This is a genomic window from Paenibacillus sp. NPDC093718 (genome assembly GCF_050279985.1).
In the GTDB taxonomy this organism is placed as follows: Bacteria; Bacillota; Bacilli; order Paenibacillales; family Paenibacillaceae; genus Paenibacillus_AQ.
On sequence record NZ_JBNNUS010000009.1, the window covers coordinates 57,672 to 115,342 of the forward strand.

Sequence of the window (57,671 nt, forward strand, 5' to 3'; positions counted from 1 at the left end):
GCAGTTCGATGGTTTTGTGGTCTTTTGATTCTTTATAAAGCACGATCGTCTTGCCGATAACCTGTACCAGCTCGGCCCCGGCACCTTCAGCAAGCTCCTTGGCGATTTCGCGGGGATCTTCGAGACAGTTGTTGAGCACGGATACTTTCATGAGCTCCCGCTTCTCAATGGCCTCGGAAATATGCCGGATCAGATGCTCATTGCTTCCTCCCTTGCCTACCTGGAACAGCGGATCCAGATGATGCGCAAGCGAACGTAAATGTCGTTTTTGCTTTCCTGTTAACATGCTTGGTCATTACTCCTTAAATATTCAATTATTAAAGCTTTGCTGCTTGTCGAAAGCTTTATTGTAGCTTTTGCATAAGCATTAATCAATAAACACGAGATTAAACCTCGGAGCGGAAGCTGGTCAGAACCGCTTCTTTCATCGCCCGTACGGGCGCCTTCAAACCTGTCCAATACTCAAATGCATACGCCCCCTGGTTGATGAACATCCCGAGACCGCCATGCACCGTGCATTGCCGAAGCTCGCTTTGCCGCAACAGCTCGGTCTTCAACGGATTATAGATCAGATCGCTGACAACGATCCCTTCCGGTATATACTCCGCTGGAACGGGAAGCTCGGAAACCCGGGGAAACATACCCACCGAGGTAGTGTTGATCAAGACATCGGCATCCGACAATGCTTCTCTGGCATGATCCTCTCCGTATCCCCTCAAGTCGGCAAGCGAGCTCAACTCCTCGGCCAATGCCAGCGCTTTGTCGGATGTCCGATTCACAATGGAAATCTTCTCAGGCTCTTCCCCGGTAAGGGCGTAGATAATTCCCCTGGCCGCTCCGCCGGCGCCGAAAACAACGATGCGTTTCCCCTTAAGATTGGGACAGGCTTCATCCTTTAATGAGCGAACATATCCGATGCCGTCCGTATTATAACCCGTCAATTTGCCATTGTCGTTGACGATGGTATTTACGGCACCGATGCGCCGCGCCCCTTCATCGACGACATCCAGATACTCCATTACCTCCACCTTGTGCGGGATCGTTACATTCACTCCGCGGAATCCCAGGGCTTTGACAGCCTGGATAGCGTCACGAAGCCCCTCCGGACGTATATGAAGGGGCACATAGGCCCCTGACAATCCCAGGGCGGTAATCGCCGCATGATGCATAGCCGGTGATTTGGAGTGACCGATAGGGTCCCCCATTACGCCAAGGAGCAAATAATCACGCTCGATCATTGGATTCACTTTCATTTCTCCCCTATCTCTCCATGATAAACCGGGCTGTACCAAAACGATTGTATCTCTTATATCAAGGATGAGCGCGACAGAACTTTGATTCCTTTAGGTACATGAACGGCCACAAGCACACCTTGTTCACCATTGATCTTGATCCAGCCGAGCCCCGAGATAAAGACATCTTGGCGGGTTCCCTTAGGAATACGGATTTCATGCCTTGTCCATTCCGGCAGTTCTTCAAGCCGTTCCTTGGTCGGCGGTGAAAGCAGCTCTCCGGCATGTTCGGCAAATAACGAATCCGCCCGCTCCAGCTTGGTCCGATGAATCCCTAATCTGCCGCTGATAAAGCAAGTAAAGGATTGGTGCTCGCCTTGCAGAAAATCAAAACGGCCAAAACCTCCGAAGAACAGAGTCTGCCCTTCGTTCAACTGATATACCATCGGCTTCAGCGGATTCTCCGGCATGACCGTCCCCAGATCCTCACGGCTCACAAGCTCGCTGTAGCGCCATGGGTATACGATGCCCGGCGTATCTATAATATAACGGCCGTCATCCAGCGGAATATTGACCATATCCAGCGTCGTTCCCGGATAACGGGAAACGGTCAGCTCCTGATCCAGATCGCTGTAGTCGCGGATCAGACGATTGATCAAGCTGGATTTACCCACATTCGTGGCGCCAACCACGTAGACGTCCCGGTCTCCTCGATAATGCGCAACCGTCTCCAGCAGCCGCTCAAAGCCTTGATTCTTCTTCGCGCTGCAAAGCACGATGTCTTCCGTTCTCAGGCCATGCTCCTTGCACTGCTTCTGTACCCAATTGAGTACCTTGTTCCAATTGGTGACCTTCGGCAGAAGATCGGTCTTGTTAACGGCCAGAATAACCGGATTGTTGCCAACAAACCGCTGCAGCCCCGAAATAAGGCTCCCTTCAAAATCGAAGAGGTCCACGATATGAATAACAAGCGCATTCTTGCCGCCGATCTGTCCCAGCAGCCGTAAAAACTCATCCTGGTCTACGGCAACCGAGGAGGCTTCATTATAATTCTTAATCCGGAAACAGCGCTGGCAAATAACCGGGTCGCGGTTCCAGGCCTTCTCGGGCAAATAGCCCGGCTTGTCCTGTGCTGTACTCTGAAGCGGTATGCCGCAGCCGCTGCACTTCTTGATGTCTTCTCCGCCAGTAGGCAACGTCATGATTTCGGTTCCTCCTCCATCCATAATCCTTTCTTGCGCAAACGGGTCAATGCGATCCGCTCCACCCGGCGATTGACCAGGCGCGTAAACCATCCCTCATCGTTGATGGCGATGGGCATAACCAGCACCGTATACAGACCCAGCCGATTCCCCCCATAAACATCGGTCAGCATCTGGTCGCCGACCACAACCGTTTTCTCCGGCGTGAGGTCCATCATCTTCATCGCTTTGCGGAACGGGGTATTACTTGGTTTACGGGCTTCATGCACATACTGGATATCCAGCGGCGTCGCAAATTTAGACACGCGTTCGAGCTGGTTATTCGAGACAATGATGAGCTGAAAACCGATCTCCTTCACCCTTTTGAACCAAACGACCAGTTCCGGTGTCGCAAGCGGTGCCTTGGCCCCTACAAGGGTATTGTCCAAATCCGTAATGATTCCGCGATACCCCTGCTCATATAATTCCTCAAGGTTAATATCAAAAACCGTATTGACACGGAGCTTTGGGATTAACATTTCAAACAAGTTCGTCACCTCAATTTCATACGAAAAACTATACCATATTCCGGTTCCTTAGTAAAAATAATCACGAGCCTTTTTCTTCCCATATACCGCGTTGCTGCCTTTACCGGCAAAAGACCACCCGGCGGCTGTTTGGAAGCGGACCGGGCGGTCTTGAAATCATCGATATCAGAACGTTTCATACCGAGTTATCCTGATACACGCAAGAACAACCACCATCACGCGGTCTGTCTTCTTGGATTAGGTAGATAAACGTTTCTCGGATACAATGCGAACCTTCTTAATGGACTTCTTCAGCTTTTGGGCATCCTGTTGGACGGAGCGCCATTGCTCTTCCTTCACTTCAGCCGGGCTGTACCGGGCGGCTTCAAATTGCTGCAGCAGCGGTCTCAGCTCCGCTCCCAGCTCAGGATGTGCACTTACCCAGCGGCCTACCGATTCACGGAGGGTTTCATGCTCCTGCCTTACCAAGCCTCTGCGCTGTACGGAACGAATCCATCGTTCGGTTTCGGCAATGACTTTATCCGCGGCTGTCAGCGGCTTGCCTGCCCGAATACGCGCTCCGGCAAAACGCAGGCTGATGCGCATTCGCCATACGATGTACAGAATCCATAATACGATAACAACCACTGCGGCCGTTACAACAACTTTAACCCAGCCGGGCTGCTGATGATCCGAGGTCGCGGCTGGCGCAGCCTTGTCCTCTGCCTCTTCTTCTTCTTCAACTTCTTCCTCAATGACAGGCTCAGCGTCTGTGTCAGCCGTCAGAATCGGCATGCTAAAGCCCGGTGTCGCTTCAATCGGAACCCAGCCGTACTCGCCGAAGTACACTTCAACCCAGGAATGAGCGTCGGCATTCGTAACGGTATAGTTTCCGGGCTCAATTGAGGTTTGACCCTCGGCCGGAGCGTACTCCGAAGCCGCCATTCTTCCCGGCGCGTAGCCTTTGACCCAGCGTGCAGGAATATCCAGCGACCGTGTCATCATCACCAGGGAGGTCGAGAAATAATCGCAATACCCTTCCTGGATTTCAAACAGAAACGCATCCACAAAATCATCGCTCTTCTTGCGCGTAAGATCCGGCGTGTTGGTATAGGTGAAATTGCTCGTTAAATATTGTTGCAGGAGCATGACCTTCTCATACGGCGTATCTCCGCCCGCGGTAATTTCTTCGGCCAGATCGGACACGCGGTCAGGGAAGTTTCTCGGCATCTGGATATACGCATCGTCAATCGAGCCGGAATACAGTTCATCATAAGTTCTGGTGCTCAGCTCATCGATTGGAATCACCGGCACTTCAGACGTTAAGGTATAACTCTTAGGGTAGTCCGCATTACGAGCGTCGTCCAGATGCATCTCCGCGCCTTCGGTCACCCAGCTAAGCCGATCCGAATCGATATCCTCATCCAGGCTCTCCAGCTGACGAACGGAGTAGGCGCCGAACAATACCGGATACACCGTATCACTCAGCATCGTTACTGATTGCTCCAATGTTTTGGTAGGTACGGATCCGCTGGCTTCCCCCGGCAATTCCTCCCCGATGTCCACGCCCGTGCCGGAACGCCGGCTGCTGGCTCCGTCCGCCCAACCCGTTCCCGAGTATACGGCTCTGGTTTCCCCTCGCCAATAGCTGCGTTCATCCGAGGTAATCGACATCACCGGTGAATAGTCAAAGTTAAAACCGCCGCCAAGGTCGTTGTCCTCCCGTCCATATCCGGACATGCTTTCAGACGGTGACTCGATAAGGGTTCCGGTACCGGTTGTGCTGCCGCCGGATAACGGCACCCCGTTCCACTCCCGCCACGCCGTGTAAGGATCGGTTAACGTGGGCTTCACGTGCGGCATATTCACACCGGCTACAATGATCAAAGAGAAGATGACCAGGATGTTGGCAACAATCTTGAACGGGTACTTCGATAGATTGACCCATCCCTGCGGAAAGCGTCTGCGGAACCGGTTAAAATGGCTGGATACGAGCCAGCCCATACCCGCTCCGACAACCCAAGCGATTTCATCCCACAGCACGATTTTCGTAAAGGAATCCAGCACGGCAAAACCGATGACGTTGATCCCGACTACAAAAAGCACGCGCCCCTTGGTTTTGGCCCACCGCGCAAGGAACAGAAAAGCTGCCCAAGCGGCGATAGCAAACCACAAATATGGAAAAAGATACATGAGTTCCTCGGTCAGATCGCCTTCAGCGCCAAGGACAGGAACCGGATTACCGTGAGTTTTCAGCAAACTGTATACACAATACAAGATCAAAATAAACTGGATAAGCACCCGGTAACCTTGCTTGATCGGAAGCAGCGCTTCGGTAACCGCCGTAATGGTTAATGCTGCAATAACGATGGCAGTTGTTTCCGAGAGCCATATCGTCTCCGTAAAGGATACCCACTGCATCCCGATGATCCAGATCCATAGCATCGTTAAAGTACTGAAGAAGGTAGTAGATAGTTTGTCCAGCCACAACTTCATCATGCACCACCTCCCAGCGCAGCCGGAAGCTCGTCAAGGGAAGAAACCGAATAGCTGGAAATCCCCCGGGATTGCAGAAGCGAAATGGAATCATCGCGTTTTTTCGTTTCATTGGAATTGGTTATTTGCAAGAAGCATGGGTTCATTCCCCGGGTTTCAACCCAGCGCATGATCTCTGAAGCGTCCTTGCCGGTCATCGGGCTGATGAGCAGGAACAGGGCCCCTTTTGGAAAATGGCGATAGGATTTCTCCAGGGAAGCAATCAATTTGGTGTTACGGTCATAATCCACGTCAACCAAATGCTGAATCATGCGCATCCGCTCTCCAGCGTGATCGGCGGGAGCGAACATCTGAGCTTCTCGGGTAGCCGTAAACAAGCCTGTACCCGCATGCTCCTTGGCACCATATTCGATCAGCGACGCAGCTGCCGATACGGCCAGCTCGAACTGCTGGGCATGATCATATCCGTCCGCGGTACAGTCCAGCACGATCATCGTTCTGGGAAAGGATTCATGCTCAAATTCCTTCGACTTCCACGAGCCGGTCTTCGCCGTTGCATTCCAGTGTATCCGGGAGATCCGATCGCCGTACACATAATCGCGGACTCCGTTGATCTGCGTAGTTTCCCGTCTTGAAGCCGAAACTGTGGTATGTGTACCGCCCAATCTCGAATTCCGTATGTTTCGCTGCCATTTGGGAATATATATGGTTCTCGGCAGAACGCGGAAATCGGTTTGAACCTCAATGCGTCCCTTGTGCTCCATTAATCCGAAAATATCCTCGCTAATGCATTCTGTCTTTGAAAAAGCGTACCGCCCTCGTTCAAGCGGAGGGGTCTGAAATACAAGCTTGCCCGCACCGCGAAGGTTCGGAATGACGCTATCTTCAAAAGACCAGGAGTCGCCGTTATGCCTTTGCAATACTTCACGCACGATCATATAGGGCATCGGCAGCAATCCAGGAACATGGACCTCCAGCTTCACGCGGACCTGTTCACCGGCATGAAGATGCTCACCTCCATGCTCAGATCCTCCCAGCACCCTTCGCTGGGCTTTCACCCGATTGACTCCCCCAAAGCCAGCACCGATCAAATAGATCGTCAGAAGGCTGACCATGGAGAATAGCATGAGCGAGGTTTTGCCCCCCTGAAATAATACATACAAAAGACATAGGCACCATACCGCCAATACCGCTGCGAGTCTAGACGGCTGCATGCCATTCAAAAATAACGAAACCGCGCGGCGCATGCCTATCTCCCCATCTGAACAGGCACTTTGACCTGACGCAGTATAAACTCGAGCACCGATTCGGGACTCGCATTGTCGAGCCTGGCTTCCGGACGCAGCATGATCCGGTGCGAAAGCACGTATGGTGCCAACGTCTTCACATCATCTGGCAGAACGTAATCCCTCTCTTGCAAGAAGGCATAGGCTTTAACGGCATTCATGAATGACAGCGTCGCACGGGGACTTGCGCCCAGCATAACGGAAGGGTGCTCGCGCGTCGACCGGGTGATATTCAGCAAGTAATCGGCGACCGGGTCACCGATGAATACCTCGCGAATCTCGCGTTGAATAGCCGAAATGGTATCCATATGTGTCACCGGCTGAAGCTTATCCGCCAGTTGGCCGTCGCGTGAACGGTACATCAGCTGCTTCTCCGTGGCAGCATCAGGGTAACCCAGACTCAGCTTCAGCATAAACCGGTCCAGCTGCGCTTCAGGGAGCATGTAGGTGCCTTCAAAATCGATCGGGTTCTGGGTCGCGCACAGCATGAAGGGATGCGGAAGTTCGTGGGTAGCCCCATCGACCGTTACGCTGCGCTCCTCCATTACCTCAAGCAGGGCCGATTGCGTCTTGGTTGTCGCCCGGTTGATTTCATCCGCCAGCAAAATGTTGGTCATGACCGGACCAGGTCGGAAGTAAAACATTTCATCTCGAGGATGGAACACGGACACGCCCGTTATATCGCTGGGGAGAATATCGGGGTTACACTGAATGCGGCGATAGTCTCCCTGCATGGATTTCGCTAATGCTTTGATCAGTTGGGTCTTTCCTGTGCCGGGCACATCCTCGATCAGTACATGTCCGCCAGCGAGCAGCGCCGTAAGGAGCAATTGGATCTCAAATTCTTTGCCTAACAGGCACGACTCCAGATTGGTTCGCACCGAGGTAATGATTTTCATGGATTCTTGGCTTACGGGCATGTATGACTAACCTCCTGTAAGGGAATAAATACTTATTTTAGTACTATTGTACATGATCGAGGTCTCGGAGTACATTCGATGAGATATTTTGGGTATTCACCTTTTTATCGCCGCTATAACAGAAAAAGACCCGGCATCATGCCAGGGTCTTTTTCTTCTTTGATGATTATGGTTTTATCCCTTCGGACGAACAAACAGAGCCGCCAGGAAAGAGAAAATGATCGCCGAGGATATCCCTGCACTGGTGACTTCGAATATCCCCGTTACGACCCCGATCCAGCCGTCCCTCCCCAGCTCCGTCAAGGCGCCATGCACAAGCGAATTACCAAAGCTGGTGATCGGAACAGAGGCTCCCGCTCCCGCGAATTTGACAAGCGGCTCATACAATCCGAACCCGTCGGCGATGGCTCCGGCGACTACTAACGTACTCATCGTATGTGCCGGTGTCAGTTTAATAACGTCCATCATAATTTGCCCAATGACGCAAATCAGACCGCCAATAATAAACGCCCATAGAAACTGCATTGTGTTATCCTCCCATCTCTAAGGCTACAGCGTGAGCGATGCACGGTATGCTCTCACCCTGCTGGTAAGAAAGAGGCGACAGCAAAGCCCCGGTAGCAACGACCAGCACCTTTTTCAATTCGCCTTTACGCATCCGTTTTAAAATATGGCCATAAGTGACAACAGCCGAGCAGCCGCAGCCGCTGCCCCCTGCATTGACGTATTTTTGTGTTTCCAAGTCGTAGATCATTAACCCGCAGTCTGCAAACACCGTACCGTCCATGATGACATCATTTTGTTGCAAAAGATCCTTCGCGATCGGAAGCCCAACGGAGGCCAGGTCACCGGTCACGATCAGATCATAATCCTTCGCTTGCCGGCCTGTGTCTTTAAAGTGCTTTGTTATCGTATCGGCTGCCGCCGGAGCCATTGCCGCCCCCATATTGAACGGATCCTTGATGCCCAGATCCACAACCTTGCCAATGGTGGCATACGTGACAGCAGGACCGTCTCCCTTGTCCGAAATGACGGAGCAGCCTGCTCCCGTTATTGTATATTGCGCATACGGCGGCTTCTGCGATCCGTACTCGGTCGGATAACGAAACTGTTTCTCAACCGTACAGTTGTGGCTTGCCGTACCGGCCATGACATACTTGGCCCCTCCTGAATCCACGAGCATGGAGGCCACCGCGAGGCTCTCCATTGATGTAGAGCAAGCACCGAATACACCGATGTAAGGCACACCCAACTGTCTTGCAGCAAACGAACTGCTGATGATCTGGTTCATCAAGTCCCCGCCCACAAAAAACTGCAGCTCGTCTTCCTTGATGCCCGCCTTCTCGACCGCTTTTCTTGAAGCATCCTCCAGCAGTTTCCGTTCCGCCTTTTCCCATGTTTTTTCGTTGATCTCAATATTGTCGTAGATATAGTCGAAATCATCGGCGAGTGGCCCTTCGCCTTCCTCGGGTCCCACAATCGTCCCCGTGCCGATAATGACGGGTTTGTTCTCGAACTGCCAGGTTTGGCCGATCACCTTCATCTTCGTTACCTCCCCTCAATGCCAAAAATAGCGTAAATGATACCGATAATAAACGCAGCCACGGTACCAAATACAATGACAGATCCCGCCAGCTTAAACATACTGGCCCCGACCCCAAGAACCAAACCCTCCGCACGGTGCTCGAGTGCAGCGGAGCACATGGAATTCGCAAACCCCGTGACCGGCACGGCGCTGCCTGCTCCCGCCCATTGCGCGATTTTGTCATACACGCCGAAGGATGTCAGAATGACGGAGAGAATAATCAGCACGGCGACCGTCGGATTGCTCGCTTCGGTGGTGCTCATGTCGAATACGGACATAAAAAACTGCTGAATGCATTGGCCGATCAAACAGATAAGACCTCCCACCAAAAAAGCGCGCAGACAATTTTTAAGTACGGCTCGGGGAGGTTCATGCTTTTTGGCAATCGCCTGATATTCCGCCGAGCTCATTGTGGTGATATCAGACTTAGGCTTTTGGTTAGAGCCTGACATTTCAATACACCTCCGCTTTTATTTAAGTATGGAATCCTTTAAAAACGCTAAAGAGCCATTATGGATATCACTCGATATCATTATGCTTTGAATGAACTCCCTTTATGTTTGGAAAATCATCCTTCTCACTTGGCAACCATGGCCTGTCCTAATATAAAAGTCGCCACGCACGAAAATCAGCCTTCAGGAATCCCTGAAAGCTGAAGTAAGACTCGCCCGCCATCGTTGCTGGAGCCGGTCATTATATAAGAATGTATTTCAGCAAAATGACGAGGAGAATGAACAGGACCATAATGAGCAGAAGTTCTCTGACTTCAGCATGATAGACGTTTAGCTCAATCCCATGGTGCTTCATACTCTGCCCCTTCCCTCGAACGACAAAAATTCCACTTCGTTTCTATATCGTATTCCTATCCTAAATGCAGGGTGCTTGTTTCATTTATTTTAAAATGACGTGCTCCTTAGCGGCACGGGTTTTGTAGACTTTTCAGATATATAGGGGCATACTAGAAAAGAAAAAACTCTTACATACCTTTTCTAAAGGAGCGATTTCGTAATGAATGAATCAACACTGGAATTATTTCGTACTTTGACGGAATTCCCGGCTGCACCGGGCTTTGAGAGGGAGCTTCGTTCCTGGTTGAAAAATGCCCTTTCGCCATATACAGATGAGTTCGTGCAGGATCGGCTGGGCAGTCTGTTCGCCGTTCTTCGCGGTAACGATGAAGGACCAAAAGTCATGGTGGCCGGTCATATGGATGAAGTCGGGTTCATGGTAACCGGCATAACCGAAGCGGGGATGGTCCGTTTCCAGCCGCTCGGCGGTTGGTGGAGCCAGGCCGTGCTTGCTCAGCGCCTGCAAATCATCACGGACAACGGCCCTGTCGTTGGAGTTGTAGGTTCCATCCCGACGCACCTGCTGGATGAAGCGCAGCGCAGCAAGCCCGTCGACATCAAGACCATGTATATCGATATCGGCGCCGATAACAAGGCAGAAGCGGAGTCGTTCGGCATTCGTCCCGGACTGCAAGTGGTTCCGATCTGTGAATTTACGCCGCTCGCTAACCCGAAAAAAATCATGGCTAAAGCGTGGGATAACCGTTATGGCGTTGGCCTCGCGATCGAGCTTGTCCAGGCGCTCCATGGCGAGACGCTGCCTAACACCGTTTACGCCGGCGCAACCGTTCAAGAAGAGCTCGGACTGCGCGGAGCACGTACTTCAGCCAATCTGATTCAGCCGGATATTTTCTTCGGACTGGATGCCAGCGCGGCGAACGACATGATGGGTGACAAGAGCCAGTTCGGCCAATTGGGTCAAGGCGCACTGCTTCGCATCTTCGATCCGACGATGCTGACTCACCGCGGAATGGTGGAGTACGTTCAAGATACGGCGGAGACCAACAAAATCAAATACCAATACTTCGTCTCGCCGGGCGGCACGGACGCAGGCCAAGTGCATCTTAGCGGCATCGGCGTTCCGTCCACCATCATCGGCATTTGCTCCCGCTATATTCACACATCTTCGTCCATCATCCACACGGACGACTACGAAGCTGCTAAAGAACTTCTGATCAAGCTCGTGAAAGGTTTGGACCGCACGACACTTCAGACGATTCTGGACCGCGCGTAAGCTTAATGAAAAAGGGTATCCTTACAGGTCTTGAATAGACCGCGAGGATACCCTTTTTCTCTTTTCCCTTCCGCTAAGAAGATAACGTCTCCTTATGCCTGGCAAAGCGAAACGATATGAGCATCGTTACATAAACGATGACAACCAGCGCCGTATTCAGTACAAATATCATCCGAAATCCGGTAAGCCCCCCTGCCCCTTGAGCTGGAAGCGCCAGCATAGCACCTCCCGCTGCCGTGCCAAACATCATCCCCAGATTTCGCGACAGCGCCAAAATGCTGCTGATCAGGCCGAGGTCCGTTTGGGATGTCCTGCCCATCACCAGGGAATTGTTCGGCGGCGTAATGATGCCCATGGAACCGCCGAGCAGGACGATAAGCACAATAAGAAAGAAAATCGGATATGCCGGCGATACAAAACCGAGCACGGTTAACGCTGCTGTCATGAGCAGCAGCCCGGCTGACAATAACGGGAATGTCCCCAGCTTGTCCGAAAGGCTCCCGCTCAGTGGCGAGAATATGATCAGTGACAGCGGATATCCCATCATGATCAGCCCTGCCGTGGCAGGTTCAACGAACAGCTCGCTCAGCAAAAACACGGGCAGCACAAGCTGAGCCGAGAAAGCCGCCATGTAGGTAATGATGGTGATGATGATTCCTACGCTAACGCCTGCATCCCGAAACAGGTCCAGCTTCATAAACGGGAGCTTCCCTTCCCCTGCTCGTTTCCACCGCGACGAAAGACACCACCCGATGAATGCAGCAGCTCCCGCACCGAACACGATGAACAGCACCGTAACCTGCCATGAACCCCAGCCCCACTGAGCCCCCAAATTCACGGCCGTAACCAGTCCGGTTAGAGATATCGCAAAAAAGGCAGCTCCCGGCACATCCAATCGGCTTACGACTTTTTCCGGTTCGTCCTTCGGAATGAAGCGCTGGGCGAACAGCCATGCAATCAAGGATATGGCCGTCAGCAGCCAGAAATTGCTCCGCCACGAAAACCACTGAATCAATATTCCGCCAAGGCTCGGGCCGACCATCGAGCCTGCGGCAACAAACGTGCTGATGAGCCCAAGCGCTTTACCCCGCTGCTCCTTCGGAAATACGGAGACGATCAGCGCCATATTGGTGGCCTGATACATGGCCGCCCCTACGCCTTGCAGTATTCGCGAAGATATCAATCCGTTTAACGAAGGAGACAAGGCGCAGCAGAACGCCCCAGCCATAAAGATAAAATAGCCGATATTGTGAATTTTTCGCCTGCCCAGCATGTCTCCTAGCTTTCCCATCACCGGAAGCAAAATGGAGATGACGAGCAAATAAGCGGTGACGATCCACTGGGCCGTAGGGATCGTGGAATCGAACGTTCTTGCAATATCGACAAGCGCAATGTTGAACATGCCTGCCGATAGATTGGATAGAAATGCCCCTAAGCAAATGGTATATTGGACGATCATCCTTGATCTGTTATTCATGCGGGACTCACCAGCTTTATTCGATAATTTCTGTACCGCCCATAGAAAAAGCTCTCGCTTGCGGAGAGCTTCATTCTGCTTGACCCGTTATTTTGACAAGCTAGCCGATGGCCGGTTGAGCGGCCGACATCGGTCGCAGCGGTTCCTCAGGCGTTTTATCCATCCAAATGTCGAGAAGCTGTGCTACATCAGTAACTTTCCCGAAATAGCCTTCAATATTCTCCAGCGTCATTTCATGGGCCGTTTGGGAGTACGATGCGCAAGCATCCGCTGCAAGCACGATATGATAATCCAGCATAAAACCGTCTCGGGCCGTCGATTCCACGCACACATTAGTGCTGACTCCCGTCATGATCAGGGTCTCGATCTTCAGCGTCTTCAATACCGAATCCAGCCTAGTATTTACAAATGCACTGTACCGGTGTTTATTGACAATGATATCATCCTCCTGCGGGGATAGCTCGTAAAACTCCGCTCCCCAGCTCCCCCTCCGGCATACGTTCGCCGATCGTCCCGAGGACCTGGTGGTCCAAGCGTCGGAATCCGTCGCTTTCTCATGAAGCGTCTGAATGAAAATGATGGGCACATTCAGCTCCCTGGCCGTATGAAGCAGCTTATACAGCTTCGGCATCATCGCGACCACACCGCTTACATTGCAGCCCGCTTGAGGCAACGCCCCCTCGGGATGGCAATAATCGTTTTGCACATCGACCACAATAACCGCCGCTTTGCTGCCAAGCATCAGCTGATTTAAAGATTTCATCGTGACTCTCTCCCTTTCAGGTCATGTATTTGGACATCATGCACCGTGCCGATCACTTCTTGGAATTGTTCACAAACTGCATATCCACCAGTTGATCGTAAGAATAGTCCCCTTTAAAAATCCCCGTCTCGATCATGACATCCATATCGTGCTTCAACGCCTCTTCCGAAATCATCCCGTCCAAGCTCCAAAGATTGTCGGCATAGGCCCTGTCCAGCGCAGCTTGGATCGCATCATCGGTCAACGTCGGGAATTCGGCGATCAGATTCTTCTTGGCTAGCTCCTTATCCGTCTGCACGACTTCAAGCGCTTCGATAATGGCATCCGTAAAACTTTGCACGGCTTCCGGGTCCTTCTCGATGGTAGACTTCTTCACGCTAAGAACCGAGTACGAGAAATCCCCCAGGTCATGAAACTTGTAAAACGGCTCTTCCCATACGTTCTTTGATATCCCGTCGCTGATCTGCGGCTCGGCTCCGTTCGCAATGTCAGCCGCGCCCTGTTGGACCATCGTCACCACCGTGGAGCCGTCTGCCGGCTCCAGCAGCTGCACATCCTTCTCTGGATCGAGTCCGAGCTGAATCAGGAGATAGCGGGTTAGAAGGTTGGGCGTACCGCCGTGGCGACCGGCATTAATCTTTTTCCCTTGTAAAAATGCCTTCAGGTCTTCGGGGGAATTGCTCGCAGGTGCGGTGCCTTTCTTGGCCATTAAATACACGTTCGCCCGGTTGACGACATTCACGACCGAAATGATCGGATCGGAATTGTTATTGTTAGCCAAGGCATTGGACTCCGTCCCGCCGATCACGCCCCAGGCATCCCCGCTGACCACGGCGGTTACGTGCGCTCCTCCGGCCGCTTGGATGACCTCAACATCGAGCCCTCTTTTCTCAAAGAAGCCTTCCCGCTGCGCGACGTACAGCGGCAGATAGCCTGTGGAGTGAAGCGGCTCGGCGATCACGATTTTCTTCAGCTTCCCGTCACCGGAAGCGGACGCGGTGCTGTTATCGTTTTTTTCATTGCCGCAGGCTCCAAGCAGACCGGTGACCATGAGCAGTGCGAACAGCAGTGAACGTTTCTTCATTTTTTGGTTCATATGAATTCCCCTTTTAATAGAAATAATGAGTTCGGTTATTCTGTCTATTGTTTGGTCAATCCCTTGGATAACCACTTCTCCAGCACCACCACGCCCCAATACATCACCATGGACAACAGCGACAGGACGACGACACCTACCCACACGAGGTTGATATCCAGTATCGTTCCTGCATACATAATCATCCGGCCGACGCCCTGGCTTGAAGCGATGAACTCGCCCACGATGGCACCTGCCAGCGCAAGGGCAATATTAATCCGCAAGCTGCTGATGATCCAGGGCATGGACCATGGTACGACAACCTTGGTAAAAACCTGATTCCGCTTGGCGCCCAGGGAATACATCAGCTTCTCCATATCCGGATCCACACTCTTCACGCCGCTGTATGCGGAAAGCGCCGAAACGACAACCGTCATAGAGAAAGCCAGCGCTACCTTGGAAAAAAATCCGATTCCCAGCAGTATGACGAGTACAGGTGCCAGTGCGAGCTTGGGCATCGCATTTAAAATGATCAGATACGGCTCACTGATGCCGGCATACGATCTTGACCACCAGAACGACAGTCCGAGCAGTGCGCCGAGAAAGGTTCCGAACACAAAACCGAGAATCGTCGAGCCGGATGTATACGTAATGTCCCGGAGAAGGGTTCCTTCGGTCATCTGGGTCCAGGTCGTGCGAAGAATCGCGCTGGGGCTGCTCCAATAGTAGGAATCCAGCAGGCCGATCCGGGTGAACACCTCCCATACCAGAAATACAAGTACAGCCACAGCGGCCCGCCCCCAAACGATTCGCCGGCTTCTTCGGCGCTCCAGCGCCTCTTCATCCAAGATGTACGGTACAACCTCCGGCCTTTTGGACGAACCCGCTGCAGGCTCCGCAGACGTCACGGCATGTACAATAAAAGCCTCTTTGCGTGCAGTTTCCATTCCAGTTCCCTCCTCATTTTGTTTTTATTCCCTAAGAGATTTGTTCTTCATCTTGTCCAGCTGACAGCAAATCCATGAGATGATGCTTCAGCTCCATGAAGGCCGGAGACGTCATGTCTTCCGTTTTCCGGGGACGCTCCATCGTTACGGTGATTTTGGACTTGATCCGCCCGGGTCTGGACGAGAATACGTAAATGTCATCCGACAGGTAAATCGCTTCGTCGATGTCGTGGGTGACAAACAGCACCGTCTTGCCAAAATCCTCCCAGATCTGCAGCAGCCAGTTCTGCATGGTCAGCCGAGTCTGCGCATCCAATGCGCCGAAGGGCTCGTCCAGCAAAATGATGTCCCTGTCGTAGAGCAGCGTCCGCAGCAGCGCGGCACGCTGTTTCATCCCTCCTGAAAGCTCCTTCGGATAATGCTTGTCAAAGCCCTTCAGACCGTATTTTTCCATCAAGGGCAGCGCCCTCTCCACGGCTTCGTTGTAGGGTACACCCCGGACCTCCATACCCAGAATGATGTTGTCGAGGATGGTGCGCCAAGGCAGAAGCATGTCCTTTTGCAGCATATAGCCCACATAACCGGTTGTCCCGATGATATCCTTTCCGTCAGCCGTCACTTTGCCCGTGGAGGGCGGCATCAAACCGGCGATAATGTTAAACAACGTTGACTTGCCGCAGCCGCTGGGACCGATAATGCTGACAAAACGCCCCTCCTCAATCGCCAGACTCGTCTCACGCATAGCTGCAATTTCTTCCCCGTTTCTGCGAAACCATTTGCTGACGCCCGAAATTTCAATTTTGTGAGTCATGGCCCTTCCTCCCTCTCCTTTGAGTTTTCATTTTTTTCAGAAACAACAGATATTTATTTTCAAAAGCGGATGTAACAAAAAATCGCCAGTCCAGCCCCAAGCTGCACACATGTATGTGCCTTGGTACCAAACTGACGATCGGCCCGCTTTCTACTCGAGGTTATTCAAAAAGTCATCTTTTGATCACGTAGCAGCACATGAAGCTTAATCGACATCGAATATTGAATTCAGCCGGGCCTTCCGGTGCTCACGTAGGTTTTGCCTACACTCCGCTCCTGACGTCCCTAGCTTCATCCAACCTTCTCGGTGCTGAAAACCTGACTTTTTGAACCCGCACTACAAGAGTTCCGGCATGTCGTTCAGATATGCTTCGACCTCCTTCTCCAAGAATACGATGGTACCGGAAAACTCGGTCTCTGCATCATAGTCTTTAAGAATAGAGATGATTTTAAATTGAAACTGCTGTTCCAGGGAGGCTTTAATCTCCTGCTTGAACACCTGGAATAAAAGGTGGTCCAACTGCCGGGTAGAGAGGGGGTAATTCTCATCCAGCAGTTTGAGGACGGGGACTCTACTATTTCTCGATACAATGATGATTTTATTGCCAACGAAATCGACTTTTTGCTGCTTTACACCCACGTTAAATATTTTCTTATTTATCGCGTTGTAAACCCTCAAAAGATCCTGTTTGAGTTCGCCTGCTGTCATCATGGTTCAACATCCCTTTGTGTAAATTAATATTACATTGACCGGGGTAGGTATAGGGTTTTTATCGAGTTTTTTCTGTCCTTGGGTATAATTATAGGCGAATTTGGGTAGTTGTCAATACATCAACGTCAAAAAAGATAACAAATATTTAATGTATGTTACTTTATATAACATTAATGTAACATTTTTTTTAATATGATTCGTTTGCTTCGGTCCGCTGACGCTATATATAAGAGCTGTCCTGAGCAATCGTCGAGTCCAGCCCCTTCCTCTGTCACCATGTTCTATCCCCCGTTAAAAATCCGTTCCAGGAACAAGACGCCCTCCCTCTTCTGGTACTCATTAACTTCATGGCCAGAGAAAGGATAGTCTTTTATTTCTTTTGCCGATTTCATTCGGTTGTATGCGGCATATATGGTTTCGGGCATGCAGACCGTATCCTTCCAACCGACGGACACCATGACCGGCACCTGGATTCGCGGCGCCAGATTCAGCATGTCGAAATACGAGAGATGCTCCAGGATTTGATTCAATTGCTCCGGGTAGCGCTTTATGTATTGGGCGATTTCGTTCAGCGAGCTAGCCGAATGCAGAATCCCGTAGTCCATCCTGCACATGTTGGGAATGTCGGCCACAATGGCCGCAACCTTCGGATTCAGAGCCCCTGCAAGCAGAGCCAGTCCGCCGCCCTGACTTCCGCCAATCACGGCAATTTTTTCAGGATCCACTCCGGGCTGCTGCGATGCCGCATCCACCGCCCTTACAGCATCCATTACAACTGCCATGTAATAGGAGCGACGAATATCCGTAATCCCCTGCGTCACCCAGCCCTTAACCACGCCGCTGTCCAATGGAAGCAGATTCCCCGTCTCTCCGCCCTGTCCCCTGACGTCCACGGCGAACACCGCATAACCTAGCATCAGCCAGTGAGCATACCGTTCCGGAAATCCACGGTCTCCGGAATAACCCGGGAAGGTTACAATACACGGTCGAGGCTTCTCGTCCGAAGAAGGTTTAGCGGGAGTTATATACCAAGCATGGATGGACGTATCATCATAACCATGATAAGTGACCTTGGATACTTCCATATAGCGATACGGCGTCGCTTCCGGTTGACTAACCATGTTGAGCGGTTTATCATCATACGACTTCAATGTTTCCTCCCAAAATCGATTCAAAACCTGCACGTCGATCGTGGGCTCCGGATACAAGTTACCAAGCTCTTTCTTACGCTGATCAATGGTATTCATTCTGAGTTTAAATCTCCTTTTCGCGAGTAAAGTGGAAGTTCATATGACATGGTTATTTCTGCAAAGCATACGTAATCCCCTTCGAAACGGTAGGAATTCATGGCGGTTTATTACAAATCCTTCTCACAATAACAAATCGGCAGCGGCCATCAATCGCTATCTTTCTCAAAAAAATAAAAAGCGATCATAGATTTATAGAGTGGAACATATCATAATAGAAACTATGAAAACCAATGGGTTGATATAAACGAAGACCCGCCTCTAGCAACCCGACATCTTATAGCGAATGGAGACGATGAATATGCTGCAAGGTTTAACAAGCGCAGGACTCGGAAAACTTGAAAGCGATTTACAGTTTATCGAACTCGCGGCCAAATACGATTTCCAATGCATCGATATCGATGCCAAAGGTCTTGTAGACCGCCTTGGCGTAGAGGCGGCAGCCGATATGCTGAAGTCCCGCCAACTGGAGATTGGGGCAATCGGCCTTCCCGTAGAATGGAGAGGAACGGACGAGCAGTTCCTAAACGGCCTCGAGAAACTCCCGGCAGCTGCGGCAGCCGCCAAGGCTCTCGGCTGCACACGCTGCTGTACATACATTCTTCCTTCCACCGATGCGCCCGCTGCTCATTTCATGGCGCTGGCCACCACCAGACTGCGGACATGTGTCAGCATTTTGGGGGCATACGGAATTCGATTGGCCTTGGAGTTCGTAGGACCGCATCATCTGCGCACCCACTGGAAGAACCCGTTCATCTGGACGGTACAAGAAACTTTGGATTGGATCGATGCCATCGGGGAGCCGAATGTCGGGCTGCTGTATGATGCATATCACTGGTACACCAATGAGATGACGGTCGCGGATATCCGGCAGCTGCGCGCTGAACAAATCGTTCATGTTCATATTAACGATGCCAAGAACATACCCGTGGGAGATGTGCTTGATAACGACCGGCTTTATCCGGGTGAAGGCGTAATTAATCTGCCGGGGTTCCTTCAGGCTCTGAATTATATCGGCTATGCAGGCCCGGTGACACAAGAAATATTAACTCCTTCCACGCCGACCGGGACCCCTGAAGATTTGGTTGCTAAATCACGGCGAGCCTTCGACAGCGTATTCGGTGCTGCTGGGCTGTAGTAGAGGATCCAGGCATACTGGGAGCGGTTAACTGACTGGCGGATACTCAGGGGCGGCAAAGTGTCATGGCGTGCTGTTTATATGATGAAGCTGCGACACATAACGGAATGATTCCACCTGTACAAGGAAACACTGAAATGGTAGGTTAAGTACCTTTTCAGGAGGTTTCAGGTATGAACGGATTTGAGAAGGAAGAACGGGATAACTTTACGGATCTATCCACCGTTGAGTCACAGCGAAACGATTTAACCGCGGAGGAATTCCCGGAGGGACCTTACGGTTCCGATCTCCGCAGCGATTCCCTAGGAAAGAGCACCCCATGGCGCAAGGATCAGCGGCCTCCGAATCGCTTCGATTACGAAAACAGGGGTCTGCACAAAGAGATGAAGCGCGATTATCCTTCGGAAGACCAGATCTTGCAAACCGAGTTGGACAAAGATGAATCCTGACCCGCTCATGTCGCTTAAATCCCCCTCTTTATCCTTTAATAGGACAAGGAGGGGGATTTTTTGCCAAAAACAGTCGCTGCAAGAACGCATACCGCCTCTTCAATATACATAAAATGGCATAAGAAAACCTGATTCGACGTGCCTTGATAGGGAGGCGAGGTGGACACCTTGTAGGAGGGGATCTGAATGCCTAGCCTGAAGCGTAAAGATGACTTTGTCGTTTATGTCGTAACATTGTCCAATATGAAACGGTACTTCTCGATTGAATTCATCGGAGGGACATGCGGTTACATTATCGGTCAAAGGGGACTGCATTCCGACATCTTTGGTATGCTGGGCAGCATGGCGGCACCCATGGCTATCCGGGCCGTGCTCCAATGGCAGGCACCTAAACCGAAGCGAGCCACTTCCCGGAAGAGGCATGCACTTTTGTTCCTTCTACATTAACACGCTTTACAAGTTCTGCTGCTGCTTCCCATCTTCCCCTACGGCATCAGCGCCTGCCTTGGGAGCAGCATCGGAACCAGACGTTTCTTCTTCCAGCATCTCTTTGCTGCCTCTCCGGAACTCCTTGATCGTTGTTCCGAACGCCCTTGCCAATCGGGGTAGCTTGGACGGTCCAAACAACAACAGACCGATCAGAACCAATACAGCCAGACCTGTAAATCCGATATTCAACGGCATAACATCAGCCTCCTTTAGCCTCTTTATTCACACTAGTCCATAAGCCTGCTCGTAGAAATTTCCCCTTACGGAAATGACTAGGCTTGCCGTTCCGCCGTTTTCCTTGGGAAGCGCGGTAAGCAAACTCGCGGCTGGCCCGTCCCCGCTCCGAAGCTCCAGCTTGAGGACATTGGAATAGTTTTTCATCCGGTAAGGAACATTCTGGGACGCGTAGGCGGCTGGCCGAATCCAAAGCGCGGTATCCGAGGTCCTGTTCAAGGTCACTGCGGCTTCTGCCTCCTGATAATCCGGGTGATTGTCGATGGCTGCAGCCGTAAACAAGGCATATTTGCTTTGGAATGCTTTCTCACCCAGAAACATCCCTTTGGAAAAATCATCGCTTCCCGTTCCGCCGGGAAGCGGAACGGGCGTCCAGGACCGGTAATCCCATGATGCCTCCTGAACAGCGTAGCGGAAGAGCGCCTCCACATCGAAGGAGCGTGCCGTCGACGGCTGCATCGCTCCCGCCTTCGTCAGCCGATGTTCAATGACTCCGTTATTATTTCGGAGCTCCACCTGAAAATGGTATTCCCTTAGATGGATATGCCCGAGCCTCCGCATTCCCGGAACAATCAATGCGCCCTGACAGTGCTCAATTTCCTGAAACTCCGTTTTTGAGCGATTGTATGGAAACTCACAGTTAATGAGCCGGGGGAGAACCGTGTATTGGCTCGCCCTTACCGGTCCGCTTTCCGCCCGGCAATTGATGAAAGTCGGCCTGATGACCCGATCCAGCACGATGGAAGCACTTTCCCGCGTCTGGATGGAGCAGTTGACGAATCTCGGATTGTTGATCCGGTAAGGAACACCGCTTCCGATGAAGCCGTCAATTTTAATCGGTGTGCTGTCCGGTTCGATCCGGCTCTCCCAGCCTGGGGCAAACCCGTTGGAATGATGATCCGTACCGGAAAAAAAGGAGTCGGACACAAGCAAATGCGATAATCCGAACTGTCCCTCGGACCGGGCATCGTCAATGGGAGGGGTAAAGCCTGCCGCATCCGGTGGATTGCCTTCGTCACCGCCCAGAACGGCGAGCCCGATTTTGCCCTGAAACAGGCAATCTTTAATGGTGGCATATTCAATGGAGCCGTATTCCGCGGTTGCCGATAACCGCCCCGATGCATCCAGTAACACCCCCGCTTTCTGCCAGTAGCCGACAACAGAGACACGATCCAGCTTCACGTGGGTAGCATTATCAATCCACAGCCCAACATCGAACAGAGCATGTTCATCCGTAAGCTGGGTCGTAATGTTCCCTAGTGCATCACGAATTTTGAAGTGGGACAGGATCTTAATGTCGGACAGCTGGGTACCGTCAGCATCGGCATCCAGCTTCACGGCGCAGGTGAAATCCCGAAAATCGTCCCGGTTACTGGAATACGTCCGGGAACCGTTTCCCGTAAACATAAGGACCGTGCCGTTCTCCATATCCAGGATGCTATCCGGGACCTCATTGCGCCTTTGGCCAAAAGCATACCACGAGGATGCGCCGCTTCCGCAGACAAACGTATTACGGGGGATGATCAGCGTATCGGTCAATCGAAAAACCCCCGGCGGGAAAAACAATCTTTTTCCTCTGGCTGCTTCCAGAGCCGAACGAACCGCTTCCGTATCGTCGGACATTCCGTCGCCTATAGCACCAAACCATGCAACGTTAACGCTTCCGTCATGCAGCCGCTTAAAACGGGCACCCGCAGCCGATGCAACGACTGTTCCGGTATTATCGGGAGAAGAGGTATCTGCAGGATCATATATGAAGTGTCCCTCCTGTCCCGGGTCCGTAACGAAATAAATCAACGCCTCTTCCGGCTCCTCCATACCCCGGAGTTCAGCCAAGGTAACGGCAATGACATATTTCATGTTCATTAACAACGGCGGTTTGATTTTGTCATCGTCTCCATATACGGCATCGGTTACAGCCGGGGCGCCTTGACCAAAAGCCGTTCTCGCTAATGGGCCTTTCAGAAAATGCTCGGCTGCCAATGCGGCTCCCGCAAATCCGATGGCGGACAGCATACTGCGCCTGCTCATCGGACGCTCTATCAGCGGCTGCTGCGTATGTTCACCTTGGACTTCTTCACTTTCATGCCGACTGCTCATGATCGATCCCTCCATCCTTCATCTTCCTAAGCATTAACGGTTTGCAGCCAAACTTCCATCGCCTTTTTAGCTTCGAGTGTGATCACGCCGCCGGATCTCACCGTTGATCCCATTGGCACACCTTGAAGAGCAGCCAGCATTTTGGCCGAGGAGGGGTAACCGAATCGAAGCAGCGCATCAAGATATACGAGCTCCCGGTGAAGCTTTTCCGCATTTGCCGATCCTTGCGAGGCCGCCCTCCAGAAGTCTAAAACAGACCTTGCTCCGGCAGCCGAAACGACGGCCATGATTCCCTTGGCTCCTTGACGAATGGCTTCCAGCATGTACGGAGTGTTCGCCTGGTAAACAATCGTATCGGGAGCCGCCTCGATCTTCCCCATAATGCCTTCCATCGTACAAGTCGTGTCCTTGATCCCGATCACGCTGCCAGTATCTGTTAACCTGGAATAGACCCAGGGTTCTATCTCATATGGCTCCACCATGGGCCATTCATAGAGTATTACCGGACAATCCGCTATATCGGCCAACCCCGCGAAGTGATCCGCGAGCTTGCCTTGGTCCGCTCCCATACCGGCCGGGGGGACAAGGACGACGCCAGCAAGCCCCGTATCCATCACTTGCTTCAGCTCTTCCTGCTGCAGTTCCGGAGCCTCAAGATTGCCCGTAGCCACAACCGGGGTGTTCCCCGCCAGTTTCACGGCCCTTCTCATCAGTTCCAACCGTTCCGTTATTGTCAGCCATTTCATCTCGCTGCTGCCGCATACGGCAAACAAGCCTTGGGGCCGGAAGGACAACTGCCACTCCACATAGTGTTCATAAGCCTTCCAATCGATGCTTCCGTCCTCGTGAAACGGGGTCAGCAGCAGGGAGAAGACACCCTCAAACTTCTTGATTAGCTCCGTTCTTTTGGTCAATGTCCATATCCTCCTATCCATATATGAGAGTTCGGAAATTTCGAATTTTGTGGAACGTAATCAAGTTCCCGTTATGCGCATCCTTGGCTCTGGCATCGCCCGACCGGCTGGCAATGAGCAGATCTTCCCCGTCGATGGCCATGCTGGCATAATGCCGCGACTGCTTCGGCGAGGCTCCGATCGACACGATAGCCGCAAAACACCAGTCGATGCAATTCGTTGAGTAATGGAGCTGAAGACGGTGCCGCTCGTTGTTCGGCAGATCGAAGCGCTCCGCCGACAGGCGCTCCTTGCGCGTCATGCTGTCTGTGGACTGGGAGCTGAGCAGCCAATACAACCTGCTCACCTCGTCATATAACAGATGAAATTTCATTTGCCCTCCCGGGCAAGGGACAAATACCGCTCGCTTGCCGGAAGGCGTCGTCTCCAGCATCGTGGTCATCGTGCCGTCGTCGTTCTCCACGACTTTGGCGATGGCGGCATAACCGGTACCTCCCGTATGGGCTCTCGCCCACAGATGAAACGTCCTGCCCTTCGGATCATACCAGTAATGATCAGGATCGGTGAATTGAACGACGTTCGTTTCCAGCCAGCCGACGGGCGGACAATTCAACTGACCCTTGAGGTAATCCGAATTTTCGGTGAAAAAGGGGACACCAAAATAATCGAGCCGATCCGACGGAAAGGCATCGACTGCTGTTAAGCGGGAAGCGTAAGTCCAGCTGACCGGCTGCAGCAGGTCAGCGTCTTCCCGTGCCCGCATGAGAACCGGCTGGATTTGGCTAACCGGCCACACCGTCATGTCATGCTGCCGAATATCCTCCATAACCAGGTATACATTCCCCTTGGCATAATGGACATTGCAAGGAGCCTGGTGCCAATCCCCTTCCCCGGTCAGCTGAACCGGCTCGGACCAGGTATTACCCCCATCATCGGATCGGATGATCATCAGATTGACGCAGTGCCCTAGAATGTAAAGTGCTCCTCCGGCCAAAAAGGGGCGTGCATGCATAAAGGGGAAGTCATGCGTATGCTGCCAAGTACGCCCTTTGTCGTCCGACACAAACACTTTCCCTTGTGTAATAAACCCTTTGCGTGAACCTTTCGGCCCCGGAAGGTCGGCGACTCCCTTTCCTCCGAGATCCATGGTTAATACGAGTCGACCACCCGGTAGATTGATAATGGCAGGCGAGTAACAATAAACGGACTGTGGATCCGGCGACTCGAATACGGTGACGTAATCATCGGCACAAGGCCTGATCCTGTACGCGGTTTCTTCCATGTTCATGCGTTTACCCTCCCGATTCGGTTGTTATATGGGGCAGTAGCTTAACGCACGCTGCCGCCCCCTTTGATGTCAACTACTGATATAACGGTCATAAGCCTGCTGCTTGATTTCGATCATTTCATCCAATCCCATTCGTTGTAAATCTTCTACGTATTTGTCCCATTCAGCTTCAATGCCGCCTTCCACGATCCATTTGGCTTCCATCTTGCGGACATACGTCATGATGTCGGTTGCCAGTACGCCAAGACGTTTGTTCTCTTCCGCCGTCATGTACAAATTAGGGTATGTCCGATCCTCCGGAACGATATAAGGCTTATAAATTTCATAAAATCCGTTGCGCAGCTTATCGCTTTCGCTCTTCTCCAGCTTTTGCAGCCATTCGCTTGAGACCAAAAGCGGGAAGGCCGTCGAAGGCGTTGTACTGCCGATCCAAGTGGAGATATCCATGCCGTCCTGAGGCGGCACGATTTCAATCTTGCCGTCCGACTTCTCCTTCAGGTGGGTGCCGAAGGGACCGTATTTAAACTGCATCGCCGATTTTGGATCGTTCAACGTGTCCACCAAACGCATCGTCGCTTCGGGGTACGGGTTGTTCTTCGTAATCGAGAAGAAGTTGAGAATGATCCGGTTGTCCTGCCTTCTCCACAGTTGGTGACCCTCCGGTCCTTTCAGCGGAGGCATCGCCACGTATTCATGAACTCTGTCCCCCAGCTCATACGTTCCGTTAAAAGAGGCGATCAAACCGACCTTTGGCGTCTCGTCCTTCGTCTTGGATAACATCTGTTTGGCATCCTGGGTAAAAGATTCCTGATCCAACAGCCCTTCCTCGTATAACCGGTTCAGGAACGCAATCGCCATTTTGTATTCGGGAATGGCCGGCTCGAACACCACCTTCTTGTCCTTGACGGAGAAGCCGGTAAGCGCATCGGCAAGCCCAAACGCCCCAAACAGCTCGTAGTACCCATTCGTCGTTGTGTTATGGCGGAAGGTTGACGGGATTTCATCCGCTTGGCCGTTCCCGTTCGGATCTTGCTCTTTGAACGCCTTTAGCACTGCAATCAATTCATCCGGTGTTGTCGGTACTTCTAGGCCGAGTTTATCCAGCCACGTTTTATTCAACAGAAACGTATTCCGGTATTGAAAATGGGCCTGATCCTCAAACCACGGGATGGAGTATATGTGTCCGTCCGGTGCCGTAGCCATCCGTCGCACTTGTGGATTCTCATCCAAAATTTTCTTAATGTTCGGCGCATATTTGTCGATCAGATCCTCCAGTGGAATCAGAACGCCCTCCGTACCGTAATCCACCACATCCTGGGTCGTCAGCCCATTGAAAAATGCGTCCGGGAATTCTCCGCTGGCCAGAATTAAATTTTTCTTCTCGGTCCAGCTCTCAGACGGGATCTGTTCCCACTCGACATCGATATTCGTTTTTTCCTCCAGATCCTGCACCAGTACCATTTCGTTATAATCCTTGTGATAATGCTGTTTAACAACCGGAATCCGGATGCGGATCTCTTCATTTACGACCGGAAGTCCCGTTTCGTTGAAATTCGTTTCGGTGCTTGGCGTCCGTGAACCTTCCTTTGCTTCATTTCCGCTGCTGCAGCCCGCCAGAAGAAGAGCCGCCGCCACCGCGCATGCCGTTGACCTTGCCATCCATCGTTTCAAAACAACCACCCTTTCGTGATCTTTGGATTAGCCTTTCAAAGAACCAATCATGACACCCTTCACAAAGTATTTCTGAACCATCGGATACAGGATGAGCACAGGAACGCTGGCTACGATGATGACCCCGTATTTGATGGATTCCGACAGGCTGTTGCTGGCTCCGAGATCCAGGTTCATCAGTTCCTGCACCTCGTTCTGGATGAGTATGTTCCGCAGGACCAGCTGAAGCGGATACTGAGCTTCATCCCTTAAATAGATCAGCGCACTGAAGAACGAATTCCAATGGCTTACCCCGTAAAACAGCACTAGGACGGCCAGAATGGATTTTGATAATGGAAGCGCCACCTGCAGAAAAAACTTGAAATCCGAGCAGCCGTCCATGGCTGCCGCCTCCCGGAGCTCATCCGGAATGTTGTGCTGAAAGAAGGTTCGGGTAATAATCAAATTCCAGACGCTGACGGCTCCCGGCAATATCAAAGCCCACATGGAATTCATCAAGCCCAGGGATTTGACCAGCAGGTACGTCGGAATAAGCCCGCCGCTGAAAAACATGGTAAACGTAATGAGAAACATGAACAGATGTCGGCCGTACATATCTTTGCGGGACAGGGGATAAGCCCCCGTAACGGTTATGGCTACATTGACCGCAGTCCCGACCGTCATGTAAACGAGCGTATTTTTGTATCCGACCCATATCGTCTGGTTCTCCATTATCCTCTGATACCCTTCAAGGGTAAAATCGACAGGAAACAGCCATACCTTGCCCCCGCTTACACTAATCGGATCACTTACAGATGCGATGATAATAAAATACAATGGATACAGGATCACAATCAGCAGCAGCGTGAGAAACGCATAATTGAACAAATCGAACAGTCTATCCGCCCTTGATCTGGAATGCATGCCAAGCTCCTCCTTTCTACCAAAGACTCGTTTCGGTCCGTTTTTTGGCGATCCGGTTAACGGTGACCAGCAGGATAAAATTCACGAGGGAATCGAACAAGCCTACCGCCGCCGAGAAGCTGTATTGGGTGCCCAGCAGCCCTGTCTTATACACGTAGGTCGATATCACTTCCGACGAGTCCAGGTTCAAGGAGTTCTGCATCAAGAAGGTCTTCTCGAAACCAACCGTCATGATCGAACCCAGCTGCAGGATGAGTACAATGATGATCGTCGGCAGGATCGAAGGGATGTCTATGTAACGTATTCGCTGCAGCTTGGTCGCCCCGTCGATGATGGCGGCTTCGTGAAGCCCTGGATCCACGCCTGCCAATGCAGCCAAATAGATGATCGCCCCCCAGCCTGCTCCCTGCCATACACCAGAAAGAACATGCAGTGTCTTAAACCATTCCGGCGAGCCGAGAAAAAAGACAGGATCCCCTCCCAAACCAACGATAAGATGATTGATCAATCCGCTGCCCGGGGACAGAAAAATCGTCAGCATTCCCACAATGACAACCGTTGATACAAAGTGAGGCGCGTAGGTCACGGTCTGAACAAATCGTTTAAAACGGTGACTGGACAGCTGATTAAGCAGAAGCGCAAGCAGGATTGGTAACGGAAATCCCAGAGCCAACCCGTATAAGCTCAAGCCCAGTGTGTTTTTGATCAAAGTCCAGAATTGGAAGGAATTAAAAAACCGCTCGAAGTGTTCCAAACCAACCCATGGACTTCCGATAATTCCTCTTGTCGCCAAAAAGTCTTTAAACGCGATCTGAACGCCGTACATCGGTATATATTGAAAAATCACGAAGTACGCAAGCGTGGGTAAAAACAATAGGTACAGCTGGTAATGCACTCTGATTTTTCGCAGGAACAGCTTCATCCGTCGTATCACCCCCTCTCTGTACACCAACATAAAGGGAACGGCGGGAGGTGTAAATTTACCGTTTATGTACAGGATAAACGGGATGTGACAACGAAGTTGACGGCTTCTGCCGCCGCTTGACGAATGCATTGATCAAATATGACCTGCATATGCAAGCGTTTACAATCATTTGTGCTTCATGGCACGGTAATCGCCGGGCGTCATGCCTTCCTGCTCCTTGAATTTTCTAATAAATCCGGAGACGCTTCCGTATCCAATTTGGTCTACTAATTCCTGCAGGTTCCCTTCCCCATGCTTTAACAGCTCCTTCGCCTTTTCCATGCGCAGTCGGTTCACATAATGAGAGATGGTGAAGCCTGTCTGTTCCTTGAAATAGCGGCTCAAATACGAGGCGGACATCCCCAGCTCATCCGCCAGATTTTGGACCGAGAATTGCGTAGATCCAAAATTATCCCCGATATACTGCTTCATTTTCTCCACTGGTTCCCTATTTCCGCTCTCCTTTCGTTCGCTTATAATTCGGCGGATGTCCGCGGAGATGTCCTTTACCAGCTCGATCAGGTCATCCACGGTTTCAAATTCCGTCAGTTTCACCACATCCGGATACCTCTCAGCCAGCGCCTTCTCATCAAGTTCCATGTCCTCCAGAATAGCCAGGATCACGTTGATCAGATCAAAACAAATGCACTTGACCATAAATAACGGAAGCTGCTCTTTACGAATCCGATCGATCAGTTGACGAAGAAACGCATCAATGCCGCTGGTGTCGCTTTGGTAGATGAACTGCTTCAGCAGGTTCCATTGGCTCTTGGAATAACCGTTCCGGTTCGTCTCGGATTCAGAAACGGCTTCGCGGAAAAATATCAGGTTCCCCTTTCCCTTAATCAGTCTGTAATTTAACGCTCCGCAGGCTTCGATATAAGATTTGCCCAGCTCCTCCAGCTTTACGTAAGAGTTACCAACGCCGATGGTAACATCCATGCCGAGCAATCGGCTAAGGGTCTCATGGGTAATCTTCAGCTGCATCTCTATCGTTTCAACAGCTTCGTTTGTTCCCATGACCAAAACGAGCTGCTCGGCTTCGAGCCCCTCGATACCAAAAACCTCGGTGTCCTGAGGGAGAGCCTCACACCATCCGTCCGGCAGTCCCGCAACCGACAGGTGTCCGTGATTTTTCGGAAAAAGAAGCACCATGACAGTATAGAACGTGTTCTCTAATCGGAGCCCTGCCAACTCTCCCTTTCCGCGCAGATCATCTCTGCTTTTGTATTCGCCTTTAAGCAGGTTCAGGATCAGGTAATACTTGAGCGCTGGACGGCTTCTTTCAATTTTCCGGTTCAATTCATCGTTGTTCTCCGACATCACGTCCAGCGCTGATCGAATCGATTCAATCTCGCCAAGCTTACTCCCCGGGGGACTGTTCACCTTGCTGTCGGCAAGTCGCTTCAGCATGCGGATCGGCTTGTAGTTCATATGGGTGGCAAAGAAAATAAGAATGCTTCCGACCAGCACAAGCAGCAGCAACCCGTAAAATGTCCTGCTTTTGGCCTGCTCCACCTTAAGCATGACCGTATCCTTGTCCACCAGCGTGATATAGGTCCAGCCGAACTTGGCGGATTCATCCTGAAACACGAAATATTCACGCTCTTCGAAATCCAGCGTGCCTTGACCCTCGCTGTTTGCTTGCAGACGTTCCAGCAGAATTTCGGTTTCACCAGGATCCATGCTCTGGGAAGAGGTGATCAGCTCCCCCTTCTCGTCCAAAATGAGTGTGTAACTCCTTGCATCCTCAAATTTCTTTTTAATTAATTCCTTAAAACGGTTTTCATTGATCAGGTATATAACCGTACCGAACGAATCGGATGGATTCGGGCCGATCGGCATCACGTAGGAAATATAGCGTTCGTGGCCACCGACCGCAGTTTGTACATCCTCGGATTTTCGTACATAGGGAATGGCTGCTTCGTTAATGTCCCGATAGAATTGCTCCGGCTCCCAGTTTTCGAATGTGTAGATTTTATCAGTGAATTCGGCTGCGTCGTAAGTGCTGTAAGGGGAATATACTTTATGATGTCCATGGAAATATAACAGGAAATTGGAGATGAAGGTGTTGGCGCTGACATAATTTCGCAGCTGGGAGATGGTGTCAAGCTCGGTAAACGGATTTTTCGTCACCTGGTAAGGGGTCAGGCGGGTGTTGCCCGAGATATGGAAGGCGATGTTGTGAAGCTCGGTCATCTTGACGTCCACATTCTCCTTCACCTGGGAGAGCAGATTCAAATTGCCCCGGGTTACTTCGTCTTCCAGCAGCTGAATGAAATACTGGTATACAAAAAAACCGACCATCATGACCGGAAGCAGCAATATGACCACATACGTAACGACGTATTTGTACAACAGTTTGGAATTAAACCGGCTTAAGCCCATTTGCATTCCCCCTTTATCATCTATAGGATTTATTTTCATTGTAAGTAAATTATCGCATATGTAAATACTCCGGCGCTGTCCATAAAACAGCGATAATGATTGGGGCAGATTTGAAATGATGCTCACCGCGGAAGAAAACAGCTTGTCCATAACGACTCAACAAAATGCACCTATCCTCTGCACAACTCGTGAAGAGCCAAGCTTTAGATAGATGCAACGAGCCATCAAGGCTTATCTGTTCTTGAAAGTAATTCATCACGGTTGCTTCTTCCTACCGTTTCTGCTTGTAAAATTCATGATACAGCTTCATCAGCGCCCGCTTCTCAATCCGCGACACATAGCTGCGTGATATGCCGAGTTCTTTGGCGATCTCACGCTGCGTCCGTTCTTCTCCGCCAGCTTCCAGTCCAAAACGTCCAATGACAACTTCCTTCTCCCGATCGTCCAATATATCGAGGTTCCGATAGATCTTGCTCTTCTCAATCTTCAACTGCACGGCATCCACGATATCATCCGCTTCCGTCCCTAAAATGTCAATTAATGTAATTTCATTCCCCTCTTTATCCGTTCCTATCGGATCGTGGAGGGATACGTCTTTTCGGGTCTTCTTCAAAGAACGAAGATGCATCAATATTTCATTTTCTATACAACGGGCAGCAAATGTCGCCAGCTTCGTGCCTTTATTCGGCCTGAAGCTTTCAATCGCCTTGATGAGTCCTATCGTCCCGATGGAAATCAAGTCTTCCAGATCCTCGCCGGTGTTATCGAACTTTTTGACAATGTGCGCGACCAGCCGAAGATTATGCTCAATCAGTTTATTGCGCGATTGAGGATCGCCTTCGGCCATTCGCTGCAGATGTTTAGCTTCCTCTTCCTCGGTCAGAGGCTGGGGAAAAGCGTTGTTTTTCACGTACGAAACGAGCAGCGTCAACTCTTTTATGAACAAAGCAATTGCGGTAAACAATCCAGGCACTTTAGGACACCTCCTGCGAAGTTACAATGCAACCGGCCCTTATCGCGCTCGGTCTCTCGGTCTTCTTATTGTATGTAGGCAACGGCCCAGAAGTGCCTGTACGCGGGAAAGTGATTCGTAAAAACGTTGAATCCCCTATATCTGTCCGACAATTTATAAAAGAAATCTCGCGTTTATACGGCATTGTCTCTTGTTGATTCCTCAGCCAAACAGCAAACAACCGCAACTAAGCCACATTTTTTCAAAACATACCAATATATCATGTTATATAAACAAGCCATAACAACCGATGAATTGAGTTTGTCGCCACGGTATGTTCCTAATTTAAAACCATGCTTTTAGCATAAACCAATCATTCCAGATCCAGCATATCTGCCATCAAAAAAGAGGGAAATTGACTTTGAAAAATATAAAAAGACGGACCGACAGAATGACCGATAAGATATTCATTGCACTCATATAATATAACAGCCATAATTTTTATCAATATAATATATTGACATTAAATTAGTATGTAATTATATTGAATGTAAGCGTTTTATATAATGACCTTACAAAATGATTCCCAACCCTGAAGAATGAAGGGAGAAGAGCTTATCATGTACACGTTGGACTATTTTTCTGTATTGCATGATTTGAACCGCACGATAACCGAACGCACCTCAGCTTATCCGAAGCTCGGACATATGTTCAGAAGCATGCTGGACAATACACTAAGTTCGACCATTCAACGACAGCCCGACGGTACCACCTTTGTCATTACCGGTGATATTCCGGCCATGTGGCTGAGGGATTCGGCTGCTCAAATCCGGCCCTTCCTCGTGCCGGCGGGTCAAGACGAGAAGCTGGCCGATTTGATCGAGGGGCTCGTACGCAGGCAAACGGCATTCATCCTGCTTGATCCATACGCCAATGCTTTCAATGATTCGCCTTCCGGTCAAGGTCATCAGAACGACCGCACCGCCATGAATCCCTGGCTGTGGGAGCGCAAATATGAGATCGATTCGTTATGCTATCCTCTCCAGCTTGCTTACCTGTTATGGAAAGAAACCGGCAGGACCTCGCATCTGGATCAAACATTCCATTCAGCCGCCAGGGTCATTCTCGACATCTGGCGAACCGAGCAGCATCATGAAACCGCTTCGCCGTATTTCTTCGAACGCTTCGATTGTCCTCCAAGCGACACGCTGCCGCGCGGCGGAAAAGGGGCGGAGGTGGCTTACACGGGAATGACCTGGTCCGGCTTCCGCCCGAGCGACGACGCCTGCGCCTACGGGTACCTCATACCGTCCAATATGTTCGCCGTCGTTGTGCTTGGTTATCTGGCGGAGATTTCCCGTGATGTCCTGCGCGATTTCGAGTTGGAAGAGGAGGCAGCGAAACTTGCCGATGAGATCCGTCATGGCATTACATCATACGGCGTGGTTGATCACCCCGAATATGGCAAAATTTATGCCTATGAAACGGACGGGATGGGAAACCATCTGCTGATGGATGACGCCAACGTCCCCAGCCTTTTGTCTATTCCATATTTGGGTTATACAAGCGCTGATGACCCGGTCTATCAGAATACCCGCAGATTCGTGCTGAGCCACGCCAATCCGTACTATTATCAAGGCACAGCCGCCGCAGGTATCGGAAGCCCCCACACGCCGAATCGTTATATATGGCCGATTGCGCTGGCGATTCAAGGCTTGACAACTACCGATCGGGAAGAGAAGCTTCGACTGCTACGGCTGATGGCGGAGACCGATGCAGGCACCAACATGATGCATGAAGGATTTCTGGTCGATGACCCTGCCTGTTATACCCGCCCATGGTTTTCCTGGGCTAACATGATGTTTTGCGAGCTGATGATGGATTACTGCGGCATTCGGGACAAAGCGAATGATATCGGAGGAGGTCGTCGGGATCACCATGGGAACCAATAGGAAGCTTCGCGGCTGGGTCATCGGATATCTGTTCATTTTACCGTCCATTATCGGCTTCAGCGTTTTTGTTGCCTACCCCCTGTTGTCGTCCATGTATTACGCCCTGACAGAATGGAGCGGGTACGATTCCCCCCGTTTTGTCGGCTTTGAGAACTTTAGATACCTGTTCACCGAGGATCCTGCTTTTTGGCCTTCGATCCGGGCGACGTTTTACTTCGTGATCCTGAGTGTTCCTTTATCGCTGATTCTAGGCTTGTTATTGGCCATGATGCTGAACAAAAACTTGACCGGCATCAAATGGTTCCGCACGATCTTTTATCTTCCCGTCGTCGTTCCCTCCATCGCCACGCTCACATTGTGGCAATTTATTTATGAGCCGCAATATGGTCTGGCGAATTCGCTGCTAAGAGAGTTCGGACTCCCGCCGGGCACTTGGTTGACCAGCGAAACGACAGCGCTTCCATCCATTGTGTTAATCGGTTTATGGCAGGTCGGATCCAGTGTCATCATTTTTCTGAGTGGTCTGCAGTCGGTTCCTCAGGAAATGTATGAAGCGGCGGAAGTCGACGGCGCCTCCAGGTGGCGGATGTCGTTAAACATTACGCTGCCCATGATCACCCCGATCCTGTTCCTGCAGCTTATACTCGGCATCATCGGCGCATTCCAGGCGTTCAACCAGGTTCAGGTGCTGACCGGAGGCGGCCCGAACTTTTCCACGTCCCTGCTGAATTACAAAATCTATACCGACGCCTTCAACGGAAGAATGTTTGGTTATGCAATCGCGGAGGTGTGGGTACTGTTTGTCATCATCATGATCTTTACCGTGATTTCTTATCGGTATTCCAACCGGTTCGTTTATTACGAAAGCGATAAATAAGGGGGTAAGAAGTGATGCAAGCGGAAGTACGGCCCAAACAACGAGGAAATCTGAATGCAGCGGACATACGCGTAAAGCGAAGAGTACGGTTGAACTGGATAGACGCCATCCGTTTTATCTTATTGACGATCGGCGCCATTGCAATGCTGTTCCCCCTCTTCTGGATGGTTACCATTGCGCTGAAGAGCAACAATGACGTATTCAAAATTCCGCCCGAATGGTTTCCGCGGGAATTTCATTGGTCCAATTTTGTCACCGGAACAAAAGAAATCAACTTTTGGCAAACGTTTGGAAACTCCCTCTTTATCGCGATTACCTGCACAATCGGGCAGATTATAAGTTCGGTGCTGGTGGGCTACGGGCTTGCACGGCTGAAGTTCCCGGGACGTAAATTGTGGTTCTCGCTTTTTATAGGGAGCCTCATGCTTCCCGGATTTGTAGGCATGATCCCTATGTTTAACCTGTACACCAGCATTGGATGGTACGATTCCTGGCTGCCGATTATCGTACCCGCCTTTTTTGGAAACGCCACGTTCTCGTTCCTGTTTGTCCAGTATATAAAAACGATCTCCGTTTCATTTGACGAGGCTGCCAAAATAGACGGCGCATCCGACCTTTATGTGCTGCTCAAGGTGCTGGTGCCTATGTCCATGCCGGTCATCATGACCATGGTGATCTTTGCGTTCCAAGGGGCATGGAATCAATATTTGGAACCTCTGCTCTATATTATCGATCCAAGCAAATGGACGTTGTCGCTGGCGATGGCTACCTATACGGGCACCTATGCGACAGCCTGGAATCTGTTCATGGCCGCGGATTTAATTTACATCCTGCCGATGCTGCTGCTCTTCTTCTTTGGCCAGAAGTTTTTTATGCAGGGGCTGGGCTCCATGAATTCCGCAGGTTTAAAGTAAAGCTTCCGACCGTATGGGAGGTGATGCCGACCGGGATTGACTGAATTAAAAAACAGGTGATGTTCAGTTCATTAAATTTACCATTGGGGAGGTCTTTCAATGAGACAGGGTGTTAGAAGGTGGGCCAGCGGAATCATCGCTTTACTGCTATTTTCAAGTCTGCTAGCCGCTTGCGGCGGCAACAGCGGCGGAGGCTCCGGTTCGGCGAGTCCCGGGAACACGCCATCCGGAGATGATAACGCCGGGTCCAAGAAACCCGTCGAAGTCACGATGATTACATGGGAATCGGCGGCCATGAACGAAAAAATCATGGCATCCATGAAAAAATTCGAAGAGGAAAACCCCGACATCAAAGTGAAACTCATCCCTACTCCATTGGACAATTACGGTGTCAAGATTAACGGGATGATCACGGCGAAGAAAGCGCCTGACATCTTCATGACCGGCAACGACATGCTGCTCGATAATGCCGGCAAAGGACTTCTCTATGACTGGACGGAGCTTGCAACACAGGACAAAGCATTCATGGAGGGCTTTTACGACGGCGTGGTGGACAGCTGGTACTATGAAGGCAGGTTAGTCGGATTGCCGGGCCTTTTGAACACATACGGCATTTTTTACAATAAAAAATCATTCCAGGATGCAGGCCTTCCGGAACCGAAAATCGGCTGGACCTACGATGAATTCTTCACAGCGATGGAAAAACTTTCGAGCAATCAGGGCGGCGTGCAGCAATTTGGTTATTACGCCCCCCTTGACCCCTTTCACGTCTCTCTCTATTCAGTTTCCGCAGGCGGCGCTCCCTTCGCTGACGCCATCATCAATCCAACAAAGGTGGAAATCAGCGACCCATTCCGGGAAGGTGTCGAAAAATATAAGTCTGCCATTGCAAATGGTTACATGAATCCCCCTACCTTTGACTTAACGAATGCCATGAGTTCATTCAAACAAGGTAAAGTTCCGATGACCCTGCAGGGGCAATGGGTAGCCGATGACTTGATCCGTACGGCTCCGAAAGAGTTGGAGTGGGGCTACGTGCCGATGCCGGTGGTAAACAGCCAGACCGAGATTTATGACGCCGTAGGCTGGTCCAGTCCGGCAACGCTCAAAAATCCGGAAGCGGTATGGAAAGTGCTAAAGTACCTGGATTCCAAAATGTACGAGGAAGTCCTCCCTTCAACTCCGGTGGCTCCCGCAGCCTATCAAGCGTCTTCCGCTGCTTATTACGAAGCGCTGACAACGGCCGGACATCCTGAAGTGGGCGAAGGCCTTGATCATATCCTGAAATCCCAGAATACGCAGCCGGTTCGTTTCCTGTCGACATGGGCAGGCAAAGCGTACCCGTTCATCGAAGCATCATGGAAAAACATTCTGATGGGCAAAGCCCCGATCACTGAACTGGATGTGATGGCCGAAAAAATCAATAAAGTGATTACGACCGGCAAGTAGGTAGTAACCGGGTATCGCTAAACTGAGGAAGCCGATCGTGAATGGAAAGGATCGGCTTCGATTTGAAAATAAAGGAGGAACATTCATGTCACTCAGATCAGGTCAACTTTTTAAGTTTCTGGCGGTGCCTCTGGCTATCGCGCTCATGCTCGGCTCCATGCCCGGCTTCGGAACATCCAAAGCCTACGCCTATACCGCATCGGATGGGGATACCGCGATGAGAGCATTTAACGATACATTCTGGGATCCGAACGCCAAGATGTTCTGGAAGGACTCGAAGCGCGAAAAGCATCAAGACTTCTGGGTGGAGGCAGAGCTGTGGGAATTGGTCATGGATGCATATCTGCATACATCCGATCCTGCTTTGAAAGCAGAGCTTAAAACGCAGATCGACGATGTGTATGACGGCACCGTCGCCAAGTACGGCCAAGATTGGACGAATAACCCGTTCAATGACGACATTATGTGGTGGGCGATGGGAAGCGCCAGAGCCTATCAAATCACCGGGAATCCAAGATATTTGGAAGCCGCGAGGGATCATTTCGATTTTGTGTACGATACGCAGTGGGATGAAGAGTTCGCAAGCGGCGGCATTTGGTGGCTGAACAGCGACCATAATACCAAAAATGCGTGCATCAATTTCCCGGCGGCGCAAGCTGCGCTTTACCTCTACGATATTACGAAAGATGAGCATTATTTAAACGCGGCAACCAAAATATTCAGATGGGGCAAAACGATGCTTACGGACGGAAACGGAAAAGTGTTCGACCGCATCGAAATTGAACATGGCGCAGTTCCGGATGCCACTCACTACAACCAGGGTACATACATCGGGGCGGCCGTCGGATTGTATAAAGCGACCGGAAATGCCGTTTATCTCAATGACGCGGTCAAAGCCGCTAAATTCACCAAGAACCATCTGGTGGATTCAAACGGGGTGTTGAATTATGAAGGCCCCAACGGGGATCTGAAAGGCGGCAAAACGATCCTTATGCGCAACCTGGCCCATTTGCAAAAAACACTGGATGAGACCGGCCAGTACCCGGAATTCAGCGCTGAATTCGACGAATGGCTTGCATTCAATGTCGAGATGGCCTGGAGCCACCGGAATTCAGATCATATCGTGGATGGAAACTGGGCGGGACAACTGCTGTCCGGAACCTCTGAATCCTGGTCCTCAGCCGCTGCCGTTCAAGCTTTAAACGGTATCAAACCGATGGAAGCGGAGCTGCATTATGGCGTTAAAAACCCTTTCGATAAAATCGAAGCGGAACGCTACAATATCGGGTCCGGTTTCGTTCTGGAAGGCGCGTTCGAAGGTTCGCTGCAATTAGGCGGAATACAGGATGGCTCTTATGCCGCTTACAAAAATGTGGATTTCGGATCAGACGGTGCGATCGGCTTCATTGCCAGAGCGTCCAGCGGAACAGGCGGAGGTAACATTGAGATCCGGCTTGATTCCAAGGACGGCCCCAAAGTCGGGACGTTGAACGTAGAGGGAACGGGCGACTGGAATCATTATATCGATGCCGTCACCCTCCTTAAGGATGATCAAGGAGCGCCAAGCACGATTACAGGCGTCCATGATTTGTATCTTGTCTTCTCCAAGACGAACGACGATTATTTATTCAATTTGAACTGGGTTAAATTCACAACGACGGACCCGACGGAAACCGACGCCTATGCCAAGCTTAAGGCCGGAAATTACGACAGCAGCGAAGGACTTAGCAAAAATGCCGAGTTCGGGTATTTGGACGGAATCCATCACAATGCCTATGCCTCTTATAAAGGAATTGATTTTGGATCTGGCGCGGCTGGCATCACGGTACATGTGGCCAGCGGCAATCAAGGCGGCACGATTGAGGTTAAATTGGACAGTCTGGATGGACCTACCGCAGGTGTCGTTCAAATTCCGGCGCTGGGAAGCTGGGATAACTGGGTCGATATCATGGCGAATATCGATGACAGCTTGGCTGTAGGCGTTCACGACGTATACCTTGTTTTCAAGGGAGCAAACGGCAGCGACTATCCTCTCAATCTGGAGTGGTTCACCTTTACCACCATGAAAGGAAAAGCAAGGGATGCCTACGACAAGCTGGAAGCCGAAAACTATACAAACGGGGTAGGCTTCGGCAGAGAAACCGGCGGCGGGGAAACATACCTGGCCGGGATGTTTGGTCCAAATAACCCTTATGCCATGTACAATTATATCGATTTTGGCAGCGAAAGCCCTACGCAATTCCATGTCAACGCAGCCAGCGCCACAAGCGGCGGAACGATCGAGGTCAGACTGGATAGTCTGGGCGGTCCGGTCATTGCAACAGCCACCGTCTCTGGGACCGGCGGATGGCAGAATTTCAAAGTTTTCTCAACGGATGTAACTACCCCTGTAACGGGAAAACATATCGTATTCCTGTCTTTTAAAGGCGGAGACTGGTTATATAACTTTGATAAATTCACTTTTGGCGATCCAGCCGTATTCACAGAGACTCAAACGCCTCCTATGCCCGAAGAGGACCATGTTGCTCCGGGCGAGGTAGAGAATGTTCAGGTGAAGCGCGGCGAGGGCAAGATGATGCTGTCTTGGGATGGTCCCTATGATATCGATGCTCAAAAAGTGCAAATTACACTGCGGAGTAATGGACAGCAGGTCGGCGAAGTCATCGAGGTGAATCGGGGAATTCAAACAGCGGTGATACAGGGAATTGAAGCGGGCAAGGATTACTCACTCTTCATCCGGTCCATTGATCGGTCCGGGAATGTATCGCAGGGAGTCACCATCGAGGTTACCGATTCTCCTTCCTTCTCTTTGACTGCTAATGGCAGGAGCTTGGAAGATGGCGATTCTTTGGAGGATTACATGGCCCTCAGCTTCAAAATCATGGACACTTCCGCCATCCAATTTGCCGAAATAACCATCAACGGCAAAGCCTATACGCTGGATCCATTGACCAAGGACACTATTGACATCGATTTAGCCGGAAATTTGGGCGACATAACGGCAACGGTTACGACAGAAGACCGCTCCGGTAACAAGGTTCAGAAAACATTCCAGTTCCGGATCATCACGAGCGTGTTTTCCATGAAACAATTAATCGACCGATTCGCGGATTCAGGGGATGTAAGCGGGGCGCTCATTCCTCAGCTGACCAACACCCTTAACCAGGTACAGCATCATATGGATAAGGGAAGAGTGGATCATGCCGTCAAGCATATGCAGAATTTCACCAAGCACCTGAACAAGGGGGCGATGGGTCGCAACGTCAGCGATCAAGCCAAGACGGTATTGAATACCGATGCGAACTCCCTGCTCCAAGATTGGCAGGATGGCTTGGAGTAAACATAAAACGCTATAGCGGCGGCAATCATGCATAACATATAAAAAAAGTGACTCCTGATGATTCAGGAGTCACTTTTTGCTTTATTTTACCTGCGCCAATGATATTTTGCGAACCGTACGCCCGATGCCTGTCACACATAGTACTGAAAAGCAGGGGCTGGGTAGGATAGATAGCCTTCACAAGTCCGGGCTGCTTAACCGTTCAAACAACCAGTCGTACGAATACCGGCCGCTAATTTCGTGTGCTCCGGAGAACAGATCGGTTCGCAGCCTCTCCTCAGCACCGTTGTGCCGATATATTTCCCTGAGCTCATGAGCTGCTGCATCAAAGCCGGCAGCCGGAAAGATCCGATCATGGGTTCCCGACTCCAGAAACAAGGGCCTAGGACAGATCAGTCCCAACCATTCCGGCAGCTCGGCATAGTTCAAGATGCCGGGGATATAATTGCATACACAGTGCTGCATCGCCATAATGCTGTCCTTGAAAGTATTGGGGTACCCGGCAAGCACGGCAGCCCGTATTCGGTCATCCAGCGCCGCGCTCAAAAACGAGATAAGCCCGCCTCCCGAAAAACCCATGATGCCGATTCTGTCAGCCTGAACCTCCGGGCGTTCGGCCACATACTCCAATGCCTTCAGCGTCTCGGCTACGCGGAGACCAGCGAGCGTCTTGCCATGCATCATCAGCTGGGTGGACAGCCGGTGGCAGGAGTTCGGGGTATCCGGATTCCACGCGAGATCCGCCGCAAGGCGGCGCTCGCCGAAACCGGCAACATCCGGAGCGATCACCACCATGCCTCGTCTTACCAACTGGACAGCAAAATGCCGATGTATACCGGGTGTATCGGTATCGCTTGATCCGTCCTGCCTCAGCCCAACAATCTCCCTGCTTCCATAGCCATGACCATGAACGGCGACGGCTGCCGGCATCGGCTTCATCTGATTCCCTTCCGGAATTAATACATATGCCGCAAAAGACACGCCCGGTATGGCGGATAGCTCCACCCTCTCCCGAATATACCCGTCACATTGCACCTGTTCGAGCAGTACAGGCTTATGCCTCTCATTGGATTCGAATTCGCCGATCAATTGCCGAAGCGCCTGCTTCAAATGCCCTTTGCGTTCTTCGGCGCTCATGGAAACCTGTCTGTCTTTCGTTCGTCCCCTTGCCTCGTTATACATGGACTCCAGCAAAGCATCTGCGCGCCACATCCCGTACTCACCGCCTTCAATTTACTCGTTGTTTTTAGACACGGTGTTCCTTTGGACAACTCATTTCCCCTGTATGTCTGGGCATCAAGGCCCCATATTCACCAGGACGGCTTCGGGCCCGGTCGGTCTCACGCTTCCCCCTTTGGGTTCCATGCTGACGACAATCCGCTTCGCTTTCTCTGCTCCGTAACCGTAGTAATAGCTCTTTCCCTGCGGGCCCTGTACAAGCATAAAACCTGCGCTCGACAGCCGATCCTCATCCTGAAGCCACACCTGATAGTCTTTCTCCTCCAAGGAATGCAGGCCATTCACAACGATCAGCATTTCTCCCGAGCCGCGTTTCAGCCATACCGACCCGCTGCCGTAGAAAGGCTCAACCGGCTTTATGACATACCGCTCGGTATCCTCGCTTTGCATATCGGCAATCCGCTGGCTCACCGTATGTTCAAAGGCCGCATGGGTCTGCCCGTCGTTTCCCTTCAAGGTGAATAAACCGGCTATCAACAGGATGAACAGGGCCCCGGATATCACCTGCATTGCAGCATGCTTCCTGATTCGGATGTTGCTTCGGAAGGACCGGATATAAGCCGCAAGCAGGAGCCTGCTGCGCAGTCGTTTGGGAGGCATATGTCCATCCGCGGCTTGATTCTTCATTGACTCCCGAATGGCCGCTCTCGTACCTGCAGGCTGAGTCGATCCGACAAGCGGTTCGCCATGAATATCACCACTTCGAAACAGCTCCTGCTCGATTACATCGGATTCATGTGGTGGCGTTGCGATATCTTCTGCTCCCATAAGGCCGGCCCATTCCGCCGCTGTCTCGGAACATGCCTTGCATTCCTTAAGATGGCGCTCGATATTCATCCTCTCAACGTACGGCAATCGCTTCATAACGTAATCAACAAGCTTCTCCTCGGGATATAACGGGCAGTCAAAGTTGTCTTGAGCGAGACGCTCATGGTCTTGCTTTGAATGTTTCATGCTGCGAGCTCCCCCCTTCCTTCCCGTTCATCGAATCCAGCCGCCGTCTGACATTGTGGATGCCGTACCGGATTAAGGATTTGATGGTCCCGACAGGCCGGTTTAACAATTCCGCCATTTCTCGGTGGGAGCGCTGCTCGACATAGCTTCCGTAAACCGCCATCCTCTGAAGGGGCGGAATACCCTGGAGCGCCTCCTTTACCTGCTCCAGCTCCAACCGACGCAAGGCGGCCAACTCTACCGATTCCTGCTCTTCGCTCCATGCCGTTTCCGGTAACGCATCTTCGATCCATTCGGCGGCAGCCGTACGCTGCCGCTTGCGCATTCGATCCATCGCCCTGCACCGTGTCCTCACGGCCAGCCAAGCCTCGACGCTTCCGCGTGCAGGATCATACTGATCCGCCTTATGCAGCACTTCCATGAAGATATCCTGGCATAACTCCTCTGCCTCGGCCGGATCTTTGGTCATCTGCAAAGCCAGCCGGTAAACCAGGCGGGCATAGGCATCATAGAAACGCCTGAACGCTGCGGCCGAACCTTCTGCAATCTCCTCCAGCCACATCGCAGAATGATCATTCATCCCTGAACTCCCCCTAACCTGTTCTCCTCTCAAAGAATCATATCGCACTGCCATTTTCGATTCAATATTTTAGCAAACGCTCCTTGTCTTTTGAATAAACCGGGACACTTTTCAGCTTCCTTTAATGAATTTTTTAGGTAATATTAATCTTTCCGATAAATCCAAACCCGGTGCTTTCAACGTACTCATTATGAATCGATAAATTAGGAGGGGTAGTGTCATGAAATCGCTTAGAAAAAGAGCAAAGCAGCTGAACCTGCTGCTCTTGTTCATCCTGGGTACTTACTTGTTAAGTGGAGGAAATACCGCATTTGCGGCGGGGGAAATCACCTTGTACACACCTTACACCTCGATTTCCGTTCCGCCGGGGGAAGTCATCAATTATCCCCTTGAAGTCAAAAACAATACGAGCGGCGTCATTACGGTTCCGCTCCAAATCAACAGCCTGCCGAGCGGCTGGAGCACCAAGCTTAACGGCGGAGGCTGGCAGCTGAAGGAAGTGTCCGTGAAGCCGGGCGAATCGGAATCGGTGTCCTTGGAGGTTACCGTGCCGCTCAAAGTAGATAAAGGCTCCTACCGGTTTCAAGTGACGGCGGGATCCATGGCCAGTCTGCCATTAACCGTGGATATTACGGAAAAAGGAACCTATCAGACCGAGCTCACAACCGATCAGGCCAATCTGGAGGGGCATGCCGATTCCACGTTTACCTATACGGTGAATCTGCAAAACCGAACAGCCAATAAACAAAACTATGCCCTTCAGGCCGATGCCCAGGCGGGTTGGGACGTTACTTTCACCTCAGGCGGTAAGCAGGTATCCTCCGTCGAAATCGAAGCGGGTGCTAGTCAATCCATCACTGTCGATATCAAACCGCCAGCCGAAGTGACGGAAGGCTCCTTCTCCATTCCGATCCGTGCCTCCAATTCGTCGACATCCTCCGAGCTTGCGCTGGAAGCCGTCATTACGGGATCTTATGGGCTTGAGCTTACCACACCAAGCGGTTTGCTCAGTACAAACGTCAATGCGGGCGGCAGCAAAACCATTGAGCTGCTGGTCAAGAATACGGGGACCGCTCCTCTCTCGGATATTAATCTTAGCTCCGATACGCCGGTGGATTGGGAAGTAAGCTTCAATCCGAAAACGATCGAAAATCTGCCCGCAGGCAAATCCACAACGGTTGAGGCCAAACTGACGTCAAGCGACAAAGCCATTGCGGGTGATTATGTCACCAGCCTGAAGGCCGCCGCGGCTGAAGCAAGCTCCGACGCCCAATTCCGCGTAGCCGTCAAGGGCTCTATGCTGTGGGGCTGGATCGGCGTGCTTGTCATTGTTGCTATTCTGGGAGGCATCTATGTTCTCATTCGTAAGTACGGAAGGAGATAACCTTGATGGATACGGTCATTGACATTCACGAATTGACGAAGAGTTACAGTGAAACGAAGGCGGTAGACCGTTTATCCCTCCAAATTAAACGCGGCGAGATCTTCGGTCTGCTCGGCCCGAATGGTGCGGGCAAGTCCACCACGATCCTGATGCTGCTCGGACTCAGCGAACCGGATTCAGGAACCATTAACGTGCTCGGACTTAACCCGACAAGAGAACCGATCCCGGTCAAGCGGCGGGTCGGATACCTGCCCGATGACGTCGGCTTTTACGAAGACCGAACCGGGTTGGAGAACCTGATGCTCACGGCCCGGCTGAATCGAATCCCCGATTCCCAAGCCCGGGAAAGGGCACTGGAGCTGTTGGAGCAAGTCGGACTCACGCAGGCAGCCCATAAGAAGACGGGGGCCTATTCCCGCGGGATGCGACAGCGGCTCGGACTCGCGGACGTCTTGATGAAATCCCCGGAAATTATCATCCTGGACGAACCGACTTTGGGCATCGATCCGACAGGAATGGAGGAGCTGCTGCGTTTGATACGGAAGCTAAGCCGTGAGCAGGGCCTTACCGTGCTGCTTTCGTCCCACCAGTTGCACCAGGTTCAGCAGATTTGCGACCGCGTCGGCCTGTTCGTGAGGGGACGGCTTCTCGCCGAAGGGGATGTCGAGGGGCTGTCCCGGACCCTGTTCGCCGATGATCCGATTATGATCACGGTGGAGCTGGATGAGCTGCAGCCAGAATTGCGGGATGAGATCAGTGCTATCGAAGGGGTTCACCTGATCGAGGTTCCGTCCGTCGAAAGCGATCCGGCTGAGCATGCGGACACGCGGATCAGAGACCTTCCAGCTAAGGTTCTGATCCGGGCCGATAGGGATTGCAGTCCTGAAATTGCCCGAGCGGTCGTGAATGCAGGTGTCCAGCTGTTCTCGCTGAACCGCCAGCAGTACGGTTTGGACGAAATCTACCATCGTTATTTTGCAGGAGGTGATGAGCATGGCAGAGCGAAGAGCGAAGAGCGTACAGGATAAGCTGGCTGACATTGGCCGCCGACTGCAGTCCTACACCGAAAACATCAAAAAAACAGTTTCCAAGCGAACCAACACGCCGGGTCAATCAGCGACCGTAGAATCAGCTAAATCGACCACGCCTTCAGCTTTCGGCGTGCTGGTCCGCAAAGAGATCGCGGACCATATCCGGAGCTGGCGCTTCATTTTACTGCTGGGCATCATTGCCTTAACCTGCGTGGCTTCGCTTTATACGGCTATGAACAGCATCCGGGAAGCACTCGGTTCGGAGAACGGGGTCGATGATTTTGTCATCCTGAAGCTGTTCACCCTCTCGGACGGAACCCTTCCGACCTTCATCGGGTTTGTCGGTTTCTTAGGTCCATTGCTCGGAATCGGCATGGGCTTTGATGCCATCAACAGTGAACGGAACAAAGGGACGCTCAGCCGAATCATGGCCCAGCCGATTCACCGCGACGACCTGCTCAATGCCAAGTTCGCCGCTTCCCTGATCGTGATCAGCATCATGTTTATCACGCTCGGGCTGCTGACCATGGCGCTGGGCACCCTGATTATCGGCATACCGCCAACCTTCGAGGAATTTTTGAGAACCATCAGCTTTCTGGTCGTGACCATTTTCTACGTTGGCTTCTGGCTGAATCTGTCCATTATGTTCTCCGTAAGATTCCGCCAGCCGGCGACTTCCGCCCTGTCAAGCATTGCCGTCTGGCTGTTTTTCAGCTTCTTTTTTGATATGATCCTGCAATTGCTGGCACGGGGATTGGCTCCGGACTCTGCCTCAGCCACGGCCCATGATGTCATGAGCTATCAGAATCTGATGCTCTGGCTTGGCCGGCTGTCACCATATACCCTGTTTAATGAGGCAACGAGCACTCTGCTGATGCCGTCCATCCGCAATCTCGGACCGCTCACGCAGGAGCAGGTGTACGGCGCTATTGCTAGCCCGCTGCCGTTTGGTCAAAGCCTGCTGCTCGTCTGGCCGCAAATTACCGGACTGACCGCAGCCACGCTGATCTGCTTCGCCATCTCTTACGTCCTGTTCCTCCGACAGGAGATTAGAGGCCGGTCCTGATTTTTAGGTTATACGAACAAGCTCATCTGAATTTTCAGATGAGCTTGTTTTTTGCATGAGTTCTCAAGTTATGCTGCTTAGTCTTACCTTCCCTGCGCGACCGCTTGCGACAGGAATCCGATCTTCTGCAGCCAGCCCGCACACAGGCCCGTCCATTGCGAAACACTGGCATCTTCTTCCGCAAGACCAAGACCATGCCGGCCCTCCGGGAAAACATGTAGCTCGAACGGAATACGCTGCTGGCTTAGTGATCTGGCATACATCAGACTGTTCTCGACCGGAACCGCGCCATCGTCCGCGGTATGCCACAGAAAGGACCGAGGGGTGTCCGGTTTTACCGCAAGCTCGAGAGACAACGCATTTCTCAACTCTTCCGGCGGGTCTTCTCCCAACAAATTGGACATGGAGCCCTCATGGTAATAATCCTTAAAAGAAATGACCGGATAACAAAGAATGGAAGCGTTCGGGCGGCAGCTCTGCCGGTCCACAGCATCCACGGCCTCCGGATTTCCTTCATCGAAATGAGTGCTGGCGCTCGCCGCGAGATGTCCGCCGGCCGAGAATCCGAGAATTCCGATGCGGTCCGGATCGATGTTCCATTCCTTGGCGTTATGCCTTACAAGTCGGACCGCCCGCTGGGCATCGCCCAGCGGATACGGATGGCGATAAGGGGCAACACGGTAATGAACAACAAAAGCCGATAGACCGATCGAATTCAGCCACATGGCAATCGGATCACCTTCATGATCCGCGCGCCCCCCGTATCCGCCGCCCGGAAGCACAAGCACGGCCCCGTGAGGCGTTTCATTTTGCAATAGATAAGGTGTCATGTAGGGTGTGAATTTCTCTTCCACCGACTCATGTCCGGGAATATCCCGTTCCCAAAGCTTCATCATATCCATTCCTTTCTGTCTCTCATATCAAGTCGTTTATTCATTCATTTCTTCATTTCCTTAAGCTTTAGGCACTCAGGGACCAAGCAAATCCAGTCTCAGCGGTGTGAACGTATCCAAAAGAGCAGAGGGTTCCAGTGCTTTTACCCCATGCTCCGCTCCGCCGGGAATGACGATCGTATCTCCTTGACGCACCAAGGTCGTCTCACCGTTGATATAAAATTCGATGGCTCCCTTCAGACAGTAGCTCATCTGCTCATGGGGATGGCTGTGCAGTGCACCTTCCGCCCCTTCTTCAAAATGCACCTCCATCATCATTAGCCCGGTCCCGGGTTTAAACACCTTCCTTGTCACCCCTGGCTCCGCTTGTTCCCAGACTCCGATTTCCGCCATGATCCTCCTCCTCTGCTAATCAAGCACCGAATTCTCGCGTTCATCGGTTCATTAAATTAAAGACCCTTCATAACTTCTTCGCCGAAGGGTCTGCGTATTCCTATTATCCATGTCATAAAAATTCAGAGAGTCATCCCGGCAGATTGATCCAATACATTTAGAGGTCCTGGATCGTAGATCATCTACCCGTACCTGCTCGTAGTGATGAGAACACAGAATCCGCAATATTCAGCTTTCGTCCCTGCAGCTCCCCGAGCTCATGCAGCGAATAGCGGATAAGAATCGCCTGTGTTCCCGCATTCATGTCCCCTTCAACCTCACCCTTGCCCAGTGGGACCGCCTCCGGCATTTCAGGATAATACTCACCTCTCTTCACTTGGGCCACGTTCGGTGCCGGCGGGGAATGATCGATTTCCCTGGAAAATCCGCCGTCCGTCCGCTTGAACCGCGCCATATTCCGCAAGGTGATATCCGCGATCTCCAGAACGTCCTCTTCCGGGATCCGCAGCTTCATCGAGGTCAGGAGGCTGATCGGGTTCCGGATATAACACATATCAACGGCCTTCTCGTTCCGCAAGGCGTGGAGCAGAGACCGGTATATTTCCGCAATCCGGGGCAGGGGAGCTTGAAATCGATTATAGAACGTCAGTAGCTTGAAGGTTCCCGATATTCGGACATAAGGTGTGCCTTCGCCCCACAGCCCCGTCTCCGGATCTTGAATGCTCACAAAATACGATAGCGCCTCACGTAAAAACGGCTCCCTCTCATCCTGCGGCATTTGGGATAAATAAGGGGCCGAATTACACAGACGATCGCAGCCGCGCCAGCTGTTCACCAGACTGATCGAGCGCAGCCACTCCGCATAAACCTCGGGAAAACGGCAGTATGCCGGAGCCATATTCCGATTGCCCGGCAGCGGATGCAATGGGGCTGCACCCAACTTGTGAAGTGCTCCCACGCTGTACCCAAGTGCTCGTCCCACCATCACATCGTCTTTTCTCATATTGGGATCGGCATCATAAAAGTAACCCGTCGCCGGGTCTTGTTTATATTGAAAAAAACGCACGAGCCCCGCCTTGATGCCTTCGGACAGTCTTTGCAGAAGCCCGCAGCGCTCGATAATGCCCAATGCTTGTGCCGTCGATTCGATGTCCGGCGTGAACGCATCGGAATCCCTGGAACTGCAGGCATAATAAAAACCGCCGGAAGCAGCGTCATATTGTTCTTCGAGCCATTCGAAGAAACCTCCAAACAGCCCGTCGCCCCCCTCCAGAATGTTCTCTAATCTCTTTGTCATGCCCTATCCCTTCTTTCAGCTGCTTATAACGTTATATGAAAAACCCCGAAAAATCACCCTGCCTTTACCGACGGCATCCAGTCCGATGCGGAGGCTCTGAAACCCGCCAAACGTGTTGTGATGGAATCCTGAAACATCCGCCACTTTATCATACCGGATCCATTCCACCCCATCGAAGCTGTAATAGAATGAAACGATATGCGCATCGTTAACCAACCGCAAAAAAGCCCTGCGAGTATGGTTCTGCATCGTACCGTAGCCCTTGAATGACCGGAAATGCCGGACCCCGCGCTCGTTGACTCCCATACCGAGATATGCCGTTTCATTATAATAGAGGAGCAGGCGGCCTTCTGCCGGACCCTCCACGATGATCTCGACCTCTGCTGAATAACGCTTATGGCCCGCCATATAGAGCAGCGGAGAAGCTTTTACTTCCTCGGAGGCTGCCTCGGCTACCTATTCATGATTCCCCGGCCGGAATCGCGCAGAAGGCTCCACGCCTTCGCACTGCCAGTGCAAACCCAGCTCAGGACCGTCAAAGGGATCCCTGAATGAGGCTCTTCGATTCACAGCATTGGTTTCTCCTTCATCATGCGGCCGATCGTGCTGGTCAATAAGACTCTCACGGCCTCCCGCAGCACGAAACCATCCATCGGAAGTCCATTCGATCGGTTCAAGCAAGGTCTGCCTGCCCAGTGAATGGAACCCGCCCGCATAAGCATGGTAGACCATCCACCATTGGCCGTCCGGGGAGTCGATCAACGAGGCGTGTCCTTTGGACCACCAGCGTTCATCTCTGGATTCCGTATGGACAATCGGGTTGTACGGAGAGTGCTCCCAGGGCCCCCAGGGCGTTCTGGATCTTGACGACACGGCCATATGGCTTGTGGGCGGACCGGCCGTCCCTCCGACGGCTACCGTCAGATAGTAATAACCATCGTGAACGGTAATTTTCGGCCCCTCCAGGCTGTACGCCTCCACGACCCAATCGTCCGGATACCGCCAGCCGTTATACACATGTCTGACTTCACCCGCGACCGCGAGTCCGTCTGACGTAAGCTCTACAAAATCACCGCCCGACATATGCAAATAACGCTTCCCGTCCGGTCCTGCCGTATGCCCCGGATCAATTCCCTTGATCCCCAGATTGATCGGTTTGCTCCACGGTCCCGCCGGACTGGACGCGGTAACGACCCAGTTCGTCCGTCCAGCCGGATAATAGATATAATACATCCCGTTATGCGCCACGAGATCCGGAGCCCACACATTTCCCTCGTAGTAGGGCAGAGCAGCCCCTACTCGGCTCCAATTCAGCAAATCGCGCGAATGCCAGATGACGAGCCCGGGCGTCAGCTTGTAGGAGGAATGCGTCATGTAATAATCCTCGCCGACCCGGATGATCGACGGGTCCGCATAATTGCCGGCAATGATCGGCGCATATCGTTTCTTTTCCAACACCAACCTTCGCTCCTCTCTATCCCTTGATGGAACCCAGCAGCGCACCCTTCGCAAAATGCTTCTGCAGGAACGGATACACGCACAGAATCGGAAGCGTAGCAATGACGATGACCGCCATCTTCACAGTCTGCTCCGGTGGTCGGACAAATTCGTCCATACCGGAAGTGTCTGCCGCCAAACCGCTGGCCAGGATAACGATCTGCCGCAGGATGACCTGCACCGGCCATTTGGCCGCATCATTCAGGTACAGAATCGCCGACATATACGTGTTCCAGTAAGTAACCGCATAAAAGAGCGATATGGTCGCAATGGCAGGCATCGACAGCGGAATCACGATTCGAAACAGGATGCCCCAATCGCCGGCTCCGTCGATCTTCGCGGATTCCTCCAGTCCCTCAGGCAGGTTCTGAAAGAAGTTTCGCATGATGATGAGATTGAAGGCATTGATCGCCGTCGGGACAATCAGCGCCGCATACGTATCGATCAGCCCCATCTCCTTCACCACGAGAAACGTTGGGATCATTCCGCCGCTGAACAGCATCGTGAACAAGACCATAAACATGATGAAATTTCGGCCATCCAGATCCCTGCGCGACAGCCCGTAGGCCATCAAGCAGGTTAACAGCATGCTGAACAAGGTGCCCAAGAAGGTGACGCCCACGGAAACGCCAAGCGAGCGAAATACCGTGTTGGTTGAAAACACATATTTGTAAGCATCAAGAGACCAAACGGTCGGAAACAGGACAAACTGCTTTTGCGCCAGCTCCGTCACCGTTGTGAAGGATCCGGCGATGACGTGAAGGAAAGGCAGGATGGTAACCAGGCCAATGATCAACAGCAGCGTATAGTTCACGATATCGAAGATTCGGCTTGATATCGTTTTATCTTGTACCATAGCGGTCCACCTTTCTGTAGTTAATAGATGCCTTCTTCTCCGGCTTTTTTGGCCAGCCAATTGGCCAGCATTACCAGAATGAGACCGATCAGCGATTTAAAGAACCCGACCGCCGTACTAAAGCTGAACTGACCTTGCTTAAGGCCTGCGGTATAAACATACGTATCGAATATCTCCGCCACATCCCGGTTCATCGAGTTTAAGAGGAGATAGATATGTTCGAACCCAAGTTCCAGCACGTCGCCGATTTTTAAAATCAACAAAACGACGATCACGCTTCGAATCGAAGGAAGCGTAATATGCCACATTTGCCGAAAGCGGCTTGCCCCGTCAATCCGGGACGCTTCGTATAAACCGGGATCAATCGCCGCCATGGCAGCCAAATAGATGATCGTCCCCCAGCCTGCCTCCCGCCAGATAATCTGCAGGACATACATCGGTCGGAACCATTCGCTGCTCATCAGAAAATTAATTTTTTCGAATCCGGCCATAACCAGCAATTCATTAATGATGCCGCGATCCATCGAAAGCATGACAAACGAAATGGATACGATGATAACCCAAGACATGAAGTGGGGAATGTACACCAGCGTCTGGATAAAACGTTTAAACACTTCGCGCCGGACCTCGTTGAGCATCAGGGCAAGAATGATCGGCACGGGAAAATAGAATGCCAGGTTCAAGAAAAACAGCAGCAGCGTGTTGCCCAAAATCGTGAAGAACATCGGCTCGGTAAACAGCCGTTCAAAATGCTTGAGCCCCACCCAGGGGCTTCCCGTAACGCCGAGATAAGCCTGATAATCCTGGAAGGCTATGATCAATCCCGACATCGGGATATATTTAAAGATCAGGAAGTATAAAAATCCCGGAAGTATCATGAGGTAGATCGTCCGGTTTTTTATTATTCTTCTCATTCGACCGGTCTCCGGTATTTTGGGGGCGCTCTTGCTCATCCCGGTCTTCACTGCGGTTTCGCTCATGATCTCAGACTTCCTTTCTGTCCCGAAGCCTGCCGGAGACTGCACCATTGCAGTCTCCGGCGTTCGGGATGCTGGCATGTTCGTTATTTGGAAGATTCGTAGGAAACGTTGAACTCATCGATGATTTGCTGACCGCCGCTCTTAAGCCAGTTATCCACGACAGCCTGGAATCCGGCCTCATCGATATCGCCAAGCATAAATCGATACGTACCGTCTTTAATCATCTCCTGGAGCTGTACGCCCTTTTCGTTAAACGTCTTGGAATCCAGTGAAGCCGAAGGATCCTCTATGAGGTATTCATTATTCTCCATAATCATTTCCTCGGATTTCGCTTTGACCGGGAGCATATGCTTCGCCTCATAAAATCCTTCAATCGTTAACGGTCCGCCGACCTGCATGGCTTGATAAGGCTTCACTTCGCGATCAGTCAGCTTCGTGTCTTCCGAAGGAATGACCTTGCCTTCCTCCAGCTTGTGATGCTGTCCTTCAACCCCCCAATAGATGAGGTTGCCAAGTTCCGGACTCATCAACTGATCCATAAAGGCAAGCACATTCTTTAGTTCTTCTTCCGATTTGATAGCTGTTTTCGGAAAGAGTATCACCGAGCCATAGCCGGGAACCGACCAGATTCCGAAGCCATTCGGGCCTCCTTCGATTTTATTCTGAACATCAAGCTCGGCATCCGGATTCACTTCGACGACCTTGGGATGAAGGCTGGATACGTCCCCCATCGCTCCGATATAAACACCCGATTTGCCGGTAATGAACAGATTTTGCTGGTCGGTTTTGCTTGTTACAGGGAAATCCTGATTGATCAGGCCTTCCTGGTGAAGTTTCTTGAAGAACTTCATCGTTTCCATATATTCGGGGAACATAAATTCGGGAGCCAGCTTGCCGTCCTTCTCGCCCCAGTTATTCGGCGTACCGAGCCACGAGCTTATCGTTTTGAATGCGCCATAGATCAGGTCATTTCGATCCGTCAGCGGGATGGTGTCATCTTTGCCGTTGCCGTCAGGATCCTTCTCCTTGAACTGCTTCAACATATTATAGAATTCGTCCACATTGGTCGGGGCGCTGAGCCCAAGCTTGTCGGCCCAATCCTTACGGTAAATGATGCCCTGGCGTGACAAAGGCACTTCACGGTAAAGAGCATAGATTTTGCCGTCCACCGCCGTGTTCTTTAACACTTCGGGTTTCAGCTTGCTGAGGTTCGGGTACTGATCCAGCAATGGTCCAATTTCCCAAAATTGCCCGTTGCGGATCGCATCACGCATATTCACAAGCGAAGCGGCATTCTTCAGGTACGTCACCTGCGGCAGCGTTCCGGTTGCAAAGGACGCATTGACCTTTTCATCATAAGTGCCGTCCGGCACCCACTGAATGTCAAGCTTGGTGCCCGTTTTCTCTTCCAGCAGCTTCTCAATCATGTCGGAGGGAACTTCAGGGGTATGGAGGTTGGCCATAATCGAGATGGATACCGGTTCGTTCTTTTTCTCGCCTTGGGCCGAACTTCCGTTTGAGCTGCCGGTTGCTGCAGGGGCGGAGTTGCCGCCACAGCCCGCCAACACGGATAAAGCGGTTACAATTGCCAGGATGGTACTGGCTTTCTTCTTCTTCATCTTCTGACCTCCGTTTTAAATTTGAATAGGGACTGACAAGAATCAGCTTAGTTGAGGGAAGCCCGGTACGTATATAATCCTGAGATTGGATATGGAGGGTTCGGTCACGTCCGGCATTTAATGCCGCGGAATCAAATCTAATGATTATCTTGTCAATGAGATCGCTCACGCATCGCAAAACAAAAATACCGCCGGGGAGATCAACCCCCTAGCGGTATTTCTCATGCAAATATGGTCCGACCGTGCTTCGGTATGAAGCATTATATTCCTCGATAACTTGCCTTCCTCCCTCTTTAAGCCAACGGTCGATCTCGGCCTCGAATCCCTGCTCATCGATCATCCCTAGCATGAACTGATAGGTGGCATCCCGCATGCGTTCATTCAATCTGACACCGATCTCGTTATACAGCGGAGATTCCAGCGGTGCGGTGGGATCATAGATAAGAAAACTTTCATTATCATAAATCAGCCGCTCAGCCTTATCCTTCACCTGATTCGTGTTAACCGGCTGCAGCATGCCCGGTATGGTGCTGAAACCTCCGGCCATCAAAGCCTGATAGGGCTTTACATCCTTTTCTCTTAACTCAAAGGCATCCACCGCCTTCGCTTTGCCATCCTGAACGGTATAATGGATCCCTTCAATTCCCCAATACATCAGGTTTGCAAGCTCGGGACTCATCAGCGCGTCATAGAAGGAGAGCACGCTCTTCAACTCCTCTTCCGTAGCAATCGCGGACTTTGGAAACAGGATCACCGTTCCGTACCCCTGCGAAGCCCAAATCCCGTACCCTTCCGGCCCGAGAACCCGATTGTGAACGTCCAGCACAGCCTTGGGGTCATTCGCCAGCAACCTTGACTCCAGGGACAGGACGTCTCCCATCGCGCCGATATACACCCCGGCTTTTCCCGTTACGAACAGCTCCTGCTGGTCGGTCTTGCTGGTAATCGGGAAGTCTTCATTTATCAGTCCTTCGCTATGAAGCTTCTTGAAGAACTTCATCGTTTCCATATACTTCGGAAAGACGAATTCCGGCTGCAATGCATCGTTATACCATCCCCAATTGTTCGGTGTTCCATAATAGGAACTGATCGTCTTAAAAGCCCCGTAGATCAAATCGTTGCGATCCGTCAAACCTATGGTGTCATCAATACCGTTGTTGTCCGGATCCTTATATGTAAACCCTTTCAACATTTCATATAATTGATCAAGCGTTTCCGGTGCCGATAGCCCCAGCCGATCTGCCCAGTCCTTACGGTAAATGATGCCTGAACGGGCTAAGGCTCGTTCCTGATACAGGCTGTACAGTTTACCGTCGATGGCGGTATTCTTCAAAACCTCTGGCTTCAATCTTTGCAAATTCGGATAGTCCTTAAGATACGGGCCGATTTCCCAGAATTGCCCGCTCCGAATCTCATCCCTGAAATAGGATAAGGATGCGGCATTCTTAAGATACAGCGCTTGCGGCAAAGTCCCTGTTGCAAGCGAAGCAAACACCTTCTCATCATAACTCCCGTCGGGTACCCACTGAATGCTAAGCTGAACGCCCGTTTTTTCCTCGATCCATTTCTCGATCCGATCGGAGGGAACCTCGGCGGTGTGCAGGTTGGCCATAATCGAAATGCTGGTTTTGCGATCAGAAGACGTACTTCCGCCATCCGCTCCCGATGATCGGGCCATGCTGATGCACGCGGCCGACACCATGAGGATAGCAAGCGTAAGAATGACATAGTTTGACAGACGGGTCATCAATCCGTTCTACCTCCGTTCCCCCATGTTTCTTGCGGATCCCGTGTGTTTGGGATGATCCTAACATATGTACATTTTTTTTCATGACAAGCCATGATGATCAAATGCAGTGATTATTCTTTTTGAAATGATTATTGAATGTAACCCGGGTTGCCCATACAATGATTATACACTTTGTTAAACAGGAAGGTGTACCTATTGCATCCAAAAAGTAGCTTTTATTCTAAAATGGTCCTGTTCGGCTGTTTCATCAGCATCATTCCTCTCGTGGCCCTCGGCTTCTTCTCGTTCATGAAATCATCCACCTCCGTGCAAAATCACGTCAACAGCAGCAATATCCAGATTATGAATCAAACGAACAGCAATCTCGAACAGGTGCTGCGGACCGTGGATTATACACTGAATTACGTCATTAATTCCAATATTCTGCAAAGCGCGTTATATCGGCCCCTGTCCTACTATGACTTCCAATTGTATAACAAACTGAGAGAAGAGATGAGTCTGCTGCAATCTCCCGAAACCAAGGTCACGGACGTCATCCTTGCGAACACGACAACCAACTGGCTGATCAATAACCGGGGCATGTACAAATTTAATGAATACGCTTCCAAGGATGCGCTGCTGACACTCATGGAGCTTCAAGGGAACTCCAATTGGGTGATGCTCGAGACGGAATCCCTCGGGTCCAGCGATACGCTCAGTTATGCCTGCCCCTACACGATTGCGCTTGTGAAAAAAATGCCGCTCTCCTCCTCCAGCGCCCGGGGTGTGGCACTCGCCACCATTCCCAGCTGCAGTCTTGCGGCTATGATGGATACCCCTTCCGATTCCCGGGAGGTGATGGTTCTGGACCACAATTACCGGATCGTTGTACATCCCGAGCAAGGAAAGCTCGGGCAATATCTGACCGATACCGGGTATGCGGAGGCGGAGCTGGACCATTTTGACAATAAATCGGGGCAGTTCGAGACAAAGATCGACAACAAGCCGGTGTCCGTTACGTACGTCCGGTCCGATTTTAACGGCTGGCTGTATGCCTCCTTTACCGAAATGTCCGCCATTACCAAGGAGTCCCGCTCCATCGGCTGGTTTACCCTGTATATCTGCATGCTGATGATCGGTTTCAGCATTCTGCTGGTATGGCTTGGAACGCGGAAGATGTACACGCCCATCCGGCGCATTTTTGAAAATATCGCGGAGCGTCTGCCGGAAATCCAAGCCAACAAAAAGAGCGAGCTGCAAATCATCGACGAACATATCCGGGATATGTTCAATTCAAACACGAAGCTCCGCAGCGAGCTTCGGCAGACCAGCCAGCAGGTACGCACCTTTTTCCTCCATAAGCTGTTTCTGGGCAAGAGCAGTCCGCCCGAAGTAATGGAACAGATCGAGCTGTTCGGCTTCAAGGAGCAAGTGTCCGCATGGGAACATCTGGCGGTATTCACTCTTCAGATCGACATGCTGGACGAAACCCGCTATGAACGCAAGGATAGGGATCTGCTGCTCTTTGCCGTCAACAATATCATCGAGGAGATGATCCCCTCCTCCCATCGTCTCCCCTCTGTCATTATCGATCTCACGCAGGTTACGCTTATCGGACGAGGCGGCATCACGCTGGAAGGATTCAATGACTATATCTATACGTTATCGGAGGAGATCCAGAAGACAACGCGCAGTGTTCTCGATCTGGAGGTCAGCATCGGCATCAGTTTGCCATATGAGAGCCTATCCAAAACGTCACGCGCCTACCAGGAAGGGCTTGAAGCCCTTAAA

At 51.4% G+C, this 57,671-nt stretch carries 49 protein-coding genes and 1 pseudogene (2 of these 50 cut by a window edge); 13 read left to right on the forward strand and 37 right to left on the reverse strand.

Translation table 11 applies throughout. From position 1 onward, the window contains the following. The 10 genes from yhbY to spoVAC all read right to left on the reverse strand — a co-directional run. Positions 1-286, reverse strand: the 5' portion of a protein-coding gene (gene yhbY, locus ACQKPA_RS24505) for a ribosome assembly RNA-binding protein YhbY (protein WP_427495105.1). Its footprint begins 5 nt before the window's first position; only the first 286 of its 291 coding nucleotides appear in the window; the start codon lies at positions 284-286; the stop codon falls past the left edge of the window. A gap of 100 nt (positions 287-386) precedes the next feature. Beyond that, on the reverse strand, positions 387-1,253 hold the full coding sequence (locus ACQKPA_RS24510) for a shikimate dehydrogenase (RefSeq protein WP_427495106.1): 867 nt from the start codon (positions 1,251-1,253) through the stop codon (positions 387-389). Between the two features lie 53 nt (positions 1,254-1,306). Continuing rightward, positions 1,307-2,434 (reverse strand): ribosome biogenesis GTPase YqeH, encoded by a 1,128-nt coding sequence (yqeH, locus tag ACQKPA_RS24515; RefSeq protein ID WP_427495107.1) that lies wholly within the window; start codon positions 2,432-2,434, stop codon positions 1,307-1,309. Beyond that, positions 2,431-2,961, reverse strand: coding sequence for a YqeG family HAD IIIA-type phosphatase (locus ACQKPA_RS24520; protein ID WP_427495108.1), 531 nt, complete (start codon positions 2,959-2,961; stop codon positions 2,431-2,433). The genes yqeH and ACQKPA_RS24520 overlap by 4 nt, the downstream gene beginning before the upstream one ends. 237 nt (positions 2,962-3,198) lie before the next feature. Next, complete coding sequence (locus ACQKPA_RS24525) at positions 3,199-5,439, reverse strand: DUF4129 domain-containing transglutaminase family protein (protein WP_427495109.1); 2,241 nt, start codon at positions 5,437-5,439, stop codon at positions 3,199-3,201. Beyond that, a complete protein-coding gene (locus ACQKPA_RS24530; RefSeq protein WP_427495110.1) occupies positions 5,436-6,683 on the reverse strand; it encodes a DUF58 domain-containing protein in 1,248 nt (415 codons plus the stop codon). Before ACQKPA_RS24530 ends, ACQKPA_RS24525 begins: the two co-directional genes overlap by 4 nt. Before the next feature lie 2 nt (positions 6,684-6,685). Next, positions 6,686-7,642 (reverse strand): AAA family ATPase, encoded by a 957-nt coding sequence (locus ACQKPA_RS24535; RefSeq protein ID WP_076320542.1) that lies wholly within the window; start codon positions 7,640-7,642, stop codon positions 6,686-6,688. Between the two features lie 174 nt (positions 7,643-7,816). Next, positions 7,817-8,167, reverse strand: a complete 351-nt coding sequence (gene spoVAE / locus ACQKPA_RS24540) for a stage V sporulation protein AE (RefSeq protein WP_015734153.1) — start codon at positions 8,165-8,167, stop codon at positions 7,817-7,819. Positions 8,168-8,171: 4 nt separating this feature from the next. Continuing rightward, a complete protein-coding gene (spoVAD, locus tag ACQKPA_RS24545; RefSeq protein ID WP_071222875.1) occupies positions 8,172-9,185 on the reverse strand; it encodes a stage V sporulation protein AD in 1,014 nt (337 codons plus the stop codon). Between the two features lie 5 nt (positions 9,186-9,190). Then, entirely contained in the window at positions 9,191-9,679 is a 489-nt protein-coding gene (gene spoVAC, locus ACQKPA_RS24550; RefSeq protein WP_427495111.1) for a stage V sporulation protein AC, read from the reverse strand. 556 nt (positions 9,680-10,235) lie between these two features. Here spoVAC and ACQKPA_RS24555 point away from each other — a divergent pair. Beyond that, positions 10,236-11,309 carry a M42 family metallopeptidase gene (locus ACQKPA_RS24555; protein ID WP_427495112.1) on the forward strand — a complete coding sequence of 358 codons (1,074 nt, stop codon included), beginning with the start codon at positions 10,236-10,238 and terminating at the stop codon, positions 11,307-11,309. A gap of 73 nt (positions 11,310-11,382) precedes the next feature. On the opposite strand, the gene ACQKPA_RS24560 is transcribed toward ACQKPA_RS24555, so the two are convergent. The 7 genes from ACQKPA_RS24560 to ACQKPA_RS24590 all read right to left on the reverse strand — a co-directional run bounded on the left by ACQKPA_RS24560 (position 11,383) and on the right by ACQKPA_RS24590 (position 18,340). Next, positions 11,383-12,786: an MFS transporter gene (locus ACQKPA_RS24560; protein WP_427495113.1), complete on the reverse strand. Its 1,404-nt coding sequence runs from the start codon at positions 12,784-12,786 to the stop codon at positions 11,383-11,385. A 100-nt stretch (positions 12,787-12,886) separates the two neighbouring features. Next, complete coding sequence (locus ACQKPA_RS24565) at positions 12,887-13,549, reverse strand: cysteine hydrolase family protein (RefSeq protein WP_427495114.1); 663 nt, start codon at positions 13,547-13,549, stop codon at positions 12,887-12,889. A 52-nt stretch (positions 13,550-13,601) separates the two neighbouring features. After that, positions 13,602-14,645 (reverse strand): ABC transporter substrate-binding protein, encoded by a 1,044-nt coding sequence (locus ACQKPA_RS24570; RefSeq protein ID WP_427495115.1) that lies wholly within the window; start codon positions 14,643-14,645, stop codon positions 13,602-13,604. A gap of 44 nt (positions 14,646-14,689) precedes the next feature. After that, positions 14,690-15,571 carry an ABC transporter permease gene (locus ACQKPA_RS24575; RefSeq protein WP_427495116.1) on the reverse strand — a complete coding sequence of 294 codons (882 nt, stop codon included), beginning with the start codon at positions 15,569-15,571 and terminating at the stop codon, positions 14,690-14,692. A gap of 31 nt (positions 15,572-15,602) precedes the next feature. Further along, complete coding sequence (locus ACQKPA_RS24580) at positions 15,603-16,382, reverse strand: ABC transporter ATP-binding protein (RefSeq protein ID WP_427495117.1); 780 nt, start codon at positions 16,380-16,382, stop codon at positions 15,603-15,605. Positions 16,383-16,718: 336 nt separating this feature from the next. Continuing rightward, positions 16,719-17,093, reverse strand: a complete 375-nt coding sequence (locus tag ACQKPA_RS24585) for a DUF2294 domain-containing protein (protein ID WP_071222867.1) — start codon at positions 17,091-17,093, stop codon at positions 16,719-16,721. A gap of 281 nt (positions 17,094-17,374) precedes the next feature. Then, entirely contained in the window at positions 17,375-18,340 is a 966-nt protein-coding gene (locus ACQKPA_RS24590; RefSeq protein ID WP_427495118.1) for an acetylxylan esterase, read from the reverse strand. 301 nt (positions 18,341-18,641) lie between these two features. Here ACQKPA_RS24590 and ACQKPA_RS24595 point away from each other — a divergent pair, with 301 nt between their 5' ends. The 3 genes from ACQKPA_RS24595 to ACQKPA_RS24605 all read left to right on the forward strand — a co-directional run bounded on the left by ACQKPA_RS24595 (position 18,642) and on the right by ACQKPA_RS24605 (position 20,374). Beyond that, positions 18,642-19,478 (forward strand): sugar phosphate isomerase/epimerase family protein, encoded by an 837-nt coding sequence (locus ACQKPA_RS24595; protein ID WP_427495119.1) that lies wholly within the window; start codon positions 18,642-18,644, stop codon positions 19,476-19,478. A gap of 173 nt (positions 19,479-19,651) precedes the next feature. Next, positions 19,652-19,927 (forward strand): hypothetical protein, encoded by a 276-nt coding sequence (locus ACQKPA_RS24600; protein ID WP_427495121.1) that lies wholly within the window; start codon positions 19,652-19,654, stop codon positions 19,925-19,927. A 186-nt stretch (positions 19,928-20,113) separates the two neighbouring features. Further along, positions 20,114-20,374, forward strand: coding sequence for a hypothetical protein (locus ACQKPA_RS24605; RefSeq protein WP_427495122.1), 261 nt, complete (start codon positions 20,114-20,116; stop codon positions 20,372-20,374). A gap of 6 nt (positions 20,375-20,380) precedes the next feature. Here ACQKPA_RS24605 and ACQKPA_RS24610 read toward each other — a convergent pair whose 3' ends face one another. The 9 genes from ACQKPA_RS24610 to sigK form a co-directional block, all read right to left on the reverse strand. Continuing rightward, complete coding sequence (locus ACQKPA_RS24610; RefSeq protein ID WP_427495123.1) at positions 20,381-20,611, reverse strand: twin-arginine translocase TatA/TatE family subunit; 231 nt, start codon at positions 20,609-20,611, stop codon at positions 20,381-20,383. Positions 20,612-20,638: 27 nt separating this feature from the next. After that, positions 20,639-22,750, reverse strand: a complete 2,112-nt coding sequence (locus ACQKPA_RS24615) for a glycosyl hydrolase family 28-related protein (protein ID WP_427495124.1) — start codon at positions 22,748-22,750, stop codon at positions 20,639-20,641. 26 nt (positions 22,751-22,776) lie between these two features. Beyond that, on the reverse strand, positions 22,777-23,664 hold the full coding sequence (locus ACQKPA_RS24620) for a dihydrodipicolinate synthase family protein (RefSeq protein WP_427495125.1): 888 nt from the start codon (positions 23,662-23,664) through the stop codon (positions 22,777-22,779). Between the two features lie 13 nt (positions 23,665-23,677). Further along, positions 23,678-24,952, reverse strand: a complete 1,275-nt coding sequence (locus ACQKPA_RS24625; RefSeq protein ID WP_427495127.1) for a sialidase family protein — start codon at positions 24,950-24,952, stop codon at positions 23,678-23,680. A 69-nt stretch (positions 24,953-25,021) separates the two neighbouring features. Further along, positions 25,022-26,623, reverse strand: coding sequence for an extracellular solute-binding protein (locus tag ACQKPA_RS24630; protein ID WP_427495128.1), 1,602 nt, complete (start codon positions 26,621-26,623; stop codon positions 25,022-25,024). Positions 26,624-26,650: 27 nt separating this feature from the next. Next, positions 26,651-27,526: a carbohydrate ABC transporter permease gene (locus ACQKPA_RS24635; protein WP_427495129.1), complete on the reverse strand. Its 876-nt coding sequence runs from the start codon at positions 27,524-27,526 to the stop codon at positions 26,651-26,653. Positions 27,527-27,542: 16 nt separating this feature from the next. Continuing rightward, on the reverse strand, positions 27,543-28,448 hold the full coding sequence (locus ACQKPA_RS24640) for an ABC transporter permease (protein ID WP_427495130.1): 906 nt from the start codon (positions 28,446-28,448) through the stop codon (positions 27,543-27,545). Positions 28,449-28,616: 168 nt separating this feature from the next. Then, a complete protein-coding gene (locus ACQKPA_RS24645) occupies positions 28,617-30,878 on the reverse strand; it encodes a helix-turn-helix domain-containing protein (RefSeq protein ID WP_427495131.1) in 2,262 nt (753 codons plus the stop codon). 271 nt (positions 30,879-31,149) lie between these two features. Next, a complete protein-coding gene (gene sigK / locus ACQKPA_RS24650; protein ID WP_006208952.1) occupies positions 31,150-31,851 on the reverse strand; it encodes an RNA polymerase sporulation sigma factor SigK in 702 nt (233 codons plus the stop codon). A 599-nt stretch (positions 31,852-32,450) separates the two neighbouring features. Here sigK and ACQKPA_RS24655 point away from each other — a divergent pair. The 5 genes from ACQKPA_RS24655 to ACQKPA_RS24675 all read left to right on the forward strand — a co-directional run bounded on the left by ACQKPA_RS24655 (position 32,451) and on the right by ACQKPA_RS24675 (position 40,362). Continuing rightward, positions 32,451-33,782, forward strand: a complete 1,332-nt coding sequence (locus ACQKPA_RS24655; protein WP_427495132.1) for a glycoside hydrolase family 125 protein — start codon at positions 32,451-32,453, stop codon at positions 33,780-33,782. Then, entirely contained in the window at positions 33,769-34,659 is an 891-nt protein-coding gene (locus ACQKPA_RS24660) for a carbohydrate ABC transporter permease (protein ID WP_071222856.1), read from the forward strand. Before ACQKPA_RS24655 ends, ACQKPA_RS24660 begins: the two co-directional genes overlap by 14 nt. A gap of 14 nt (positions 34,660-34,673) precedes the next feature. Then, positions 34,674-35,573, forward strand: a complete 900-nt coding sequence (locus ACQKPA_RS24665; protein ID WP_427495133.1) for a carbohydrate ABC transporter permease — start codon at positions 34,674-34,676, stop codon at positions 35,571-35,573. Positions 35,574-35,672: 99 nt separating this feature from the next. Beyond that, positions 35,673-37,022: an ABC transporter substrate-binding protein gene (locus tag ACQKPA_RS24670; protein ID WP_427495134.1), complete on the forward strand. Its 1,350-nt coding sequence runs from the start codon at positions 35,673-35,675 to the stop codon at positions 37,020-37,022. A gap of 85 nt (positions 37,023-37,107) precedes the next feature. Beyond that, a complete protein-coding gene (locus tag ACQKPA_RS24675; protein WP_427495135.1) occupies positions 37,108-40,362 on the forward strand; it encodes a carbohydrate-binding protein in 3,255 nt (1,084 codons plus the stop codon). A gap of 177 nt (positions 40,363-40,539) precedes the next feature. Here the strand turns inward: ACQKPA_RS24675 and ACQKPA_RS24680 are convergent, their stop codons facing one another. The 3 genes from ACQKPA_RS24680 to ACQKPA_RS24690 all read right to left on the reverse strand — a co-directional run bounded on the left by ACQKPA_RS24680 (position 40,540) and on the right by ACQKPA_RS24690 (position 43,135). Continuing rightward, complete coding sequence (locus ACQKPA_RS24680) at positions 40,540-41,574, reverse strand: dienelactone hydrolase family protein (protein WP_427495136.1); 1,035 nt, start codon at positions 41,572-41,574, stop codon at positions 40,540-40,542. 84 nt (positions 41,575-41,658) lie between these two features. Further along, on the reverse strand, positions 41,659-42,555 hold the full coding sequence (locus tag ACQKPA_RS24685; protein WP_427495137.1) for an anti-sigma factor domain-containing protein: 897 nt from the start codon (positions 42,553-42,555) through the stop codon (positions 41,659-41,661). After that, positions 42,530-43,135, reverse strand: a complete 606-nt coding sequence (locus ACQKPA_RS24690; protein ID WP_427495138.1) for an RNA polymerase sigma factor — start codon at positions 43,133-43,135, stop codon at positions 42,530-42,532. The genes ACQKPA_RS24685 and ACQKPA_RS24690 overlap by 26 nt, the downstream gene beginning before the upstream one ends. Positions 43,136-43,355: 220 nt before the next feature. Between ACQKPA_RS24690 and ACQKPA_RS24695 the strand changes: the two genes are divergently transcribed. The 3 genes from ACQKPA_RS24695 to ACQKPA_RS24705 are packed head-to-tail and all read left to right on the forward strand — an operon-like array spanning position 43,356 to position 46,616. Beyond that, the gene (locus ACQKPA_RS24695; RefSeq protein WP_427495139.1) at positions 43,356-44,519 is read left to right on the forward strand and encodes an NEW3 domain-containing protein; all 1,164 of its coding nucleotides are present in this window, start codon (positions 43,356-43,358) and stop codon (positions 44,517-44,519) included. Positions 44,520-44,524: 5 nt separating this feature from the next. Further along, positions 44,525-45,547, forward strand: coding sequence for an ABC transporter ATP-binding protein (locus tag ACQKPA_RS24700; RefSeq protein ID WP_427495140.1), 1,023 nt, complete (start codon positions 44,525-44,527; stop codon positions 45,545-45,547). Next, positions 45,513-46,616 carry an ABC transporter permease gene (locus ACQKPA_RS24705; RefSeq protein WP_427495141.1) on the forward strand — a complete coding sequence of 368 codons (1,104 nt, stop codon included), beginning with the start codon at positions 45,513-45,515 and terminating at the stop codon, positions 46,614-46,616. Before ACQKPA_RS24700 ends, ACQKPA_RS24705 begins: the two co-directional genes overlap by 35 nt. A gap of 83 nt (positions 46,617-46,699) precedes the next feature. Here the strand turns inward: ACQKPA_RS24705 and ACQKPA_RS24710 are convergent, their stop codons facing one another. The 8 genes and pseudogenes from ACQKPA_RS24710 to ACQKPA_RS24745 all read right to left on the reverse strand — a co-directional run bounded on the left by ACQKPA_RS24710 (position 46,700) and on the right by ACQKPA_RS24745 (position 55,898). Beyond that, the gene (locus ACQKPA_RS24710) at positions 46,700-47,509 is read right to left on the reverse strand and encodes an alpha/beta hydrolase (RefSeq protein ID WP_427495245.1); all 810 of its coding nucleotides are present in this window, start codon (positions 47,507-47,509) and stop codon (positions 46,700-46,702) included. Positions 47,510-47,584: 75 nt separating this feature from the next. Beyond that, entirely contained in the window at positions 47,585-47,902 is a 318-nt protein-coding gene (locus ACQKPA_RS24715) for a cupin domain-containing protein (protein WP_326093897.1), read from the reverse strand. A 178-nt stretch (positions 47,903-48,080) separates the two neighbouring features. Then, positions 48,081-49,199 (reverse strand): hypothetical protein, encoded by a 1,119-nt coding sequence (locus ACQKPA_RS24720; RefSeq protein WP_427495142.1) that lies wholly within the window; start codon positions 49,197-49,199, stop codon positions 48,081-48,083. Between the two features lie 15 nt (positions 49,200-49,214). Beyond that, positions 49,215-50,654, reverse strand: a pseudogene (locus ACQKPA_RS24725) (family 43 glycosylhydrolase). Between the two features lie 19 nt (positions 50,655-50,673). Then, positions 50,674-51,552, reverse strand: a complete 879-nt coding sequence (locus tag ACQKPA_RS24730; protein ID WP_071222846.1) for a carbohydrate ABC transporter permease — start codon at positions 51,550-51,552, stop codon at positions 50,674-50,676. 20 nt (positions 51,553-51,572) lie between these two features. Then, complete coding sequence (locus ACQKPA_RS24735; protein WP_427495144.1) at positions 51,573-52,532, reverse strand: ABC transporter permease; 960 nt, start codon at positions 52,530-52,532, stop codon at positions 51,573-51,575. An 83-nt stretch (positions 52,533-52,615) separates the two neighbouring features. Continuing rightward, complete coding sequence (locus ACQKPA_RS24740; protein ID WP_427495145.1) at positions 52,616-54,151, reverse strand: extracellular solute-binding protein; 1,536 nt, start codon at positions 54,149-54,151, stop codon at positions 52,616-52,618. 208 nt (positions 54,152-54,359) lie between these two features. Further along, positions 54,360-55,898: an extracellular solute-binding protein gene (locus ACQKPA_RS24745; protein WP_427495147.1), complete on the reverse strand. Its 1,539-nt coding sequence runs from the start codon at positions 55,896-55,898 to the stop codon at positions 54,360-54,362. A 198-nt stretch (positions 55,899-56,096) separates the two neighbouring features. On the opposite strand from ACQKPA_RS24745, the gene ACQKPA_RS24750 reads away from it, so the two are divergent. After that, positions 56,097-57,671, forward strand: partial view of a helix-turn-helix domain-containing protein gene (locus ACQKPA_RS24750; RefSeq protein WP_427495149.1) — the 5' portion only. 738 nt of this gene lie beyond the right edge of the window; the window shows 1,575 of its 2,313 coding nt (coding positions 1-1,575); its start codon is at positions 56,097-56,099; its stop codon lies off the right edge, out of view.

What these genes read in the sequence shown, in the direction of transcription:
- ACQKPA_RS24715 (WP_326093897.1), bottom strand. Translation starts at nt 47,902, where the DNA reads ATGGCGGAAATCGGAGTCTGGGAACAAGCGGAGCCAGGGGTGACAAGG.
- ACQKPA_RS24705 (WP_427495141.1), top strand. Translation starts at nt 45,513, where the DNA reads ATGGCAGAGCGAAGAGCGAAGAGCGTACAGGATAAGCTGGCTGACATT.
- ACQKPA_RS24665 (WP_427495133.1), top strand. Translation starts at nt 34,674, where the DNA reads ATGCAAGCGGAAGTACGGCCCAAACAACGAGGAAATCTGAATGCAGCG.
- ACQKPA_RS24560 (WP_427495113.1), bottom strand. Translation starts at nt 12,786, where the DNA reads ATGAATAACAGATCAAGGATGATCGTCCAATATACCATTTGCTTAGGG.
- ACQKPA_RS24615 (WP_427495124.1), bottom strand. Translation starts at nt 22,750, where the DNA reads ATGAGCAGTCGGCATGAAAGTGAAGAAGTCCAAGGTGAACATACGCAG.
- ACQKPA_RS24700 (WP_427495140.1), top strand. Translation starts at nt 44,525, where the DNA reads ATGGATACGGTCATTGACATTCACGAATTGACGAAGAGTTACAGTGAA.
- ACQKPA_RS24710 (WP_427495245.1), bottom strand. Translation starts at nt 47,509, where the DNA reads ATGAAGCTTTGGGAACGGGATATTCCCGGACATGAGTCGGTGGAAGAG.
- ACQKPA_RS24655 (WP_427495132.1), top strand. Translation starts at nt 32,451, where the DNA reads ATGTACACGTTGGACTATTTTTCTGTATTGCATGATTTGAACCGCACG.
- ACQKPA_RS24720 (WP_427495142.1), bottom strand. Translation starts at nt 49,199, where the DNA reads ATGACAAAGAGATTAGAGAACATTCTGGAGGGGGGCGACGGGCTGTTT.
- ACQKPA_RS24595 (WP_427495119.1), top strand. Translation starts at nt 18,642, where the DNA reads ATGCTGCAAGGTTTAACAAGCGCAGGACTCGGAAAACTTGAAAGCGAT.
- ACQKPA_RS24610 (WP_427495123.1), bottom strand. Translation starts at nt 20,611, where the DNA reads ATGCCGTTGAATATCGGATTTACAGGTCTGGCTGTATTGGTTCTGATC.
- ACQKPA_RS24745 (WP_427495147.1), bottom strand. Translation starts at nt 55,898, where the DNA reads ATGACCCGTCTGTCAAACTATGTCATTCTTACGCTTGCTATCCTCATG.
- ACQKPA_RS24605 (WP_427495122.1), top strand. Translation starts at nt 20,114, where the DNA reads ATGCCTAGCCTGAAGCGTAAAGATGACTTTGTCGTTTATGTCGTAACA.
- ACQKPA_RS24730 (WP_071222846.1), bottom strand. Translation starts at nt 51,552, where the DNA reads ATGGTACAAGATAAAACGATATCAAGCCGAATCTTCGATATCGTGAAC.
- ACQKPA_RS24675 (WP_427495135.1), top strand. Translation starts at nt 37,108, where the DNA reads ATGTCACTCAGATCAGGTCAACTTTTTAAGTTTCTGGCGGTGCCTCTG.
- ACQKPA_RS24570 (WP_427495115.1), bottom strand. Translation starts at nt 14,645, where the DNA reads ATGAACCAAAAAATGAAGAAACGTTCACTGCTGTTCGCACTGCTCATG.
- ACQKPA_RS24635 (WP_427495129.1), bottom strand. Translation starts at nt 27,526, where the DNA reads ATGCATTCCAGATCAAGGGCGGATAGACTGTTCGATTTGTTCAATTAT.
- ACQKPA_RS24510 (WP_427495106.1), bottom strand. Translation starts at nt 1,253, where the DNA reads ATGAAAGTGAATCCAATGATCGAGCGTGATTATTTGCTCCTTGGCGTA.
- ACQKPA_RS24600 (WP_427495121.1), top strand. Translation starts at nt 19,652, where the DNA reads ATGAACGGATTTGAGAAGGAAGAACGGGATAACTTTACGGATCTATCC.
- ACQKPA_RS24525 (WP_427495109.1), bottom strand. Translation starts at nt 5,439, where the DNA reads ATGATGAAGTTGTGGCTGGACAAACTATCTACTACCTTCTTCAGTACT.
- spoVAD (WP_071222875.1), bottom strand. Translation starts at nt 9,185, where the DNA reads ATGAAGGTGATCGGCCAAACCTGGCAGTTCGAGAACAAACCCGTCATT.
- ACQKPA_RS24690 (WP_427495138.1), bottom strand. Translation starts at nt 43,135, where the DNA reads ATGAATGATCATTCTGCGATGTGGCTGGAGGAGATTGCAGAAGGTTCG.
- spoVAC (WP_427495111.1), bottom strand. Translation starts at nt 9,679, where the DNA reads ATGTCAGGCTCTAACCAAAAGCCTAAGTCTGATATCACCACAATGAGC.
- ACQKPA_RS24670 (WP_427495134.1), top strand. Translation starts at nt 35,673, where the DNA reads ATGAGACAGGGTGTTAGAAGGTGGGCCAGCGGAATCATCGCTTTACTG.
- yqeH (WP_427495107.1), bottom strand. Translation starts at nt 2,434, where the DNA reads ATGACGTTGCCTACTGGCGGAGAAGACATCAAGAAGTGCAGCGGCTGC.
- ACQKPA_RS24640 (WP_427495130.1), bottom strand. Translation starts at nt 28,448, where the DNA reads ATGAAGCTGTTCCTGCGAAAAATCAGAGTGCATTACCAGCTGTACCTA.
- ACQKPA_RS24680 (WP_427495136.1), bottom strand. Translation starts at nt 41,574, where the DNA reads ATGTGGCGCGCAGATGCTTTGCTGGAGTCCATGTATAACGAGGCAAGG.
- ACQKPA_RS24580 (WP_427495117.1), bottom strand. Translation starts at nt 16,382, where the DNA reads ATGACTCACAAAATTGAAATTTCGGGCGTCAGCAAATGGTTTCGCAGA.
- ACQKPA_RS24555 (WP_427495112.1), top strand. Translation starts at nt 10,236, where the DNA reads ATGAATGAATCAACACTGGAATTATTTCGTACTTTGACGGAATTCCCG.
- ACQKPA_RS24645 (WP_427495131.1), bottom strand. Translation starts at nt 30,878, where the DNA reads ATGGGCTTAAGCCGGTTTAATTCCAAACTGTTGTACAAATACGTCGTT.
- ACQKPA_RS24535 (WP_076320542.1), bottom strand. Translation starts at nt 7,642, where the DNA reads ATGCCCGTAAGCCAAGAATCCATGAAAATCATTACCTCGGTGCGAACC.
- ACQKPA_RS24660 (WP_071222856.1), top strand. Translation starts at nt 33,769, where the DNA reads ATGGGAACCAATAGGAAGCTTCGCGGCTGGGTCATCGGATATCTGTTC.
- ACQKPA_RS24565 (WP_427495114.1), bottom strand. Translation starts at nt 13,549, where the DNA reads ATGAAATCTTTAAATCAGCTGATGCTTGGCAGCAAAGCGGCGGTTATT.
- ACQKPA_RS24735 (WP_427495144.1), bottom strand. Translation starts at nt 52,532, where the DNA reads ATGAGCGAAACCGCAGTGAAGACCGGGATGAGCAAGAGCGCCCCCAAA.
- spoVAE (WP_015734153.1), bottom strand. Translation starts at nt 8,167, where the DNA reads ATGCAGTTTCTATGGGCGTTTATTATTGGCGGTCTGATTTGCGTCATT.
- ACQKPA_RS24685 (WP_427495137.1), bottom strand. Translation starts at nt 42,555, where the DNA reads ATGAAACATTCAAAGCAAGACCATGAGCGTCTCGCTCAAGACAACTTT.
- ACQKPA_RS24590 (WP_427495118.1), bottom strand. Translation starts at nt 18,340, where the DNA reads ATGAATACCATTGATCAGCGTAAGAAAGAGCTTGGTAACTTGTATCCG.
- ACQKPA_RS24740 (WP_427495145.1), bottom strand. Translation starts at nt 54,151, where the DNA reads ATGAAGAAGAAGAAAGCCAGTACCATCCTGGCAATTGTAACCGCTTTA.
- ACQKPA_RS24695 (WP_427495139.1), top strand. Translation starts at nt 43,356, where the DNA reads ATGAAATCGCTTAGAAAAAGAGCAAAGCAGCTGAACCTGCTGCTCTTG.
- ACQKPA_RS24585 (WP_071222867.1), bottom strand. Translation starts at nt 17,093, where the DNA reads ATGATGACAGCAGGCGAACTCAAACAGGATCTTTTGAGGGTTTACAAC.
- ACQKPA_RS24575 (WP_427495116.1), bottom strand. Translation starts at nt 15,571, where the DNA reads ATGGAAACTGCACGCAAAGAGGCTTTTATTGTACATGCCGTGACGTCT.
- ACQKPA_RS24625 (WP_427495127.1), bottom strand. Translation starts at nt 24,952, where the DNA reads ATGAACATGGAAGAAACCGCGTACAGGATCAGGCCTTGTGCCGATGAT.
- ACQKPA_RS24530 (WP_427495110.1), bottom strand. Translation starts at nt 6,683, where the DNA reads ATGCGCCGCGCGGTTTCGTTATTTTTGAATGGCATGCAGCCGTCTAGA.